This is a genomic window from Mesorhizobium sp. BR1-1-13, assembly GCF_020165515.1.
GTDB lineage: Bacteria > Pseudomonadota > Alphaproteobacteria > Rhizobiales > Rhizobiaceae > Mesorhizobium.
Genome location: NZ_JAIUIH010000020.1, coordinates 1 through 53,681, shown reverse-complemented (window position 1 = coordinate 53,681; position 53,681 = coordinate 1). Strand labels below are relative to the sequence as shown.

The following is a 53,681-nucleotide window of genomic DNA, read 5'->3' as shown; positions in this document are numbered from 1 at the left end:
GGGGGGGTGTGGGGGCGCGGGCGAAGCCCGAGACGGAGAGGGGGCTATCATAGAGCGCTATCTCCTATGCTCTTGGCAGCGAAAACAAACCTCAGATCTGCTGCAACCACATCTTCAGAAAGCCGTCCTTCCAGCGCTGCAAAGATCGTCTCGCAAACGCTCCTCGTGTCCTTCAACACATCAAGATTCCAGAAACGCAAAACCGAGAAGCCTGCGTTACGCATAAATTCGTCACGCCGCCTGTCGTAGCTGCTTTCGGCGTGCTGGCTGCCGTCCAACTCGATAATCAATCGTTGTTTTCGACACGCGAAATCCGCGAAGTATGGACCGATGGGCATCTGGCGAACGAATTTGTATCCACTCAGCTTTTTGGCTTTCAGCTCATTCCAGAGGGTTGCCTCCGCCTGGTTGTCACCGTGGCGAAGCGCTCGTGCGCGAGCAATCTTTTCCGGCGAGCGGCGGCTTGGCACATCGGCCGCAGGCCCCCTCTCCGTCTCGGGCTTCGCCCGAGCCACCTCTCCCCCGCTTTGCGGGGGAGAGGAACCCCCGTTCTGATAGGCCATCCTCAAAACCTCGGAATGTCCGGAAACGCCACCCGTCCGCGATGCACATGCATGCGCCCCAGCTCCGCGCAGCGGCGCAGCTGCGGGAACACCTTTCCCGGGTTGAGCAGGTGGTTGGGATCGAAGGCGCATTTGACGCGCATCTGCTGGTCGAGGTCGATCTCGTTGAACATTTCCGGCATCAGGTCGCGTTTCTCGACGCCCACCCCATGCTCGCCGGTCAAGACGCCGCCGACCTTGACGCACAGCCGCAATATGTCGGCGCCGAAACTCTCGGCTTTGTCGAGTTCGCCCGGCAAGTTGGCGTCATAGAGGATCAGCGGGTGCAGATTGCCGTCGCCGGCATGGAAGACATTGGCGACGCCGAGCCCGTATTTTTCGGAGAGCTCGCGCATGCCGGCCAGCACGCGCGGCAGTTCCTTGCGCGGGATGGTGCCGTCCATGCAGTAGTAGTCGGGCGAGATACGGCCGACCGCGGGGAAGGCTGCCTTGCGCCCTGCCCAGAAGCTCAACCGCTCCTGCTCCGACTGCGAAATGCGGCAGGTGGTCGAACCGTTGCGGATGGCGATCGCCTCGACCGCGGTGATGAGATGATCGACCTCGACGCTGGGCCCATCGAGCTCGACGATCAGCAGCGCCTCGACATCCAGGGGATATCCGGCATGGACGAAATCCTCCGCCGCATGAATCGCCGGGCGGTCCATCATCTCCATGCCACCGGGAATGATGCCGGCGCCGATAATGTCGGCGACGCATTGGCCACCCTGCTCGCTGGTCGGGAAGCCGATCAGCAGCGCACGTGCCGTCTCCGGCTTCTTCAAAATGCGCACGGTGACTTCGGTGACGACGCCCAGCAGGCCTTCGGAGCCGGTCATGACGCCGAGCAGGTCGTAGCCTTCCGCGTCCAGATGCCTGCCGCCGAGCCGCACCACCTCGCCGCTCATCAGCACCATCTCGATGCCGAGCACATTGTTGGCGGTCAGGCCGTATTTGAGGCAGTGCACGCCGCCGGAATTTTCGGCGACATTGCCGCCGATCGAGCAGGCGATCTGGGAAGATGGGTCGGGTGCGTAGTAAAAACCCTCCTGCTCGACGGCCGTGGTGATGCCGAGATTGGTGACGCCCGGCTGGGCGACGACGATGCGATTGGCGAAATCGATCTCGATAATGCGGTTGAAGCGGCTCATGACCAGGAGCACCGCGTCCTCCAGCGGCAGCGCGCCGCCCGACAGCGAGGTGCCGGAGCCGCGCGGCACGACGCGGATGTTGCGGTCGTTGCAGTATTTCAGCACGCGCGAAACCTGCGCCACCGTTTCGGGCAGCACCACGACCAACGGCAATTGCCGGTAGGCGGTCAAGCCATCGCTTTCGAAGGCGCGCATTTCATTGGCCGCGTCGACCACGCCCTCGCCCGGCACGATGATGCGCATGTCGGCGACGATCTCGCCGCGCCGGCGCATCGTGGCGTCGTCTGGCTTGGGCATGGCAAGGCCGGACATCGGCAGCCTCATCTCGCTTGACTGGTCAAAATCTTTTACCAGTGAAGGGCGGCGGTTGCAAATCCCGCTTTGACCGAGAGCGAACACGGACGCAACGGCGCCTTCCGCAGCGGCAATCTGCCGCTGACGCGCTTTACCCCTGTGGGAAGTAGAGGCGCTCCTACTCGCCCGGATGTTTCGCCGGCTCGGAATGCATGCGCCGCACCCGCCGCACGCCCCACCAGACCAGCAGGATGGCCAGCGGCACGCACGCCGCCGTGACCACTTCGGGCGCGAAGGCGTGGCCGAAGATCGAGGCACCCTTGGCGACATAGCCGACGAGGCCGACGACATAGTAGGAAACGGCCGCGACCGACAGGCCTTCGACGGTCTGCTGCAGGCGCAGTTGCAACCGGGCGCGATTGTTCATCGAGGCGAGCAGGTCGCGGTTCTGCTTCTCGACCTCGACATCGACCCAGGTGCGCAGCAGCGTGGTGGCGCGCGTCAGCTTGCGCGACAGGTTGGCCTGACGCTCCTCGACCGAACGGCAGGTGCGCATGGCAGGCGCCATGCGCCGCCGCAAGAACCCCGCCCAGGTGTCATATCCCTGTACGGCTTCTTCCTCGAGCGCTTCCAGCCTTTCGCCGACGATGCCGTCATAGGCACGGCTGGCGCCGAAGCGGTAGAGGCTCGACGCCGCGTCGGCCTCCAACTCAGCCGCGAGTTCGGTCAGGTCGGCAAGCAATTTCTGGCTGTCGCGGGTTTCGGCGAGTTTCATCTCCAGCGTGATCTGGGCCAGCCTGTCCTCGATACGGCGGGCGCGGCCGGACAAGGCCAGGGCCAGCGGCAGGCCGAGCATGGCCAGCGTGCGGTAGGTCTCGATGTCGATCAGCCGCTGCGACAAGGCGCCGGTGCTGGCCGGCGTCAGGGCGCGGTCAAGGATCAGCATACGGGTCAGGCCGTCGCCATCCTGGCGGAAATCGGTGACGATTGCTGCATTGCCGCGTTCGACCAGCGAATAACAGAGGCTGGTCGGATCGAAGCCGGCGATCGACCGCTCGCCCGCCTGCGTCCATTTGCGGATCTCGAGCCGGATGCCTGAAATAACGGTTCCGGGTGGAGAAAATCCGTTGCCGAACGGCGAATCCTCCTGGCCCTTGCCGCCTTCGGCAAGCGGCCCTTCCCACAGATAGGTGGAGAATTCGGTATGCCGCTCCCAGCGCAGCGAGCCCTGGCCCCATCTCATGGCGTGATGGCGGGCCTGACGGTCGGGCGCGGCTATGCCGAGCCGGCGCGACAGCTCGGAAAGCACCGAATGATCGACGCCGGCGCCACCCTCGGTCATGAAGGCGAGCTGGATCAGCACACGCGGCTTCTCGATCAGCGGGTGCGGACGGGCATGGACTTCGCCCAGCGCACCAGGTCGTCCCTCATGCGCCGGAAAGCCGAGCACGCTGCCCTTGGCGCGCGGCTGAAATTCGAGATTGGACGGGTCGTGCGACACGGCTTGTTCCCCGGGTTTCTTTGAACCCTCTTGCAGTTGCGTCCTCTAGAGCCCATAGGCCGGTGACGCAAACAGCAAAGTTTAGCCGAAGACGATATGGGCGCGAGCGGGGAAGCCGACACGCTTCGACCAATTGGATAAATAATTTGACCAGTTGGCGACGCTGGCTTTATCTTGCGCGACACCGGTTCAGCACTCCCAGGCATGCCGTTGAGCGACATTTTTTCCAGGATCGAGCACTCGCGAACCGCCGACGAGGTGGTGCAGCAGATCGAAAGCCTCGTCCTCGAAGGCGTGCTGCGCACCGGCGACCGGCTGCCTGGCGAGCGCGAGCTGGCGCGCCAGTTCGATGTGTCCCGGCCGATCCTGCGCGACGCGCTGAAGGCGCTCGAGGGACGCGGCCTTTTGACGACGCGGCCGGGCGGCGGCACATATGTCGCCGACATCATCGGCCAGCTGTTCACCAAGCCGGTAGCGGACCTGATCTCGACTCATCGCAAGGCGGTGGCCGATTATCTGGAGTATCGCCGCGAGGTGGAGGGGATCGCCGCCGAATATGCGGCGCGGCGCGCCACGCCGGAGGACCTGGCCCTGCTCGACCGCATCATGGCACGCATGGACGAAGCGCACCGCACCGGGGATTTCGACGACGAAGCCGAGATCGACGTCGAGTTCCATCATGCGATCTGCGAATGCGCGCACAACATCCTGCTCCTGCATACGCTGCGCTCCTGCTATAGGCTGCTGTCGGAAGGCGTGTTCCAGAACCGGTTGCTGGTGTTCACCGTGCCCGGCGCGCGCGATGCGCTGCTGGCCCAGCACCGGGCGATCCACATCGCGGTCAAGGCCGGCGACCCGGCCGGCGCGCGGCAGGCGGCGATGGACCACATGATCTATGTTGAGCGGTCGATGGCGCAAGCCGAGCGCAGCGGCGACTGGCAGCGCGTATCGCGGCTCAGGCTCAGGCAACGCTCTGAAGCCGGCGATGCCGACCCGGCGCGCAAACGCTCCTGAACGATATCGATCAAGCGGGGACACGATGAGCGACATTCTCACCATTGCCGACCTCAAGGACCTGGCGCGACGGCGCGTGCCCAGAATGTTCTTCGAGTATGCCGATTCCGGCGCATGGACCGAGAGCACCTACCGGGCCAACGAGGAGGACTTCCGGAAGATCAAGTTTCGCCAGCGCGTGCTGGTCGACATGAGCAACCGCTCACTGGAATCGACCATGATCGGCGAGAAGGTGGCCATGCCGGTAGCGCTGGCCCCAACCGGCCTGACCGGCATGCAGCATGCCGATGGCGAGATGCTGGCGGCGCAGGCGGCCGAGGAATTCGGCGTGCCGTTCACCCTGTCGACGATGAGCATCTGCTCGATCGAGGATGTCGCGTCGGTGACCAAGAGGCCGTTCTGGTTTCAGCTTTACGTTCTGCGCGACAAGGACTTCGTGCTCGATCTGATCGACCGGGCAAAGGCGGCGAAATGCTCGGCGCTGGTGCTGACGCTCGACCTGCAGATCCTCGGACAACGCCACAAGGATGTCCGCAACGGACTTTCGGCGCCGCCCAAGATGACGCTGGCCAACATTGCCAACATCGCGGTCCGTCCGCGCTGGTGGATGGGCATGGCCGGCACGAAGCGCCGCACGTTCCGCAACATCGTCGGCCACGCCAAGGGCGTCGGCGACGTGGCTTCGCTGGCGTCATGGACGACGGAGCAGTTCGACCCGCATCTGTCATGGAAGGATGTCGCCTGGATCAAGGAACGCTGGGGCGGCAAGCTGATCCTGAAAGGCATTCTCGACAAGGAAGACGCGTTGATGGCCGCTGAAACGGGCGCCGACGCGATCGTGGTTTCCAACCATGGCGGGCGTCAGTTGGACGGCGCATCCTCGTCGATCATGGCGCTGGAGGAAATCGCGGACGCGGTCGGCGACAGGATCGAGGTGCACATGGATGGCGGCATCCGCTCCGGCCAGGACGTGCTGAAGGCACTGTGCCTCGGCGCCAGGGGAACCTATATCGGCCGGCCATTTCTCTACGGCCTGGGCGCGCTCGGCAAGGAAGGCGTTACCAAGGCGCTGGAAATCATCCGTAAGGAGATGGACATCACACTGGCGCTGTGCGGAAAACGTCTGGTGACGGACATGGGCAAGGACCAGATCCGGCGCTAGCCAGGTCGGCGACGGCCTGATCACGGAGACAGCGATACGTTGGCAGAACCCGACATTCATTTCCTGGACGCGCGCGGACCGGACGGCATGCGGCTCTACGCAATCGGCGATGTCCATGGCCGGCTCGATCTGCTGGCGGCCATGCATCAGCGAATCGAGAGCGAGCTCGAATGGAAGCCGGCTCGCGACTGGCGCGTCATCCACCTCGGCGACTATGTCGACCGCGGACCGGACTCCAAGGACGTCGTCGATTTCCTGATCGAGGCGCGCAAACGCGATCCGCGAAACCTGATGCTCGCCGGCAATCACGATCTCGGCTTTCTCGATTTTCTCGATACCCCTGACCCGGACGGGCTTTTCATGCGGTATGGCGGGGTCCAGACGGCGCTATCCTACGGTGTGCCCCTCGCTGCCGACGCCGGCTGGTTCGGCAGGATGGAGACGCTGAGGCGGGGACATCAGGCTCTGCTCGAAGCCGTACCGCAACGCCATATCGACTTCCTGCGTTCGCTGCCCTTCTCAATCAGCTTCGGCGACTTCTTCTTCTGCCATGCCGGCATCAGGCCAGGCGTTGCCCTGGAGAACCAGAATCCGCAGGATCTGATCTGGATCCGCGACGTTTTCCACGATCACGCCGGCCTTTTCCCGAAGATCGTGGTGCACGGCCATACGCCCGTTCCCGAGGCGGAAGTCATGGCCAACCGCGTTAATGTCGATACGCTCGCCTGGCAATCAGGCATGCTGAGCGCGCTCGTTGTCGAGGACGCCGACAAACGCATTCTGACAATGACAATAAGGGAAGCTTGAGTAGTGCGCGTCGCGGAAACACCCGCGAACGGTCCGGCTATTCAGCGCAGCGAAGCGGTGACGCCGTAACCGTCGACGGCGTTGTGGTTGTTGGCGGCATCGGCCGCATAGATGCCGAGACCGCAAATCACGATGGCGGACATCATGGCAAAGGACAGAAGCGCTGCTTTCACGGACGTCATCTCTTGTTGAGCTTCCTGCATCTGTGCACGAGGCGGTTACCAATGCGTTGAAACCGACAATACGTCTCAAAGTTTCGACGATTTCGCGCTTCTAGGCATGTTCTGTATCGGCGGTGTGTCGCACGGGCCACACAAAGGTCCAGCGCGGTTGCACCGGTGATGCAGAGCGCGCGCCTTCTAGGATGGCGGGCGTACACAAGCCAAGGACGAAACCGGTTTTCCCCAGGCGGATTCACCGCCGCGTGCCAATTTTGCCACGCCCTGGTCCGCAGAGGTGATGCTCAGATCGTCGCCACCCATGCGCGGGCGATGGCCAGGCCGGCAGCATCGGCATCCGGTCCGTTACGGGCCATTTCGCCATCGAGCTTGCCGGCCCAGTCGGGGTGGCGCGCTGCTATAATCGGCGCAAAGGACGAACTCCAGTCCTTCACCAGCGGCCGATCGGCCTCGAAATGGAACTGGAAACCATAGACGGCGCGGCCGACGCGGAACGCCTGGTTCTCGGCGACATCATTGCCGGCGAGCCGCACGGCGTCTTCAGGCAGCACGAAAGTGTCGTCGTCCCACTGAAAGATCGGGAACCGTTCCGGAAGCTCGGCCAGCACCGGATCGGCCTTGGCATCCGGCGTCAGCGACACGCCGCGCCAGCCGAATTCGTTGGCGCCGCCGATGCGGTTCTCGCCGCCGAAGGCGCGGGCAACGAGCTGGCTGCCGAGGCAGATGCCCAGCACGGCGCGGTCCTTGCCGGCGAAATCGCTGATAAGTTCGAGCAGCGCCGGAAAATAGGGATATTCGTCGTCAGCCAGCGCGTTCTGGCCGCCGCCAAGCACCACCATGGCGTCGTGGCCGTTCGCATCGTCCGGCAGCGGATCGCCCTTGTAAGGAAGGCGGATGTCGAGATCGGCACCGGCTTCCGCCAGTGCCGCGCCGACCTGGCCGAGGCCGGTATTGTCGTAGTTCTGGACCACCAGCACCCGCATCGCAAAACCCTGCTGACATGAAAAAGGTGCGGCGAGCGATATCATGGCGCCGGCATTTCAGCCAAGATGCGGGCGCGCGGAGAAAACTATGCCACTGCAAAACCGGGTCGATCCGTTCGGCGCCATCCACGCCGTGCCCGAGCGCGGCCTGTTCATGGGCAATCGCGGCATCATCCACGATCCCGAGACAAGGACGCTGTTGAAAAAACGCTGGGCTCTTCACGCCTGGATCATCTGCGTCTGCGACTTCCGCGACGTGCGGCGCGAGCCGATGGGCCGCAACCGGCCGGGAGGAAAGGCCGGCTGGACCGAGCTGTTCTTCCTCGACGAGGTGACGGCACTGGCCGCCGGGCATCGCCCCTGCTTCTTTTGCCGGCGCGAACGGGCCAAGGACTTTGTGAGGCGCTTCGGCGAAGCCTTCGCCATTGCCGCGCCGCGCGCGCCGCAGGTCGACAAGCGGCTGCACAAGGAACGGCTGGCTTCGGGCGGCAAGCCCCCGGTGGTGGCGGCCGACGAGCTTGCAGGCCTGCCCGACGGCACGATGATCGACGGCGGCGGCGATGCCTACGCCTTGCGTCGTGGCAGGGCGCTGCGCTGGTCGTTCGCAGGATATCGCGGGGCGCGGGATTTCGACGGCCTCGCTGGCCGGACACTGCGGCTGCTGACGCCGCCGACCACCGTGCGCGTGCTGAGGCAAGGCTACGAACCCGTCTGGCATCCTTCCGCCAAGACTTGACGCCAACCGCCGCCTCGCCCATTCCTCGGCGATGCGCGCAAACTACAAGATGCAACGCCTGTTCGTGCCCGACGATCTCGGGCCGGACGCCGAATTCGATGCCGGTCAGCAGCAAAGCCATTATCTCCAGCATGTGCTGCGGCTTGGCGAGGGCGCCGAGATCCTGGTGTTCAACGGCCGCGACGGCGAATGGTCGGCGGCCATCGCGGCCAAATCCAAGAAGGCGGTGAAGCTGAGGGTGCTGGCGTGGCAACGGCCGCAGCCGCCGCTGCCCGATCTCGTCTACTGCTTCGCACCGCTGAAGCAAGGCCGGCTCGACTATCTCGTGCAGAAGGCGGTCGAGATGGGCGCCGGCGTGCTGCAGCCGGTCATTACCCAGCACACGCAAGTGGCCAAACCCTCCCTCGACCGGTTGCGCGCCAACGTCGTCGAGGCGGCCGAGCAGTGCGGCATACTTGCGGTGCCGCAGGTGCGGGAAGCGGAAAAGTTCGAACGCCTGCTGACCGGCTGGGACAAGGAGCGGCGGCTGGTCTTCTGCGACGAGGACGCTTCGACCAACAATCCCCTGCCCGCGCTGCAAGCGGTAAGCGAAAGGAAGCTCGGCCTGCTGGTCGGGCCGGAAGGCGGATTTTCCGACGAGGAGCGCAAGGTGCTGCGCGCTTTGCCCTTCGTCACCGCCATTCCGCTCGGCCCGCGCATCCTGCGCGCCGATACGGCAGCCGTCGCCGCACTGGCGGTGATGCAGGCCACGATCGGGGATTGGTAGGGTTCTTCCTTCTCTTGTGGCTATGGGAAGAGCCGCATCGTTCAATTCCTGTTGACCTCTGGCTCAGGATTTTTCGCTTGATCGGCTACTGACATTTCGTCCATCTAGCGCCGGCGGTCGTCCGGCCGCCCTGCAGTGCCGCGCGTCGACGCGCAAAGGCCGCTGTAGTACTTTGATTTTGGCGCATATCCCGAAAATCGAGGTCGATTTCGGGCTCGTGCGCCGCAGGGGCTTGATGATGGCGCGCGACACAACCGATTTCCGGCCGATCGAAGGCATGGACGAACTCGTCGCGCACCTGGCGGAGGGCAACAAGCCGCGGGACAAGTGGCGCATCGGCACCGAGCACGAGAAATTCCCGTTCTACGTCGACGGCAACGAGCCGGTGCCCTATGGCGGCGAGCGCGGCATACGCGCCATCCTCGAAGGCATGCAGTCAAAGCTCGGCTGGGATCCCATCATCGATGACGGCCGCATCATCGGCCTGGTCGAGCCGACCGGCCAGGGCGCGATTTCGCTGGAGCCCGGCGGCCAGTTCGAACTCTCCGGCGCGCCTCTGGAGACGATCCACCAGACCTGCCGCGAGGGCAACGCCCACCTGGCCCAGGTGCGCGAGATCGCCGAGCCGATGGGCATCCGCTTCCTCGGCCTTGGCGGCAGCCCGAAATGGTCGCTGGCCGAGACGCCGAAAATGCCGAAATCGCGCTATGAGATCATGACGCGTTATATGCCCAAGGTCGGCACCAAGGGCCTCGACATGATGTACCGCACCTGCACGATCCAGGTTAATCTCGACTTCGAGAGCGAGGTGGACATGCGGCGCAAGATGCAGGTGTCGCTGAAGCTGCAGCCGCTGTCGACGGCGCTGTTCGCCAACTCGCCCTTCACGGAGAGCCGACCGAACGGCCTGCAGAGCTGGCGCGGCGACATCTGGCGCGACACCGACAACCAGCGCTCGGGCCTGCTCGAATTCTGCTTCTCGCCCGATTTCGGCTTTGCCGACTATGTCGAATGGGCGCTCGACGTGCCGATGTATTTCGTCATCCGCGACGGACAATATCACGACATGACGCACGTCACCTTCCGTCAGTTCATGGCCGGGGCCGCCCGCAATGAAATCCCGGACGGATTGCCGACGATGGGCGACTGGGCGAACCATCTGTCGACGCTCTTCCCCGACGTGCGGCTGAAGCGCTTTCTCGAGATGCGCGGCGCCGATGGCGGGCCGTGGCGGCGCATCTGCGCCCTGCCGGCCTTCTGGGTCGGGCTGCTCTACGACGAGGCAGCGCTCGATGCGGCCGAGGCGCTGACTTCGAGCTGGACCTATGAGGAAGTGCTGGCGATGCGCAACGCCGTGCCCGAACAAGGCATTTCGGCGCCGTTCCGCAACGCCACGTTGCGCGACATCGCGCGCGACGTGCTCACCATCTCGCGCATGGGGCTGAAGAACCGCGGCAAGAAGAACCGCGACGGCTATGACGAGACCTCGTTCCTCAACACGCTCGACGAGGTCGTGGCGCGCGGCACCACCAGCGCCGAGGAGTTGCTGTCGGCCTACCACACGCGCTGGGGCGGCTCGATCGAGCCGGTGTTCATGGAATACGCCTATTGACCCTCGGCTTCGAGGCGGCCAGGCTCCTGCAAAAGCCGCTTCAATCGGCGGTGGAAACGAATTAGGCTTCTCCGACGAGGATTTCCGGAGGAGAGACCAATGCCTTCCCTGTTCGACATGCTGGCACAAGCCCAGAACGGCAGCGGCATGCAGGCGCTTGCCCAACAATACGGGCTCTCGATGCAGCAGACGCAATCTGCGGTGGAGGCGTTGCTGCCCGCCTTTTCGCAAGGGCTGAGGCGCAACACCGCCGATCCCTATGGGCTCGGCGCCTTCATGACGGCGATGGCGAGCGGCCAGCACGCCAAATATTTCGAGGACGCGACCCGGGCCTTCTCGCCGCAAGGCGTCGATGAAGGCAACGGCATTCTGGGGCATCTGTTCGGCTCCAAGGATCTGTCGCGCGCGGTTGCCGGCCAAGCGGCGCAAGCGACTGGTATCAGCCAGCAGGTGCTGCAACAGATGCTGCCGGCCCTGGCCTCGATGATGATGGGCGGGCTGTTCAAGCAGACGACGAGTCAGATGCAGGCCGGCGGTTTCGGCGGTGGCGGCAACAATCCTCTGGGCGAGATCATCGAGCAGATGATGCGGCAAGGCGGGGGCGTGCAAGCCCCGGCGCCACAACCGCGCCAGGCACCACAGCCGCAGGCCCCGATGGACAATCCGCTCGGCAAGGTCTTGCAGGACATGTTCGGTGGCGGAACGCCGCAGCCACAAAGCCAACCTCAGCCGCCCCCCGATCCCTACGGCGACAATCCGCTCGGCAAGGTGCTGCAGGACATGTTCGGCGGTGGCGCGCCGCAGCCGCAAGGCCGGCCCCAGCCGCAGCAGACCCAGAGCCCCTATGGCGACAGTCCGCTGGGCAAGATCTTCGAGGAGATGCTGCGGCAAGGTGGCGGTGTATCAGGCGGCGGGCAACCGGCGCCGCAGCCTCAAGCTCGGCAGCAACCCCAGGCGCCGCAGCCGCAGACCAATCCGAGCGGCAGGCCGAGGAACCCATTCGACGATCTGTTCGGCAAGATGTTCGAGACCGGAGCGCAGCAGCGCGACGACTACCAGAAGGGCATGGAATCGATTTTCGACCAGTTCAAGCGCGGCATGGATCGGCGATAGTTCGGCAAAAAAGCAATGACCTTAGGTGAATAGTCATCAATGGCTTGATGGGTGCAGCACTGCTCGGCAGTGTCTACTCAGTTTATCGATATGACTTCCTTAACCCGCGTGACGCACCCGGGTATAAAAACATTCGTGACGCCTTAAAGTATGGCAAGCCGCTATCGTCACAATGGAAGCCCTTAGACGAGAGTAATCGCGCCGGCTATGGGATATTCGCTCTATGCCTTTTGGTCTTCGGAATTTTGATCTTTGCCGGTGGACGGCTCATCGAGCTTATTGATCGGTTTTAAGCAAAAAAGAAAAGCCCGGTCCTTGGGAGGACCGGGCAGCGTGCAGGCGAGCCGGCGGGGATCCGGCAGGGAGTGGGAGCCTGCATAACTCTTCAGTCGCGGTAAGCCTCAAAGAGGTTCACAGCGCCCGCGACGGGGGTAGTAACCGGCCGGCGTGATCAGGCCACCTTGCGGGCGATGTCCTCGATGGTTTCGACGCGATCGCTGGCGATTTCGCGCAACATCGCCGTCGGATCGCGGCCAAACGGCACGTCGATGGCGACGTGCAGGTCGGCGCGCGTCAGGCCGATATCGGCAAGCTCGGCGTCCGACATCTCGCCGAGGCGATAGAAGGCACGGCGGTTTTTCCAGGCGCGGTAAGCGTTGGAGACGGTATTTGCCACGCGCGTCGCAACGGCCGGACGCGTGGTGATGCGCGAGGTCTCGGTGGCGAAATCAAACGTGGCCATGTCGGTCTCCTTCAGACTCGAACGGGCAAAACCAGGCAATCGGCGCTTAGCAAACAGCGACCGTTCCGGTTTCGATTCACTTCAAGAAATGCATGTCTTTGGCCCAGAACCGGTGTCCACTTTGGGCGACATGCATTGGTTTCATGTGGACAATGCCAATTTGCCACCACGCGATTGATTAATCCAACGAATGTTTCTAATCTTTAGCATCAACATCAATGATGGATTGAACCGATGAAAGCGCCGCTCGATCTCGATCAGTTGCAGACCTTCATCTCGATTGCCGATACCGGCAGTTTTACGCGTGCGGCCGAAGAGGTGCACCGCACCCAGTCGGCGGTGTCGATGCAGATGCGCCGGCTGGAGGAGCGGATCGGCAAGCCGCTGTTCGAAAAGGAAGGGCGCAGCAACCGACTGACAGAGGAAGGCGACAAGCTGCTTTCCTACGCAAGACGGCTGCTCTATCTCAACCGCGAAACGCTGGCCGCCTTCGACGACCGGCGGCTCGAAGGCACCATCCGCATCGGCACGCCGGACGACTACGCCGACCGTTTCCTGCCCGAGATCATGGCGCGCTTCACGCGTTCCAATCCACGCGTCGAACTGACCGTCGTCTGCGAGCCGACGCCGGGGCTGGTCGAACACATCAAGCGCGGCAATCTCGACCTGGCGCTGGTGACGCATAATGACGTGCGCGGCCAGTCCGAGGTGGTGCGGCGCGAACCGCTGCTGTGGGTCACCTCGGCCAACCACGCCACGCACGAGCAGGAAACGCTGCCGATGGCCTTTGGCCGGCCAAACTGTATCTGGCGGCGCGCCGCCGTCGACGTGCTTGACCAGCAGAACCGCGACTACCGCATCCTGTTCACCAGTTTTTCCGCAACCGTCATCACCGCGGCGGTATTGTCGGGCCTGGCGATCTCGGTACTGCCGGAATGCGCTTTGCGGCCCGGCATGCGGGTGCTGGGCGAAGCCGACGGCTTCGGCGCCCTGCCCGACTGCCGCATCGGCATCATGCGCGGCCAGACCTCGCGGCCGGAGATCGTCGATGCGCTGGCCCGGCACATTTCGGAAAGCCTGGACAATATCTCGGTGCCGCTTGGCGAAGAGACGGGAACGTTCGATTTCGCGGCACTCGCCTTCAGCAAGATGCGGCGAACCAAGCCGAACCAGATCCTGCCGGGCTGGTAGACGATCAGACGCACCGAACGCTGAACCTGAAAACAGCCAGCTTGACGCCGGCGCGCAACCACCCCCCAATCGGCCGATGAGCGAAGCAGCATCCGAATCACGCAGCAACGCCACCGAATATACGGTGAGCGAAATATCAGGCGCCCTGAAGCGCACGGTAGAGGATGCCTTCGGCAATGTGCGGGTGCGCGGTGAAATCTCGGGTTATCGCGGGCCGCACTCCTCCGGCCATGCCTATTTCACGCTGAAGGACGACCGCGCGCGGCTCGACGCCGTGGTGTGGAAAGGCACGATGGGCCGGCTGAAATTCCGCCCCGAAGAAGGAATGGAGGTGATCGCCACCGGCAGGCTCACCACCTATCCCGGCAAATCCAACTACCAGATCGTCATCGACAATCTGGAACCGGCGGGCGCCGGAGCCTTGATGGCGCTGCTGGAGGAGCGCAAGCGCCGGCTGCAGGCCGAAGGCCTGTTCGATGCGGGCCGCAAGCGCTTGCTGCCTTTCATGCCGCGCGTCATCGGCGTCGTCACCTCGCCGACGGGTGCGGTCATCCGCGACATCATCCACCGGATCAAGGATCGTTTTCCGCTGCATGTGCTCGTCTGGCCGGTGCGGGTGCAAGGCGAAACCGCGGGCGCCGAAGTGACCACCGCCGTCAATGGCTTCAATGCGCTGGCATGGGACGGCGTCATCGAACGCCCGGACCTGCTGATCGTGGCGCGCGGCGGCGGCAGCCTCGAGGACCTGTGGGGCTTCAACGACGAGGCGCTGGCCCGCGCCGTCGCCGCCTCCGCCATTCCGGTGATCTCGGCCGTCGGCCACGAAACCGACTGGACGCTGATCGACCTCGTCGCGGATGTGAGGGCGCCGACGCCGACGGGGGCGGCCGAAATCGCCGTTCCGGTGAAGGCCGACCTCGAAGCGACGCTCGCCAGTCTCGGCGCACGGCTCAAGGCGGCGGTTTCGCGCAATTTCGAACGCAAGCGCCAGTCTGTCCGCGCGGCGGCACGTGCATTGCCCTCGCCCGATCAATTGCTGGCGCTGCCGCGGCGCCGCCTCGACGAGGCGACGAGCCGGCTCGGACGGGGCCTCATGGTTTCGACCGAGCGCAAGCGGGGACGCTTCCTTGCCCTGAAACTGACGCCGGCAATGCTGTCGCAGCGAATTGCCGAGGCGCGGCGGACCAACGAGCGCAATCTCCTGCGGGCACAGGGCGCGTTGCGCACGCTGACGAGAGCGCGGCGCGCGGAACTCAATCGCGCCGCCGATCAGTTGCCCAAATGCGCGCGGGCGTCGCTGCAGCGGCACCGGCAGCAATTGGCGGCGCTGCAGGGCCGCATCACCATAGAACCCACGGCGCGGCGGCAACGGACCCAAAGGGATTTCCTGACCGCGCTGACGCGGCGCAGCACGCGTGCGGCATCGCTGAGGCTGGAGCGGCTGCGCAGTCGCGTGGCCCAGGCCGACCGCTTGCTGGCGACGCTGTCGCACAAGGCCGTGCTGGCACGCGGCTTCGCCCTGGTGAAGGATGCCGACGGCGCCGTCGTCAAGCGTGCGGCGGAATTGTCGGCGGGCATGGCGCTGTCCCTGGAGTTCGCCGACGGCACGGCGGATGCGGTCGCGACCAGCGGCTCGGCGCGGCCACGACCGGCCGCCAAACCCGCGACCAAAGCCAAGGAGCCCGGCAGCCAGGGCTCCCTATTCTGAAGCCGTGACATGACAGACAATCCGCATCATCGGAAAACGCCCTCCGGCAAGCCGCGCGCGCGAAGCTTCGGCATCGGCTTCGACGGCACGCCCGGCCCGTTCAACGCGATCACCGACGTGCCCGGCGTGTCGGTCGGCTATTCCACGCTGATTTCAGGCGATGGGCCGCTCGTCGTAGGCCAGGGACCGGTGCGCACCGGCGTGACCGCGATCCTGCCAAGGCCGCGCAGCGCGCTCGCCACGCCAGTCTTTGCCGGCATCTTCAGCCAGAACGGCAATGGCGAACTGACCGGCTCGCATATCGTCGAGGAGACCGGCGCCTTCAACTTCCCGGTCACCGTCACCAACACGCATTCCTGCGGCGTTTCGCGCGACGGCACGCTGCGCTGGATGAGCCAGGTGCTGCCGGCCGCACTCGACAGCGGCTGGGGGCTGCCGGTGGCGGCGGAAACCTATGACGGCTTCCTCAACGACATCAACGGTCACCATGTGACATCAGGGCATGTTGCCGAGGCGCTCGATGGCGCCGCCAGCGGACCGATCGAGGAAGGCAGCGTCGGGGGCGGCACCGGCATGATCGCCTTCGGGTTCAAGGCCGGTTCGGGCACCGCGTCGCGCATCACCGAATGGCAAGGGCGCGCCTATACTGTCGGCGCCTTCGTGCAGGCGAATTTCGGCAAGCGGCGCAATTTCACGCTTCGAGGCCTGCGCGCCGGGCCGGACCTCGTCGAACCGGCGATCCGTGAAGGCACGCCACGCGCCGAAAAAGGTTCGATCATTGCCGTTATTGCCACCGACGCACCGTTCCTGCCGCATCAGATGAAGCGGCTGGCCCGCCGCGTGCCGCTCGGCGTCGCCATGACGGGCGGCTTCGGCTATCACAGTTCCGGCGACATCTTCCTCGCCTTCTCTACCGCCAATCCCGACGCGACCCTGGCCCCACCGGGCCGGATCGCTCGCGCCGAGTTCATCCCCGACACCGACATCGATCCGTTCTTCGATGCCGTGGTCCAGGGCGTCGAGGAAGCCGTCCTCAATGCGATGGTCGCCAACGAGGACATGACCGGGCGCGACGGCAATTTCGTGCCGGCGCTGCCGAAGGCGTGGCTGAAGGAGAAATTCGGCTGAGACAAACACGCGGACCGAATGGTCCGCGTACTCATACAGGTTTGCTTCTGAATTTATTCTGCGGCCTTGCTCGCTGCCTGCTGGTGCTCGTCGGCCTCGGCCGCTTCCTCGAGCCGGGAGGCAATGAGTTCCTGGATATCGCCGACTTCTTCCTGGATATCCTCCAGCGGTATGCCGACCTCGGCCGCCTTGGCAGCGCATTCCCTGGCCAGCGTTTCGGCCTGCTTCTCGATCCTGGCGTGGGACTGGCAATGGACTTTTTCGCCAATCCATCCCTGCAAGAATTCGATGGCGTGCTCACTCATATTGCTTTTCCCTGGCGGCGAAGCCGGTTGGTAATCATAAACGTCGGCATCCGGTGAAGGATGCATGTCCCCATTCCAGCCGAGTCGCCACCGGACGGCAAGCCGATGTCGTCCAAGGTCCACAGAGCCAAAGGAAATAGAGGATTGAAGAACATTTTCTGTTTCTGGGGGGCGGGTATCGTTTGGCGGGAATCCTGTCCCGCCTCGAGAGGCTGCTTCTACTTGCTTCTTACGGTTTTCAGGTCCGTTTGCATCTCAATGGCTGTCACAACAGCTGCCCGATGACGTTGCCGTTTCCGGGCACAGCCATCGAAGCCGCCGCTATATAGTGACATCCCCATGCAATGTCGACTCTCCCCGCCACCGTGCATGGAAGCCGCGCGAAAGCCGCATAGCTCGCCATGCGATCAGAAGGTCTCGACCCAAGGCCTGAGCTCCAGTTCCCAGGTCCAGGCACTGCGGTGCTGGCGATGGATGGAGAGATAGGCTTCGGCGATCGCGTCCGGCAATAGCCGCCGATCCTGAGGGTCGGGAGCCTCTCCCGGCGCGGTCGACGCAATGGCGCCATCGATGATGAAATGCGCGACATGGATGTTCTTGGGAGCCAGTTCCCGAGCCATGGATTGCGCCAGTCCACGCACGCCGAATTTAGGCATCGCGAAACCGGCCGAGCCGGCGAATCCCTTGACGCTTGCCGTCGCGCCCGTGAAGAAGATCGAGCCCGAGCCTTGCGAAAGCATCCGGCGGGCCGCCTGCTGGCCAACCAGGAAGCCGCCATAGGCCCCGACCAGCAAGGCCTGCCTGACAGCTTCGGGATCGAGCTCGGCGAGCGGCCCACGGGCGCGTCCACTGGCGTTGAAAACCACGAGCGACAACGGACCGGTCTCCTCGGCGACGTCAAACAGGCGCTGCACCGACGCGGCATCGGAGACATCTGTTGCCACGGCTTGGGCGCCGGTCTGCGCCAGCAACGGGTCGAGCTTCTCGACGTTGCGGGCGGCCAGCACGACACGAAAACCTTCCCTTGCGAGAAGGCCCGCAAGCGAGGCGCTCAATCCGGGTCCCGCTCCGGCAATGACGGCGACATTGGATGTCATGAGCATCTCTCTTTCGCGGTGGTGACTGGATTGGACAGGTTGCGCCTTCCCAAGTGGAACGCAAGAGAAAGCATTTCCAAGAAAATCGCGTGTCGTCGTGGCGCGCTTTCCAGGCCCCAAAAACTGCTCCCGGCAAAGAAAAATGGCCGGGCGCGAAGACGGCCCGGCCAGAAAGAAGGTCATAACCTTCAGAGGGGAACATCGTTCGGAGGAATGGGAGGAAACCTCGAACGATAATTTTATCTTGAGCCCATTTTCGCGCGCTGGCGACGAATAGGATCCTAAAATCGTGCTGTCCTACAAAAATTTCTACCTGCCGAATGGCTCAGCCTGCCGGGGTCTCGGGCTCAAGCAGATCGGCATAATGACGCCGCACAACGTCGGGATGGGAGCGCAGCCTGCTCTTCAGCACATTGGTTCCGACATCGCGAAACAGCGGATTGTCGGGATCGCTGGCCGGCCCGCGCGCCTGCGCCGCCAGTTCCTCGGGAAGCTCCAGCAGCCGTATCGTGGCATCGAGCCTGGCGCTGAAGAAGAACGGCACCGAGATGCGTTCGACGCCGGCGGGCGGCGTCACGACGCGATGCACGGTGGCTCTCAAATAGCCGTTCGAGGCGAGCTCCAGCAGCTCGCCGATGTTGACGACGAGCGTTCCGGGAATCGGATCCACATCCACCCAGCTTCCGTCATAGTCGACCTGCAGCCCCTTGTTGTCATCCTGGAGCAGCAGCGTCAGGAAGCCACCATCCTTATGCGCCCCAACCCCCTGGTCGCCACCGGTCGCTTCGCGGCCGGGGTAACGCACAATCTTCATGCGATGATTGGGCTCGCCGCGATAGATCGGATCGAAAGCGTCCTCGGCCTGGTCGAGCGACAGCGCGAAGGCCTTGAGCAGGCGGATGGCCACGGCCGTCGCCTTGGCCTGCCAGGCCAGCAGCGCCGGCTTGAGCTCCGGCAATGCTAACGGCCGCTGATTAGGGCCCTGCAGCCGCGTCCAGGCAGGAAGCCCCGGACCTTGCGCGATGGACGGGTGTTCGACGCCGATGTCGAGCTGCTCGCGCCAGTCGGCCTTGCCCTTGGTCAGTTCACCGCCGGCGCGGGTATAACCTCGGAATTGCGAGGAATTGACCATCTCGATCGCCAGCTTGTCGGCTTCCGGCAGGGCAAAGAAAAGCCGCGAAGCGGCGAGTACCTCGCTGATGTCGGCCCATGGGATGCCGTGGCCCGCCAGATAGAAAAAACCGATGTCGCGCGACGCGGAGCGCAGATCCGCCAGAAACGTCCGGCGCTCCGATGCACCTTGTTCGAGACGGCTCAGATCGAGCACGGGCACTATTCTGGGCATATCAGCTCCTTCCCGGGTTCTTTCCGGATGCTGCTTGAAAACTTCACCCGGAAAAACCGGGCCCGTGGATGTGCTGCTCCCTTTTCAGCGGACGAAGCCGCCATCGATGCCTCAAATCTCATGGAGTTAAGCTCGCCGGGAAAGGAACGATCGGCTTTTCGATGCGGCCGGGACGAACAATTTTTCTATTTGGGCGGGCAGCGTGATGATGAGCGCGATCATTGCGCGAAATATGGGCGTGTCATTTCAGGCACAGCGCGAAGCTGTCATTGGCCCTTGAACGGCCGCGTGGGAGGCGCGTAACATCACGCCACTTGAATTTGAGTCTGTTTCATTCGTCCGGGCTAAAGTCCGGATCGGTTTGGATAATTCCTTGAACACGCAAGCAATCGGCAGCGCGGCGGGGCGCGGCAAATCGTTTGCCCATGTGGCGCAAGCCTCCTGGGGCAAGGGCCTTGGCACCTTGCTGCGTATCATGCGCATGACGCTGCGCCATCCCTGGCAGGTCGCCATCACCATCGTCTCGACCTTCATTGCCGCGACGCTGCAGCTTTTCATTCCGCGCCTGCTGGGACGCGCCATCGACCAGGCGCAAGGCGTGGTGGCTGCCGGTGCAAATGCCGCGGCCGAGCAGGCGCTGTGGAATACGGCGCTGACGCTGCTCGTCGTCAGCATCCTGCGCGGCCTCTTCACCATGGCACAGAACTATTTTGGCGAGGCGGTCGGCCATCGGACCGGCTATGAGCTGCGCCTGGCATTCTACGAGAAGATCCAGCGACTGAGCTTCTCCTTCCACGACAAGGTCCACACCGGCGACCTCATCACGCTCGGGCTGCTCGACCTCGACGGCGTGCGCATGTTCTTTTCCACCGGCATACTGCGCGTGGTCCTGCTTGGCGTTCTGATCGGCGTCGGCGCCTATCTCTTGATCAGCACCGATCTCGTGCTCGGGCTCTTGAGCCTGAGCTTCGTGCCGTTCGTCGCCTGGCGGTCTTCGGTTACCCAGCTCAGGCTGCGCAGCACATGGCTGATGCTGCAGGAGCGGCTGTCGGTGCTGAGCCGGGTGATGGACGAGAATCTCGGCGGCATCCGTGTGGTGCGCGCTTTCGCGGCGCAGAAGCACGAGATGGAAAAGTTCGACCGGGCCAAGCAGAACGCGCTGGACCTTGCCAATGAGCGCGTCGATATTCGCGTCAGCAACACCAGCGCCATGAATTTCTCGTTCCTGGCTGCCATGGGCCTCGTGCTGTGGTTCGGTGGCGAGAAGGTGATGGCAGGCCAGATCAGCGTCGGCACGCTGGCCCAGTTCCTCACCTTCATGACCATTTTGCAGATGCCGGTTCGCCAGCTCGGCCTGATGGTCAACTCCTTCGCGCGCGCCTCGACCTGCGGCACGCGGCTGTTCGAACTGCTCGACGTTGAACTCGACATCAAGGATGCGCCTGACGCCAAGGACCTCGTCGTCAGCGACGGCGTGCTGCGCTTCGAGGATGTCGGCTTCCGCTATGAGGGCGCGGGCGAGCGGCCGACGCTTTCCGGCATTTCCTTCGAGGCCAGGTCCGGCGAGACGATCGGTATCGTCGGCCCGCCAGGCAGCGGCAAGTCGACCATCGCACACCTGATCCCGCGCTTCTACGACGTCACCTCGGGCGCTATCACCATCGACGGGCAGGACATCCGCGGCGTCACCCTGCAATCGCTGCGCAAGGCGGTCGGCGTGGTGCAGCAGGACGCGTTCCTGTTCACGACCTCGATCGAGAACAACATCGCCTATGGCAATCCCTGGGCGCGAGAGACCCGCATCGGCCAAGCCGCAGAGTATGCCCAGTTGCACAATTACATCATCGGGCTTCCGGCGGGCTACACCACGGTCGTCGGCGAACGCGGAGCGTCGCTCTCTGGCGGCCAACGCCAGCGCCTGACCATCGCGCGCAGCCTGATGCTGCGACCGTCGGTGCTGGTTTTCGACGATTCTACCGCCGCGATCGATGCCGGCACCGAGCAGCGGATCCGGACGGCGATGAAGCGCTTCGCCAGGGACCGTGTGACGCTGATCATCTCGCACCGGCTGAGCTCGCTGATCCATGCCGACCAGATCCTGTTCGTGGAAGGCGGCCGGATCGTCGAGCGCGGCACGCATGAGGAATTGCTGGCGCTCGGTGGCCGTTACCGCGCGCTTTACGACCTGCAGCTGCGGCCGGACGACGACCGGCTCGAGGGAGCCGCATGATGTCGACGCAGGACGATGACGAGAAGGAAGACAAAAGCGGGCGACCGACAAAGGCGGTCGTCGGCTCGCACCGCGACGAGGAAGAGGTTTTCGGCAAAGCCTATGATCCGCGCATCGTGAGACGCATCTGGAGCTTCGTGAGCCCGTATCAGGGGCGGATTTACATCTCGGTCGCGGCGGTGCTGGTGTTCACGCTGACGCAACTGGCGATCCCGCTGGTCATCCGCTATGCGATCGACCATGGCATGGCGCCGGGCAGGCTCGACCGGTCGGTGATGATCTGGGCGACCGGCATCTTCGCCGTCATCATCCTCATCAACTATGCCGCCAGCCATGTGCAGGAAAGCGTCGTCGGCAAGGTGGCCGAGAACGTGCTGTCGGATCTGCGCCGCGCCATGTTCGGCCACCTCCAGCGTGTCTCGCTGAGTTTCATGGACAAGACCGAGGTAGGCCGCCTGATGTCGCGCCTGCAGGGCGACGTCAATTCGATGCAGGAATTCCTCGAAACGTCGGTCATGTCGGTGGGTGATATCGTGCTGCTGTTCGGCATCATCAGCGTGCTTTTGTGGCTCGATTTCCGGCTCGGGCTGCTGACGCTGTCGACCATGCCGATGCTGTTCATCGTGCGCCTGTTCTGGCTACCGCGCGCCAAGGTCGCCTTCATGGCGGCGCACGAAACCAACTCCATCGCCAACGGCGCGCTGGCCGAAGGCATTCACGGCGTGCGCACGGTACAGAGTCTCGAACGCCAGCACGTCAATTTCGACCTCTATGACGAGAAGGTGCTGTCCAACCTCAATGCGCATCTCAGGTCGGCGAAATACGCGCAGGTGATGGTGCCGATCGTCGACACGCTGACCGGCATCGCCATGGCCACGGTCATCGTCGTCGGCGGCTCCATGGTGCTCTCGCACAATCTCGACGTCGGCATCATGGTGGCGTTCCTGTTCTATATCCAGCGCTTCTTCGACCCGATCCGCTCTCTCACCATGCAGTACAGCGTCATGCAGCGCGCCATGGCCTCGGGGCAGCGCATCTCCGAAGTGCTCGACGTGCCGGTGGAGGTCAGCGACAGGCATGGCGCCATCGCGCTGTCGGGCGACATGGACGGCTCGGTCGAGTTCAGGAACGTCACCTTCGGGTACCGGCAGAACCTGCCGGTGCTGAAGAACATCTCCTTCCGCGTCAATCCGGGCGAGACCGTGGCCCTTGTTGGCCCGACCGGTTCGGGCAAGTCGAGCTCCATGGCGCTGGTGCACCGCTTCTACGACGTCTGGTCGGGCCAGGTGCTGGTCGGCGGGCATGACGTGCGCGACCTCACGCAGGACTCGCTCGGCGAGCAGGTGGCGATGGTGCTGCAGGAGCCGTTCCTGTTCTCCGGCACCGTGCTGGAGAACATCCGCTACCACAAGGCCGACGCCACCCGCGAAGAGGTGGTGCGCGCCGCGCAAGCCGTTGGCGCGCACGACTTCATCGAGGACCTGCCCGACGGCTACGACACCGAACTCGAGCAGCGCGGCGGCAATCTGTCGCTCGGCCAGCGCCAGTTGATCAGCTTCGCGCGGGCGCTGGTGGCCGATGCCAAGATCCTTGTTCTGGACGAAGCCACGGCCAGCATCGATTCCTACACCGAGATGCTGATCCAGAAGGCGCTGATAAAACTGCTGGAGGGCCGCACCGGCCTGGTCATCGCCCACCGGCTGGCCACCATCCGCGGCGCCGACCGCATCATCGTGCTGCAGAACGGCGAGATCGTCGAAAGCGGCAACCACGACCAATTGATGCAAAGGCAGGGCCTCTACGCCCGCCTCTACAACATGAACTACGCCTCGTTCGACGACATTTCGGAAGGCGAGATGGAAATGGACGTGGCCGTCGGCAAGGCGACGTGACCGCGCATTGACCAACGCTGAGCGCTCTTACGGCCAGTTCCATCCGATGGGCGGGAGGGGTTCCGGCTGTTCCGGATCACCCTGGCACGAACAGTCGGATCTCCTGACGCATCAGCATCCCGATCCGCAAGACAGTGAACTTGGACGGGGATAAATCCGTGCCTGTTGCGGCGGAGCAATCCTCATCGCCCCGGTCTTCAAACGATCAGATCGTCAATTCTGATCGGCAAATCGCGGATCCGCTTGCCTGTCGCGTGGTAGACGGCGCTGGCGACGGCAGCGGCGGTACCGACATTGCCGAGTTCGCCCAGGCCCTTCACACCAGCCGGATTGACCTCATGGTCGATCTCCGGGACCAGTATCACCTCGAGATCCCTGATATCGGCATTCACTGGGACGAGATAATCCTGCAGGTCGCGGTTGACGTAGCGGGCATAGCGCGTGTCGATCTCGGTCGCCTCATGCAGGGCCTGGCCAATGCCCCAGATCATGCCTCCCATCAGCTGGCTGCGCGCGGTGCGCGTGTTCATGATGCGGCCGGCCGCGAACGCCCCGACAATGCGCGGCACACGGATTTCGCGCGTGTAGCTGTTGATGTGCACCTCCACGAATTCAGCCCCGAACGCATATTTCACCGAATCCGCATCGGACTCGCCGCCGTGGAATTCCGACTGGCCGGCATAGAGCTTCTTGAGCGCTTCGGGGGTCGAGCCCTTCGGCGCGAATTCGGCATATTCCTCGATAGCGCCTACCTGCATGGCCTTGAATATATCGGCAGTGCTTGCCGATGCCCCGCCCTTTGTGCGGATCCGCCCCTCGTGGAGGTCCAGCTCCTCATTGTGCGAGCCTGCAAGAGGGCCGCCCTCCGCTACCGCTGCCGCGAACAATTTCGTGCGCACAGCATCACACGCCTTGAGCACGGCCGAACACACGCTGGCAGTGGAGATCGAACCTCCCGATACCGGTGCCGGCGGCAAGGCACTGTCGCCCATCTCGACGGCGACCTTGCCGATGTCGACACCGAGGCGTTCCGCCGCCATCTGGCCGGCAACGGTTCGCACACCGGTGCCGATTTCATGCGAGCCGCACTGCACGCGCACGTCTCCTTCCGCCGTCAGGCGCACGCGGGCCGCGCATGGCGCGGCCGCGGTCGGGTAGACTGCCGTCGCGCATCCCATGCCGACGAGCCAGTCGCCGTCACGCATCGAGCCGACTTTCGCATCCCGTCTCGTCCAGCCGAAAGCATCGGCGGCCTGATCGTAGCATTTCATCAGCGACCGGCTGGAGAACGGCTTGCCGCCGATCGGCTCCTTCTGGGGCTCGTTGATCCGGCGAAATTCGACCGGATCCATGCCGAGCGCGACGGCCATCTCGTCCATGGCGTTCTCGAGCGCATAGACGTAGGGCGTCTCGGGCGGCGAGCGCATATAACCGGGCGTGTTGCGATCTGCCTGAACGAGCGAGACATGCGTCAGCACCGAGCCGTAGGCATACATGCGACCGGTGGCCGAAGTCCCGCCGACGACATAGGGATCGGGCCTGGAGGTCACCTCCCAGCCTTCATGGCCGAAAGCAGTGATGCGGCCGTCCTTGCCGGCGCCGATGCGGATGCGGTGCCGGGTTTCGGCCCGATAGGTCTGGGTGCCGAACGCCTGCATGCGGCTGACCACACAGCGCACCGGCCGGCCAAGCCGCCTGGCGGCCACAGCCACGATGGCCGTTCGCGCCGTCATCGGCCCCTTCGAGCCGAACGCGCCGCCTACGTTAGGGCAGACGATGCGCACATTCGCGGGGTCGAGCCTCAATTGCCGCGCCAACTCGACCTTCCAGCCGGTCACGTTCTGGGAGGGCTCGTAAACGGTCAGCTGGTCGCCTTGCCAAACAGCGGTGGTCGAGAACAACTCTATCGGGTTGTGATGCTGGGTCGGCGTCGAATACCGCGCATCGATCTTCACCGGGGCCGATTCATAAGCGGCATCGAAATCGCCTGCCTTGACGTCCTCCTTGAACAACGGGCTTTTGCCGGCGGCGTCGATGGTCTTTGTCCCCGGCATGTCGAAACTGGCAGTCGGTTTTTCCTCGGCATAGTCCGCACGGATCCTTTGCGCCGCCTCCTCGGCCGCTTCGAAGGTCTCCGCGACCACCAGCGCAATGATCTGACCGTCATGGAAGATCGCCTTGTCATGCAGCGGCCCGATAGAACTCGCGCCGGTGTTTCCGAATTTCGGCGTCTCGACCTTGTCGAGGTCGCCATAAGTGACGATGTCGAGGACGCCGGGCACCGAGCGCGCGTCGTCCAGGTAAAGCCTGGCGACCTTGCCCTTGGCGATGCTGCTCGTCGCGAGCACGGCATGCGCGATGTTGGCGGCCGGGAGATCCGCCGCATATTCGGCCTGACCGGTCACTTTCAGCCGCGCATCGATACGCGGCAGCGGCTGTCCCATATTTTCCTTCGGCTGTGGAGCGGCGACGTTCATGATCACACCTTCATGTCACGGGTTTCGAGCAGCCCCCTGATCAAGGTTCGCTTGCCGAGTTCTATCTTGAATGCGTTGTGCCGACGCGGCTGGGCCTCGGCGAACGCGGCTTCGGCCGCCTCGGCCGCCGCTGCCTCGTTGAGCACCTTGCCGCGCAGGATCTCCTCCGCCGCTCTTGCCCGCCAGGGTACGGTCGCCACGCCGCCAAGCGCGATGCGCGCCTCGTTCACGGTCTCGCCGTCGAGGTCGAGGGCGACCGCGGCCGATGCAAGGGCGAACGCGTAGGATTGCCGATCGCGGATCTTGAGATAGCGCGAGCGCCTGGTCCATGCGCCGGCGGGCACCTCTATGGCGGTGACGATCTCGTCGGGTGCCAGGTCAGTCTCGATGTGAGGGCTGTCTCCTGGCAGGCGATGCAGGCTGGCAAACGGAATCTTTCGCCGCCCGCTATGCCCCTGTACATGAACCGTGGCGTCAAGCGCGATCAGGGCCTGGGCAAAATCACCGTGATAGGTGGCGATGCAGTTCTCACTGGTCCCCAGCACGGCATGCTGGCGGTTGAACCCGTCCATCGCGGCGCAGCCCGAGCCTGGCTCGCGCTTGTTGCATGGCCATGAGGTTTCGCGGAAATATTCGCAGCGGGTCCGCTGCAGGATGTTGCCGGCAAGACTTGCCATGTTGCGCAGCTGGCCGCTTGCCGCCAGTTGCAGGCTTTCCGCGATCACCGGATACCGACGCTTGATCTCGGCATTCTCGGCCGCGTCGCCCATCCGCACAAGAGCGCCAAGGCGTAGACCCTCACCACCGGTCTCGATACGCCGCAGTGCCGGTTCGGAGAGACCGTTCAGATCGAGCAAGCGTTCCGGCCGGGCGACGCCGAGTTTCATATAATCGGCGAGATTGGTGCCGCCGGCGATGAACTGCGCGGGGGCTTGCGTCGGCGGATGCCTGGTGGCCGAGCGCGATGCGACGGCGACCGCCGCGGAGAGGCTGGCGGGCCTCTCATAGACGAAAGGATGCATCTCAGGCTCTCCTGATCTGGTCGCGGGCCTGGACGATTGCCGCGACGATGTTCGGGTATGCCGCGCATCGGCAAAGGTTGCCGCTCATATATTCGCGAATGTCGTCCTCTGAACCGGCATGTCCCTCGTCGACGCAGCCGATCGCGGACATGATCTGGCCGGGCGTGCAATAGCCGCACTGGAACGCGTCGTGATCGATGAAGGCCTGCTGCATCGGATGCAGGCCGCCATCCGTCGACGCCAAGCCTTCGACGGTGGTTACCGCCTTGCCTTCATTCATCACCGCGAAGCTGAGGCAGGAGAGCACGCGATGACCATCGACGAGCACCGTACAGGCACCGCATTGGCCATGGTCGCAGCCTTTCTTCGTGCCCGTCAGGCCGACATGGTCGCGCAAGGCGTCGAGCAGGCTGGTTCGGCTGTCGAGCGCCAGATTGTACGGCTGCTTGTTGATGGTGAGTGTCGTCATGACAGGCTCGTTTGGCTTGGCGGCAGCAGACGCTGGCTCCTCGGACCTGGCGGTCGAGGCCAGAAGCGGAGTCACCGCAGCTGCGGAAACGGTCGCGGTCATGAAGCTTCGTCTGCTGAGACCGGAGGAGTTTGGGGGAACATGCTCGGACATCGCTGGCTCCGTTGCTGGCTACGTCGCGACCAAACCCCTCATTGGAGCCATTGTTCCGGGCCATCCGCGATAAAACGCAAAAGGAAGACGGCTCGCAAGGCAAGCCGCCCGGTTTGGATGCAGGATCGGAGCGCTCCGTTCGAGACCGTCCCGTCCTTCCCTGGCGAATTTGCAGAACTCTCGGCGTGCGGCCGATCCCCCTACCAAGGCGCGCGGGCCGTCACTGCTGGCGGGCAATTCCGAGAATATCAAGCGCCTGCGCGGCAGAAGCTATCGGGCGTCCCGTGCGACCGGCGGCTTCGACGATTGCCGCGACCCGTTCGGCATTGTCGCGGGCGAGGCTGCCATCGGCGTGCCAGAGAGAGTTCTCGAAGCCGACCCGCACGTGCCCTCCCGCCGCGATCGCCGCCGTCAGCGCCAAGGTCTCGCCCCGTCCGAAGGCGCAGACCGACCATACGGCGCCTTCAAGACCATGCGCGTCGAGCCCTTCAAGGAAGACATCGAGGTCTTCGGGCCGGCTTTCCTGATCGGTGGCATAGCGCCCAAGGACGAACAGCAGCCGTGGGCTTGTGGGCTCCGTCAGAATGCCTCGCCGCCGCAGATCGATGAAACGGTCGAGATCGGCTCGATCATAGAGAATGTGCTGGACCGAGATGCCTTCCCGGCCGGCCCATGCGAAGAAGCGGGCCGGCTCCGCCTCGCCATCGCTGACTATCTCACGCAAGCCGATCGAGACGGAAACCGGATGAAGCGCCCGAACAAGATCCATCTGTTCGCGTGGCGAATAGAGCCCGACCGCTTCGGTCGTGATCTGGATCGCCATGACGCCCTGCGTCCGCTCCCGGATCGCCGCGATGGCATCCCGGTAAAGCGCGGCGTCAAGCGTGTGCCGGCCTGAAGCATCGCGGACATGCACATGGATGGCGGCGGCGCCGGCAACGAGACACTGCCTCGCCGTTTCGGCAAGTTCGTCGGCGGTCATCGGCAGTCCCGGATGATCGGCCTTCGTTCTGCGCGCTCCGTTCGGCGCAACCATGATCAGCAACGGCTTCAATTTCATCTCCAGGCCCAATTGGCTCTCCCGCAAGCTGGTTTTCCATGCTTCATTTCACCGACTCGCACAGGTAGGACAGCATGAACGCCACCGCCCAAGGGATTTCCGCCTTCGCCACCGCCGCCGAACTCGGCCGCGCGCTCGCGGACGGCAGCACATCTTCGACCGAAATCGTCCGGCGCGCACTGGATCGTGTCGGCGTTCATGACAATTCGCTGCATGCGTTCGTCCGGCTGTTTCCCGAAGCTGCGCTCCAAGCCGCCGATGAAGCCGACGAGCGTCGCCGTCGAGGCGCCTCGAAAGGGCCGCTGGACGGTATCCCTTTCGCGGCCAAGGACCTGCTTGACGTCGAAGGCTATCCGACCCTGGCTGGTTCGAAAGCGCTGACTGGCGAACCCGCAACCGCCACGGCAACGGCAATCGAACGCCTTGTCGCGGCCGGGATGATCCTGCTGGGCAAGGTCCACACCGTGGAATTTGCTTTCGGCAGTTGGGGGACCAACCCGGTCGCCGGTACGCCCCTGAACCCGCGTGACAGCGCCACCCCGCGCGCGCCGGGCGGATCGTCGAGCGGTTCGGGTGTGGCCGTCGCCGCCGGACTGGTGCCGGTTGCGCTCGGCACCGACACTACGGGCTCCATCCGCAATCCGTCTGCCATGTGCGGTATCGTGGGCCTGAAGACGTCCTTCGGCCTTGTCGGGCGCGGCGGCTTGCTGCCGCTTGCCATGTCCTTCGACAGCATCGGTCCCATGGCCCGGTCGGTGGAGGATGCAGCCCTTCTGCTGGCCGCGCTCGAGGGTCCCGATCCCGGCGATCCGGCCACCTTTGGCGTGGCGCCGACCTCGCCGCTCGACGGGCTCGAGCGGAGCATATCGGGCGTTCGCCTGCGCATCCCCTCGGCCGCGGACCTTGCCGGTGTAGACCCCGGCATACTGGGCCGCTTCGACTCCACCGTCGCCGAACTGGAGGCGCTCGGTGCCAATGTCGATCGGATGCCGATGCCGCAATCTTACGACACCTACAAGGCCCTGGCCGGCGACATCATGGCCGTCGAAGCCTGGCATCATCTCGGCCGTTACGTGGAACCCGCGGACAGCATCGTCGGCACGGCGATCCGCATGCGGGTTCTCAAGGGCAGGGAAATCGGCCTTGCGGCTTATCACGAGTTGATTGCAAGGCGCCGGGCCGCGCAGATCGGGTTTCATCGCGATCTCGAGGGCGCCGATGCGTTCCTGACGCCGACGGCGCCGATTACCGCGCCGCCATTGTCCGACATCGATGAGACGACGACCCCGCTTGGGACGTTTACCCGCATGGTGAACCTCCTCGACATGGCGGCGCTCAGCGTCCCCATCGGTCTCGTCGATGGTCTGCCCGCAGGATTGCAGATCGCGGTTCGCCGCTTCCAGGATCCGCTGGCGCTGAGGATCGGGCGGGCGCTCGAGATCCGGCGCGGCGGCCTGTTCGAACAGCCGCCGGGCTACGCCACGCCGTGAGCTGCCCTGTTCATTCACCGCTCGCATACAGCCAACGTGCGACAAGAGCGTCGGTGTCGGCACCGAAATCCGCGCGTGCGCCTTCGGAAAAAACCGTGCCGTTCTTGACCACATAGACGTAGTCGGTGATGGCAAGCGCTGCGCGAATATCCTGGTCGACCAGCAGCACCGCCTTGCCGAGTTCGCGGGCAAGATCGCGGACGATATCGTAGATCGTCTCGCTGGTCTGCGGATCGACCCCGGCGGTCGGTTCGTCGATCAGATAGACCGACGGATCGGCCATCAGGCTGCGCGCGATCTCGACCTGCCGCTGCTGCCCTCCCGAGAGCTGGCCGGCAGGCTGCGCGCGTTTCTCGCGAACGACGGGAAATCGCTCATAGACATGTTCCAGTTTCTCGGTCAGCACCGTCTTCTTCGGCCTTGCATGCCAGAGACCGAGTTTCAGGTTCGATTCGACCGAGAGATGAGGAAAGAGGCTCGGCCGCTGCGGTAGGTAGGCCAGGCCAAGGCCCAGCATCCGGAAGGGCGGGTTTCCGGTGATGTCCACGTCTCGCAGAAGCACCCGGCCGGCACTCGGTTTCAGAAAGCCGAACAACGCCTTGAGAAGCGTCGACTTGCCGGTGCCGTTCGGCCCGACCACACAGGAAATGCGGCCAGGCCAGGCCCTGACCGAAACGTCGCGCAATATGTCAATGTCGCGCGTATAGCCAGCGACAAGGTTCTCGCAGGCGACCAGCGGCGGACTCGATGCCAGGGCAGCGGATTCCATCATTGTGCTTCCCGATGCGTTCCGCGGGATCCCGTATAGGCGTGCACGACCTCGGGATTGCGCAGCACCTCGGCGACCGCGCCGTCGGCGATCTTGCGCCCCCGCGCCATAACCATGACGCGCGTTACGACCGACTGGATGGCCTCGAGGTTGTGATCGACAACGACAATGGTGTGACCGTCGCGATTGAGGCTCCTTATGTGCTCGATGATCTCCTCCAGCAGGCGCGGGTGGACGCCGGCGAAGGGCTCGTCCAGAAGCAGCAATCTCGGTTTGAGCATCAGCGCCCGGCCGAGTTCCAGCAGCTTCTGCTGGCCCCCCGAAAGCGCTCTTGCATAGCTGTCGGCGAGATGATCGAGCCTCAGGAAAGCAAGAACCCCACGGGCGCGCTCCTCTGCCGCGGCGCGCCGTTCAGCCGGGTCGGAAAGCGCCGGCACAATCAGGTTTTCCAGCACGGTCATGCGGCGGAACAGGCGGGGAACCTGAAAAGTGCGGGCAACACCGCGGCGCGCGAAAAGATTAGCCGGCGAGCGCGCCATGTCGGTGCCCTCGACGAGGATGGCACCGCCGTCGGGTTTGAGCGCGCCGGTCACCATGTTGATGGTGGTCGTCTTTCCCGAGCCGTTGGGACCGATCAACCCGACAATTTCGCCGCGGGCCAAGGCAAAGGATAGGCCTTCGACGGCATGGATGCCGCCGAAATGCTTGGCAAGACCACTGACCGAGAAAAAACTGGTGTCCCTCTCAACCGGCATGGGGTTCCTCGGTGGTAGCGGCAGGAACAGGCGCTTGTTCCCGCGGCCGTGCGCGGAAACGCGCCCAGTTTTCGACCATCGGATACAGGCCGTTCTGCGCGAAGCGTTGCACCAGGATAAGCGCCAGACCCATCAGCACGAAACGCCATTCGCCGTAGGACCGCAGCGTCTCGGAAAGCAGGAAAACGACGACTGCGCCGACCACGGCGCCGGGCAGGCTTTCGATACCGCCGATCACCGCCATCGCGATGACCAGACCCATCTCCGGAAGGATAGCCATGTTGGGCGTCAGGATGCCGATGAAGTGGCCGTAATAAATGCCGGCTATCGCCGCGATCACGCTGGTCACCACGAAGACGAGGATCTTGTAGCGCGTGGTATCGACCCCGCTGGCGCGCGCGGCGCCCTCGTCTTCCCGGATGGCACGCAGAAAAAGACCGACGCGGGTCGCCAATAAGGCGTTCATTCCCAATACCGCCAGGACGACGAGCGCAAGGCCGAGATAATAATAGGGCAGGTCCGATCGACCGGAAAAGAGGCCTGGTACCGGCAAGCCCAGCATGCCGCGTGTGATGTCTTCCTCCGCGACCAGCACGAGGCGGAAGATTTCCGAAATGGCAAGCGTGAAGAGGGCCAGATAAGGCCCGGAAAGCCTCAGCACGAGCGCGCCGATCAGGGCGCCCGCCACGACGGCAAGAGCGATGGCGGCAAGAATGGCGAGCGGCAGGGGCATGCCGATCTGACCAACGAACAAGGCCGAGGCATATCCGCCCAGCGCGGCAAAAGCCACATGGGCGAAGGAGAACTGACCGGCGAACCCGGCAAGCAGCGCCCAGCTCGCGGCAAGCAGCGCATAGTACCAGGCGATGGCGCCGACGTGGGTCCAGTACGGCCCGACGCCGAGCGGCACCAGCAACGCCACCACGAACAGAATCGCCTGGGCCGATTGCGAGAATGTTGGACGGATCATTGCCGTGATCCTATTCCAGCCGCAGATGCGAGCGGCCGAACAAGCCGGTCGGCCGGAAGAGCAACGCAATGACGAGCAGCAGCGCTCCGAACGCCTGCGTATAGGCAAGCGCGCGATTGGGGTCCGGCAGATAGCCGACACCCAGCCCTTGCACCAGGCCGAGCAGGATGCCGCCGGTAATGCTTCCGCCGACGGAACCCATGCCGCCGAGGACGATGATGATGAAGGCCTGCACGGCAGGCAACTCACCCATCGAAGGCGACAGGGCGAAGATCGGCGCGATCAACGCCCCTGCCCCGCCAGCAAGTGCCGAGCCGATGCCGAAGGCGATGGTGTACATGCGGCGCGGATCGATACCGATGACCGCGGCGGATTCGCGGCTCTGGCTCACCGCATCGAGCGCCTGGCCGAGCGAGGTGCGCTTCAGGAAAAACGTCAGACCGACAAGCAGGACGACGGCAGCGACCGCAGCGATCAGCCGGTCGTAAGGCAGGATCAACGGACCGAGGATCAGCGCTCCCGTCATAAAGGACGGCGGCGCCTTGGCGAATGGGCCGAAGACGACGAGGCCGAGATTGGTGATCAGAATGGTGAGACCGAACGTGACGATAATGGCGTATTCGTCCTTGCGCTCGACCTTGTCGGTATACATCGGCGCTATGACGAGCCTCTCGAAGAGCACGCCGAAGATGAACAGGGCCACCATCGCGCCGGCGACACCGACAAGCGGCGGCGCATGGAACCAGCCAATGATGTAGTAGGACGCATAGCCGCCCAGCATATAGAGCGATCCGTGGCCGAAATTGACGACCTTCAGCACCGAGAAGACCAAAGTGAGCCCCGCCGCCGTCAGCGCGAAAATGAGGCCGATGACCAGGCCGTTGACGGCCAGGAGGAGGAAATAGCTCATGGGTTCACATCACCTCGTTGTCGGCCGCCTGTCCAGCGAAGCGGCCGCCGGCGGCCATGGAGCCGCCGGCGTGCCGTTCATTTGCCGGGCATGACCTTGTCGGTGGTGGCCCACTTCTTCGGATAGACGATCGCAGCGTCCTCCGGCGCCTGGTTCACGGCCGTGTATTGAATGATCGTGAACGGCACGTCGACGAACTGATGGAAAGCCCAGTCGGGCGATTTGGTGGTCGGGAAGGTGTAGGTGGCGTTCACCCCTTCATATTTGATCTCTTCCAGTGCCTTCACGATCGCCGCGCGGTCGGCCGAGCCTGCCTTCTTGATCGCCTCGACGACGACACCGAACGTGTCATAGGCCTCCATGGCCACGCCGGTCGGTGCCCTGTTGTAGCGTTCTGTGAACGCCTTCACGAATGCCTTGGCCTTGTCGTTCCATTGCGACTTGGGCTGCGCGACGTTGACGATGAGAAGATTGTTGGCGCATTCGCCGTCGACTTCCCACACTTCCTTTTGCAGCAGACCCGAGGAGCCGATGAGGGCCGTGTCGGCGGTCGGTGCGAGGCCGAGCTGGCAGGCCTGCTTGACGAGCTGGTATTGTGCCTGTCCGGCGATTACCATCTGGATCGCATCGGGCCTCGGGCTCTGGTTCATCAGGCGCAGCAGCGCGGGCGTGAAATCCTGCTGGTTGAGGTCGATCGTCGCCAGCGTATAGGGGACGTTCTTGGCCTTCAGCTCATCGGCGATGACCTTGGCCCCGCCTTGGCCGAAATCCGTGTTTTCGGCGATGATGGCGATGTTCTTGAAACCTTGCTCGACCGTCCAGTCGGCTGCCTTGACGTAAACGAGCGAGTTGGCCGGAGCGAGACGATAGACTTCCGGATACTGCTTGGCCGTGATGGCATCCGCCCATACATCGGTACCGACCCAGGCGACGCCGTATTTGTGCGCCTCCTCGATTTCGGCGAGAGCGACCGAGGAATGGAATTCGCCGAAGATCGCGGCGACGTTGTCCTTGGTGATGAGCCGAACCGCTGCCGCGCTGCCGTCGGCCGGCTGCCCTTTGGTGTCCTCGTAACTCACCTTCAGCTGACGGCCGAGAACGCCGCCGGCCTTGTTGACCTCGTCAACGCCGAGCTGCACCGCCCATTGCATCTCCTGGCCGCCGGAATAATTGCCGGGCGGCGACAGCGGGCCCACCCAACCCAGCGCGATCGGATCCTCGGCCAGAGCCGGTGCGGCAGCGAACGGCAAGGAAGCCAGCGCGAGTGCCGCCAGCGCTCCCAAATGACTGGATATGGTCTGTTTCATGCGAATTTCCCCTGTTCTTGTTTTCTGATTGAATGAAACACTACGCTCATTTCTGGCAGATTGAAATATTCATTGCAGCTCGTCAACGGTCGGCGTAAATTCGCCCCATGTTGGAACCCGCCTTCCGCTCGCGCCTGCTCGAGAGTTTCGAGACGATGCCGCGCCAGCTTCGCGCGGCGGCGCAATGGGTGCTCGACAATCCGCGTGACGTTGCCCTCCTGTCGATGCGCGTCCAGGCGCAGCGCGCCGGGGTGACCCCGGCATCGATGACGCGGCTTGCACAGCGCATGGGCTTCGACGGCTACGATAGTCTGCGCGACCTCTACGCCGAGCAACTTCGCCGCGGCGAGAAGGAGTTTTTGGGCAAGGCCGAAGCCTTGATGGCGCGGCGCAAGCGCGGAGGAGACGGCGCGCTGGCCTTCGAGCTGGCCGAAACGCTCGAGCGCCATATGGCGAAGCTTTGCGATCCGGCGACGCTGGAGGCGGTGACCCGGGCGGCCGCGGTGCTGGCAGGCGCCAAGCGCATCTATGCGCTGGGCTATCGGTCGAGCTACCCCGTCGCTTGCCATTTCGCCTACGTCTATGGTCTCGCCGGGGGCGCGGTGCGTCTGCTTGACGGGGTCGGCGGAACCGGACCTGATCCTTTGTGGGAAGCTGGAGCGGGCGACGTGCTTTTGGCGATCAGCGTCAAGCCCTATACGCGCGCCGCCGTCGAACTCGTCGATTATGCACGCAGCCGTGCGCTCGAAATCGTGGCGATTACCGACAGCGTCGTCTCTCCGCTCGTTAACCGGGCGGGCGCCGTCATCATCGTGCCGACCGAGAGCCCGTCGTTTTTCCACACCATGGCGCCGGCCTTTGCCATCGCCGAAACGCTGGCCGCGATCCTGGCCGCCGCCGCCGGCGATCGCGCGCTGGCCGCCATGCGCGACGTCGAACGTCAGTTCGATACCCTTTCCACCCATATCTACGAAACCAGGCAACGGTCATGACGCATATCCTCCATCGCCAGATCCACCACGATTATCCCGTTGCCGTCAGCGGCGATGGCGTCACCGTCATCGACAGCAAGGGACGCCGCTATATCGACGCCTCCGGCGGCGCGGCCGTCTCATGCCTTGGCCATCAGCATCCGGCTGTTCTTGCCGCGATGCATGCCGAACTCGACCGGCTCGCCTATGCGCATAGCAGCTTCTTCACCACCCGGCCGGCGGAGGAACTGGCGGACGAACTTGCCGCTCACGCGCCGGGCGATCTTCATCACGTCTATTTCGTCTCCGGTGGATCGGAAGGCATCGAGACCGCCCTGAAGATGGCGCGGCAATATTTCGTCGAGCGCGGCGAGCCGCAGCGCCGCCGCTTCGTGGCCCGTCAGCAGAGCTATCACGGCAATACGCTGGGCGCGCTTTCGGTGGGAGGCAACGCCTGGCGCAAAGCGCCGTTCGAGCCCATGCTGATCGAAAACCATCATGTCGAACCATGCTATGCCTATCGGCATCAGCGGCCGGATGAAGGCAGCGAGGCCTACGGCCTGCGCGCCGCCGATGCGCTTGAAACGAAGCTGCAGGAACTCGGGCCGGAAACGGTCATCGCCTTTGTCGCAGAGACCGTGGTTGGAGCGACCCTCGGCGCCGTGCCACCCGCACCCGGTTATTTCAGGCGCATCCGCGAGATTTGCGATCGCCACGGTGTGCTGCTCATCCTCGACGAAGTCATGTGCGGCATGGGTCGCACCGGAACACTGCATGCCTGCGAGCAGGAAGGCATCGCTCCCGACATCATGGTGGTCGCCAAAGGGCTCGGCGGCGGCTACGCCCCGCTCGGGGCGGTGCTGGCGTCCGAGCGGATATTCGATGCCTTTTCGCAAGGCAGCGATTTCCAGCACGGTCACACCTATATCGGTCATCCACTCACCTGCGCGGCCGGCCTCGCCGTCCAGCGGGTCATCGAGCGTGATGGTCTGCTTGCCAATGTCGCGGCACGAGGCACCACGCTCGAACGGCGGCTGCGCGAGCGCTTCGGCAACCATCACCATGTCGGAGACATTCGCGGGCGCGGCCTCTTCCAGGGCATCGAACTTGTCGCGGATCGCTCGGCCAAGGCCCCGTTCGATCCGCGCCTGAAGGTCCATGCCCGGATAAAATCGGAAGCGATGCAGCGGGGGTTGATGGTTTATCCCATGGGCGGCACCGTCGATGGGCGGGCTGGCGATCACGTCCTGCTCGCACCGCCATTCATCGTCGACGATGGCACGGTCGACATCATCGTCGACCGTTTGGGCGACGCCGTCGATGCCGCTATCGGCAGCATTGCCATCTAGCGCACGAGACGCTCACCGACCGGCATCAGACCCGACCCGGCCTCACAGTGCCGCGCCAGACCATCGGCGCGTGGCAGGTCAGGCGGCTGCCGGCGCCGGCTTCCTCGCGCGACCCGGCGGCCAGTCGCACGGCGTGCGTAGCAATCTCCTCAATCGGCGGCGCAAAGGTCGTCAGCCGGTAGGAAGCCCATTCCGCCTGCTCGATGTCGTCGAAGCCGGCGACGCAGAGATCGCGCGGGACATCGACGCCGAACTCGTGGCGCGCCGCGTCCAAAAAACCGCAGGCGATCAGGTCGGTCACGCAGAATGCCGCATCCGGTCGCTGCCGGCCCGACAGCAGGCGCCTTGCGCCTTCTGCCCCAGTCGCATAACCCGTGCGACCCTCGCGCCACTGGATTACCTCCAGCCCTTCCTTGCGCGCCGCGGCAAGAAACGCCGTCTCGCGCGCCACCAGACTGGGCGTGCCGGCTGCCGACGTCACCAGGGCAGGCCTGGTGCAACCGGCACGAAGAAAGGCGTGAAGTGCCGCCTCGGCGGCGGCGGCGTTGTCCACGCCGATGTTATGCGGTCCGTCGAACCGGTCGTCGCGATTGATCAGGATCAGGCGCTGCCCGTTCTCGAGGCAGGTTCGGATCAGCTCCTGCGGCGGCGTGCCGGACAGCACGATCGTCGCATCGGCACGGTAGTTCAGCGTGTTGCGCAGCGCCTGGTCGACATGGTGGCTGGGGCCCGACGTGTTGAATACCATGGCCACTTTGCCGGCATCCCTCAAATGCTGTGTCAGCGCCCGCAGGATACGGGCCTGATAGGGCGTGTCGCCATCGGCGACGACAAGGCAGACGATGCCCGTCGATGCCCGCATCAGGCCGCGCGCCAGATGGTTGACGTGATAGCCGAGCTGCTCGGCTGCCAGCAGCACCCGCTCGCGGGTTTCTTCCGAAACGCTGGCGCCGGGCGTGAAGGTGCGTGACACGGCCGAGCGCGAAACGCCGGCAAGCTCCGCGACCTGCTGGGCACTGGAAAAGCCAATACGGCCTCTCGGTGTCGTCATGCAAACTCCCACTGGCGTTCGCCGATTCTTTGCACGCACGTGCAGCATAGCGCAAGCCGGTCACAGGCGTCACCGCTGCCCTTGACACACATGTGTAAATGAAACAGCTTTGCACAGCCGTGCATGAAACCGGCGCCGGAGGCTACCTTGCCCATTTCTTCGCAGACCGCATCGGAGCTGCCATTGCCTGGACGAACAGCATGAACAGCGTAGCGGTGCAGTCGAAAGCGAGCCGGATGTCCGAAGCCGAACTCGACAGGCGCGCCGATGTTTGCCGGCAACTGCTCCTGTCGTCGGGAAACATGGCGATGCAGGGCTACAGCCAAATCGACGCCGCGCAGCCTGTGGAGATGAAGGGGCCGCAGGATTTCCTGACCGAGACCGACGGCAAGGTCGAGCATCACATCCGCACGACATTGGCCGCGGCCTTTCCGGAGGACGGGTTTTTGGGCGAGGAAACCGGCGGCAGCGGCGGCTCTGATCGAATGTGGGTCGTCGACCCGATCGACGGCACGGCGAATTTCATGCGCGGCATTCCGCATTTCTGCGTTTCGATCGCCTTCGTCCAGGACGGCCGCAGCGAGATCGGCGGCATCGCCAATCCGGCCATTGGGGAGGTCTATTTTGCCCGCCGCGGGCACGGTGCGACACGCAACGGCACGGCGATCCATGTTTCGCGCACCCAGGCCTTCGACCGCGCCTCCGTGGAGTTCGGCTGGTCGCCGCGGATTCCCAACCGCGACTACCTGGACAAGGTGGCCCTGGTCTGGTCCCTGGGCGCCAATGTGCGCCGCTCCGGTTCGGGGGCGCTGGGCCTTGCCTATGTGGCCGACGGCCGCTCGGATGCCTATGCCGAGCTTCATATCAATGCATGGGACTGCCTGGCCGGATTGCTGCTGGTCGAGGAAGCAGGCGGGCGCGTCAACCGCTTTCTCGACGGCGACGGCATGGCGAAGGGCAATCCGGTGCTTGCTGCGGCGCCGGGCGTGGCGGCGAGATTGTCCCAGGTGATCGGAGTGCCGCTCGACGACGAATAATCAATTCCAAAGAGCATGAAGGGAGGAATTATCGATGAAAGGTCCATTTGATCGCAGACAAGGCAGGACATGGCTTGGCCTAGCGGCGCTGGCCATTTTCGGGCTGGCCGGGGGCGCCCATGCGGCGGATCGCAACCTGGTGATGTATTGCGGCGTCGACGAGGCCTGGTGCCGGGCCATGGCCACGACCTACCAGAAGGAAACCGGCGTCAGCGTCGACATGACCCGCATGAGCGCCGGCGAGATCTACGCGCGCCTGCGGGCCGAGAAGGACAATCCGCAAGCCGATATCTGGTGGGGCGGCACGGGCGACCCGCATCTTCAGGCGGCGGAAGAAGGTCTCACCCAGGAATACAAGTCGCCGCAGCTGGCGAACCTGCGCGACTGGGCGCTGAGGCAGGCCGAACGGGCCAAGAACCGCACCGTCGGCATCTATCTTGGCGCGCTTGGCTACGGCTACAACGAGGAAGACCTGAAACAGCGCGGCCTGACGGCGCCGGCCTGCTGGGCGGATCTGGTCAAGCCCGATTTCCAGGGCGAGATCGAGATGGCCGATCCCAATTCCTCGGGTACTGCCTGGACGATGCTGGCGACAATCGTCCAGCTGATGGGCGAGGACAAGGCTTTCGACTATCTCAAGCAGCTCAACAAGAACATCGCCGAATACACCAAGGCGGGCGCCGCACCCGCGCTCGCCGTGGGCAAGGGCGAGACGCTGGTCGGCATTTCCTTCCAGCACGACGTCCTCAACGCCGCCAAGCAGAATCCGGCCGTCAAGGTGGTCTCGCCCTGTGAAGGCACCGGCTTCGAGATCGGGTCGATGAGCATTGTTGCCGGGGCCAAGCATATCGACGAGGCGCGGAAATTCTACGACTGGGCGCTGACGCCAGACGCGCAGAAACTGGCGGCTCCGAACGGCAGCTACCAGATCCCGTCGAACACGGGCACCCCGGTGCCGCCCGAGGCGCCGGACCTCAGCAAGATCAAGCTGATCGACTATGACTTCGCCAAATATGGATCATCAGCGGAGCGCAAGCGGCTGTTGAAGAAATTCACCGATGAGGTCCGCAACGGCGGCTGATCTGGTCCGCATGGCCGATCCGCCGGCTGCCTGCGGGGCAGCCGGCGGAACCCCGACCATACCGAAGGAAGATGTCGAATGGCACGGGCTTCGCCCTATCCCATGGCCAATGACCTCCCGGGGCGCAGTGCCGCCGGATGGCTGGCGCTGGCATGGGCGAGCTTCATTGTGCTGCCATGGTACAAAGTCGAAGGCGGCTTGCTTTCCTTTGACTGGCTGGCGCGTCCGGCGGAGGCGGCACCAGCGATCCTGCTGTCGCTGAACGGCCGGCTCTGGCTGCTTCCCTTGATCCTGCCACTTCTCCTGGCAAGCTGGCTCGTCGCGCGCCGGAACCTCCCCGGCCTGGCGACGGCGGGCGCAGCCGGCCTCGCCTGGCTGGCGATCGAGGGTTTTTCCATCATCCATTCGGGTTGGGGGTTTGCCTGGCTTGGGCATCTCGCCAGTACGCCTGGGCCGGTGCAGCCGGGGCTCGGCTGGGGTGCCGTGCTGTACGCGGTGGCGATGCTGATGTTCATCGCCGAGGCGCTGGCCGCGCGTGGCTGGTGCAAAGGCGATCGCTTTGTCGTCGGCTCGCTGCTGGTCGTGATCGCTTCGCTGATCCTGTTCGTGGCCTATCCGCTGTTGTCGATCCTCGCTTCCGCCATCGAGGACAATGACGGCAATATCGTGCCGGCCCTGTTTGCCGAAAAGCTGTTCAGTGCCAACATCTGGAGCCTGCGCTGCCTCTACGGCGACGGTTCCTGCGGCGTGGCGTGGAATACGGCGGCGATCGCGGTGCTGGTCGGATTCTTCTGCACGGCGCTGGGCCTGGCGCTGGCGCTGATTGCGCTGCGCACCAGGCTGCCTGCCAAATGGCTGCTGCGCGGCCTCTCCATCCTGCCGATCATCACGCCGCCTTTCGTCATCGGCCTGGCGCTGATCCTGTTGTTCGGTCGGGCCGGCATCGTCACCAACCTTTTGTCCGAACATCTCGGTATTCCGCGCAGCCGCTGGATCTACGGCATGGCCGGCATCACCATCGCGCAAGTGCTGGCCTTCACGCCGATCGCCTTCCTGGTCCTGGCCGGCGTGCTGCAGGGCGTCAGCCCGAGCATGGAGGAGGCCTCGCAGACCTTGCGCGCCAGCCGTTGGCGCACTTTCAGCACAATCACCTGGCCGCTGATCCGCCCGGGGCTGGCCAGCGCCTTCCTGATCTCGTTCATCGAGAGCATGGCCGACTTTGCCAACCCGCTGGTGCTGGGCGGCAACTTCAACGTGCTGTCGACGGACATCTTCTTTGCGGTGGTGGGCGCTGCGCATGATCAAGGCCGTGCGGCGGTGCTGGCGATCGTGCTTCTGGGATTCACGCTCGCCGCTTTCGTCATCCAGCGCCGCTGGATCGGCAGCCGCAGCTACGTCACCGTCGCCGGCAAGGGCGATGGCGGTGTGCCGGCCACGCTGCCCAAGGGCTTGCGCATCGGCTGCTACGCCGCCGTCATTCCCTGGTTGCTTCTGACCGTCGTGGTCTATGGCATCATCCTGGGCGGCGGCTTCGTGCAATCGATCGGCCGCGACAACACGCCGACTCTCGAATATTTCCTCACCGCTTTCTCCGTCGAGAAAGGCGTCAATGGCTGGTTCCTGAGCGGGTCGGCCTGGCCGTCGCTGCTGATGACCATCGGCCTTGCGCTGGTGGCGATGCCGTTCACCGCCGCGCTCGGCATCCTGACCGCCTATCTGCTCGACCGGCAGCATTTCGCCGGGCGCACGATGTTCGAATTCCTCGCCATGATGAGCTTTGCCATTCCCGGCACGGTCGTCGGCGTCAGCTATATCCTCGCCTTCAACGTGCCGCCGGTGCAGTTGACCGGCACCGGACTGATCATCGTCATCTCGTTCATCTTCCGCAATATGCCGGTGGCGATCCGTGCGGGCCTCGCCAATCTTGGGCAGATCGACAAGAGCCTGGACGAGGCATCGCTAACACTGGGGGCGCGTTCCTTCGCCACCTTGCGGCGGGTGATCCTGCCGATCCTGAAGCCGGCTATCGTGACCGCGATGATCTACAGTTTCGTGCGTGCGGTGACCGCGGTCAGCGCCGTCATCTTCCTGGCGACCGGCCGCTTCAATCTCGCCACCGTCTACATTGTCGGGCGAGCCGATGTCGGCGAATACGGCATCGCCATCGTCTATTCGGCGGTGCTGATCGTCGTCATGATGATCATTCTGATCGGCATCCAGCTGCTGGTCGGGGAACGCCGGCTTGGCCGGCGCCGGGCCGAAGCGCAAGCCGTCGTGGCACCAATCTGATCGGGAGAAGCGTATGGATCAAACGGCGAAGAACGCTGCCCCCGGCGTGGTGGACAGACCGGCAGTGCGTTTCGAGGGCGTCACCAAGAAATACGGCGCCGTCACTGCCGTCGACAATGTCAGCTTCGACATCGCACCGGCCAGCCTGGTGACGCTGCTTGGACCCTCCGGCTGCGGCAAGACGACGACGCTCAGGCTGATTGCCGGGCTGGAGCACGCAAGCCACGGGCGCATCGCCATCGACGGCAAGGACGTCACTTTGCTGTCAGCCGCCGAGCGCGACGTCAGCATGGTCTTCCAGTCCTATGCGCTGTTCCCGCACATGAACGTCATGGAAAATGTCAGCTACGGCCTGCGGGCGACGGGGCTCGGCAAGGTCGAGGCCGCAGGGCGCGCCGCCGAGAAGCTGGCACAGGTCGGCCTGTCCGGCTACGAGAAGCGCCTGCCGAGCGAACTTTCGGGCGGCCAACAGCAGCGCGTGGCCGTGGCGCGCGCCATCGTGCTGGAGCCGAAGGTGCTTTTGTTCGACGAGCCGCTGTCCAATCTCGATGCCAAGCTGCGCCGGCGCGTGCGCGATGAAATCCGCGGTCTTCAGCAGGACCTCGCGCTGACCGTGGTCTATGTGACGCATGACCAGGAAGAGGCGCTGGCCGTGTCCGATCGCATCATCGTCATGAACGCTGCCCGCGTCGCTCAGGACGGGACCCCGCGCGACCTCTACAACGAACCCAGGAACTCTTTCATCGCCGATTTCATGGGCGACGCCAACCTGCTCGATGTCGAGGTTCTCGCCAGCAATGGGACGAATGCCGAGGTAAAAGTCGGGCCGCTGCGGCTCGACATGCGGCATCGTGGCATCGCGGCGGGGCCGGCGGTGCTGGCCGTCCGGCCGAATGCCGTGCGCCTCGTCGCCGGCCAGCCGGCAGCCGGCGGGATGAGAGGGCGCGTGGTGAAGAGTTCTTATCTCGGCGACCACATGGAATACCGCGTCGCGATAGACGATCCGGCGGTCGAGCTGTTCGCGACATCGCCGGTCGTCACACCCGCCCTCCCGGAAGGCAGCGTCGTCGCGGTCGATTTCGATCCGGCAAAGATCGTGCTGATAGCGCGCGACAAGTCCTAGCCAGCAGCGCACACCGCTACCGGTGCGCCTGATACGAAAATAGTGGTTCTCGACGTTCCATGTCGATGTTACGAATCTCTGTGCATTCCGAATGTGCGCTTGTGACCATGTGTCCTGGCACGTTGGAGCTGTGGCGAGCACAGGACGTATTCTTCACGCGGGACCAGACGGTGCACTCGAGGCCGTCACAGGGCCGCAATGGGCGTTTTCGACAGTGGCCACAAGGGAGGAAATACCAGTGAAAGCATCCTATCTCATCTCAGCCGCGCTGCTTGTGGGGACCGCGATGCCAGCGGCAGCAGCCGAAATTTCCGACGGCAAGGTCAAGATCGGCATCCTCAACGACCAGTCGGGTGTCTATGCCGATTTCGGCGGCAAATGGTCCGTCGAGGCGGCCAAGATGGCTGTCGAGGATTTCGGCGGCAAGGTCCAGAATGCGCCTATCGAGGTCATCAGCGCCGACCACCAGAACAAGCCGGACATCGCCTCCAACATCGCGCGCCAGTGGTACGACACCGAGCAGGTCGATGCCATAATGGAACTGACCACCTCCTCGGTGGCGCTCGCCGTGCAGGGACTTTCCAAGGAAAAGAAGAAGATCGACATCGTCACCGGCGCGGCTGCGACCGACCTGACCGGCAAGCAGTGCTCGCCCTATGGTTTCCATTGGGCCTACGACACCCATTCCCAGGCCGTCGGCACAGGCGGTGCCCTGGTGCAGCAAGGCGGCGACAGCTGGTATTTCATCACCGTCGACTACGCCTTCGGCTATTCGCTCGAGGAGCAGACCGCCAAGCTCGTCAAGGATCGCGGCGGCAAGGTGCTTGGTGAAGTGCGCTATCCGCTCGGCTCGACCGACTACTCATCTTTCCTGCTGCAGGCGCAATCCTCCGGCGCCAAGATCGTCGGCCTTGCCAATGCCGGTCTCGACACTTCCAACTCGATCAAGCAGGCGGCCGAATTCGGCATCGTCGCCGGCGGCCAGCGGCTCGCGGCCCTTCTATTCACGCTGGCCGAAGTGCATGGCCTCGGCTTGCAGGCGGCCCAGGGCGTCGTGCTGACCGAAGGCTATTACTGGGATCGCGACGACAAGAGCCGCGAGTTCGCCAACCGCTTCTTCAAACGCACCGGCAGGATGCCGAACATGATCCAGGCCGGGACCTATTCGGCGGTGTCGCAGTATCTCAAGGCCATCGACAAGGCCGGCACCGACGAAACCGAAGCGGTGGCCAAGGAATTGCATTCGATGCCGGTCAATGACGTCTTCACCGCCAACGGCAAGGTGCAAGCCGACGGCTCCATGGTGCATGACATGTACCTGTATCAGGTCAAGAAGCCCGAGGAGAGCAAGAAGGATTGGGACTACTACACCTATCTTGCGACCATTCCGGGCGACCAGGCCTTCATGAAGGCCACGGATAGCGGCTGCCCGCTCGTCAGCAAGTGACGACGGCAACCGCCGCGGCCGTCAGGCCTGACGGCGATGTGACCGTGCCGCGGGTGGTGCTTTCCGCCCGCGGCCTCAGGCGCGATTTCGCCGGGTTCGTTGCGGTGAAGGATGTCGATCTCGACGTTCATCACGGCAGGATTCACGCCTTGATCGGGCCGAACGGCGCCGGCAAGACCACGATTTTCAACCTTTTGACCAAGTTCCTCCAGCCGACCAGCGGCACGATCGAACTGCTCGGCACCGATATTACCCGGACACCGCCGGCCAGGGTGGCGCGGATGGGCCTCGTGCGCTCGTTCCAGATATCGGCGATCTTTCCGCATCTGAGCGTGCTCGACAATGTGCGCGTCGCGCTGCAGCGGCCAGGCGGGCTGGGCTTCCAGTTCTGGCGCCCGCTTTCGGCGCTCGACCAACTGACGCCGCGGGCGCGCGAACTTCTCGGCACGGTCGGCCTCGACGACGCGGCGCACCGGCTCGCCGGCGATCTCTCCTATGGCCGCAAGCGCGTGCTCGAGATCGCCACCACGCTGGCACTCGATCCAAAGGTGCTGCTGCTCGACGAGCCGATGGCCGGCATGGGGCACGAGGATGTCAGCATGATCTCCGGGATCATCCGCGCCTTGGCCCGCGATCGGGCCGTGCTCATGGTAGAGCACAATCTGACCGTCGTTGCCGATCTTTGCGACTGGATCACCGTGATGCAGCGCGGCAAGGTGCTCGCCGCAGGCGACTATCCGACGGTCAGCCAGGATGAACGCGTCCGGATAGCCTATATGGGAACCGAGCATGAGTGAGCCGCTGCTTGCCGTGCGCGATCTGCATGCCTGGTACGGCGAGGGCCACGCGCTGCACGGCGTCGACCTCGATGTGTTCCGCGGCGAAACCGTGACGCTGCTTGGCCGGAACGGCGTCGGCAAGACCACGACGCTGCGCGCCATCATGGGGCTGATCCGCAAGCGCACCGGCAGTGTCGTCTTCAACGGCAACGACTTGATCGGCCTGCCCTTGCACCGTGTCGCCCACCAAGGCATCGGTTTCGTTCCCGAGGAGCGCGGCATCTTCGCCACGCTGACAGTCGACGAGAACCTGATCCTGCCGCCGGTGGTGGCCGAGGGCGGCATGAGCGTCGAGGAGATCTTCGAGCTCTTCCCCAACCTGAAGGAGCGCCGTAACAGCCCGGGCACCAGGCTATCCGGCGGCGAGCAGCAGATGCTGGCGATCGCCCGCATCCTGAGGACGGGTGTCCGGATGCTGCTCCTCGACGAGCCGACCGAAGGCCTGGCGCCGGTCATCGTCCAACGCATCGGCGAATTGCTTGCGACGTTGAAGAAGCGCGGCATGACGATCCTGCTCGTGGAGCAGAATTTCCGCTTCGCCGCCCGCATTGCCGACCGCTTCTACCTGATGGAGCACGGCAAGGTGCTGAGCGGGTTTCCGGTCGGCGAACTGGCCGCCCACGACGCTCAACTGCACGAGGTGCTCGGAGTATGATGGCGCCATGACGATGATCTTCGGCATCCCCATCCAGGCCTTTCTCGGGCAGTTGCTGGTCGGGCTGATCAACGGTTCCTTCTACGCGATGCTGAGCCTTGGCCTCGCCGTCATCTTCGGCCTGCTGCGCATCATCAATTTTGCCCACGGCGCGCTCTACATGCTTGGCGCCTTCATCGGCTATCTGCTGCTTGTCCATCTCGGCATCGGCTATTGGCCGGCGCTGATCCTGGTGCCGCTCGCCGTCGGGCTGTTCGGCATTGTGGTCGAGCGTGCAGCGCTCTCGCGGCTCTACCAGCTCGACCCTCTCTACGGCCTGCTCTTCACCTTCGGCCTGGCCTTGGTCATCGAGGGCGTCTTTCGGTATTATTACGGCGTCTCGGGAAATCCCTATGCCGTGCCGGCGCTGCTTGCGGGCGGCACCAATCTCGGCTTCATGTTCCTGCCCAACTATCGCGGCTGGGTGGTGCTGGCATCGCTTCTCGTCTGCCTGGGCACATGGCTTTTGATCGAGAAGACCAGGCTTGGTTCCTATCTGCGCGCCGCGACCGAAAACCCAGAACTGGTCCAGGCTTTCGGCGTCAACGTGCCACTGCTTTTGACACTCACCTACGGACTGGGCGCCGCACTTGCCGGGCTTGCCGGGATCCTGGCGGCTCCCGTCTACCAGGTCAGTCCGCTGATGGGGTCGGATCTGATCATCGTCGTCTTCGCCGTCGTCGTGGTCGGCGGCATGGGCTCGATCCTGGGCGCCATCGTCACCGGCTACATGCTCGGCCTTGCGGAGGGCCTGACCAAGGTATTCTATCCCGAGGCGTCGAACCTTGTCGTCTTCGTCATCATGGCGATCGTGCTTCTGCTGCGGCCGGCCGGCCTGTTTGGAAGGGACGCCTGAGATGAGCGAGTTGACGCTTCACGAAAAGCGCGCCGCGGCCTCCGTGCGGCTGGAACGAGCCCTGGTGGCGCTGGCGGTATTGGCGCTCATCGCCGCGCCGTTCTTCGTCTACCCGTTCTTCCTCATGAAGATGCTGTGCTTTGCGCTGTTTGCCTGCGCCTTCAACCTGTTGCTCGGCTACACCGGCCTGCTGTCCTTCGGCCACGCGACCTTCTTCGGCGGCGCAGCCTATTTCTGCGCGCATGCCGTCAAGGTATGGGGCTGGCCGCCGGAGGCAGGCATTCTGCTGGGTACCGCCGGCGCGGCGCTGCTCGGTCTGGTCATGGGCTTCTTTGCCATCCGCCGGCAAGGCATCTATTTCGCCATGATCACGCTGGCGCTGGCGCAGATGTTCTTTTTCTTCTGCGTGCAGGCACCGTTCACGCAAGGCGAGGATGGCATCCAGGGCGTTCCGCGCGGCAACCTCTTCGGCATCATCGATTTGAACGCCACGGTCAACATGTACTATGTCGTGCTGGCCATCTTCCTGATCGGCGTCTTCGCCATTTGGCGGATCGTCAACTCACCCTTCGGAATGATCCTGCGCTCGATCCGCGAGAACGAGAACCGCGCCATCTCGCTCGGCTATTCCGTCGCCAAATACAAACTCGCCGCTTTCGTCATGTCGGCCGCGCTAGCCGGGCTTGCCGGCGCGGTCAAGGCAATCGTGTTCCAGTTCGCGACGCTCACCGACGTGACATGGCAGATGTCGGGCGAGGTGATCCTGATGTCGCTGCTTGGCGGCATCGGTACCATGGTTGGGCCGGTCGTCGGCGCCGGCTTCGTCGTCGGCCTTGAAAACACACTCGCCACCTCAGGCTTTCCGGTGACCATCGCCACCGGCCTGATATTCATGGTCTGCGTGCTTGTCTTCCGGCGCGGCATCGTCGGCGAATTCCATGCGCGGCTGCCCAGGCCGGCGGACGGTGCAAGTGGTTGATATCCATCCTGCGGCCGATCTCCCTGCTGTCTCCAGCCATGTGGTGGACAGTCCGTGAGCAACCGGGAATGCAGCCTGGATGTTTATCGAAGCGCCTGCTTTACAGGCAGGTTTGGTAGCGCTACCGTCGCCGTGTCGCGTGACCACATGGAGGTTGGAGGCCGTCGCCGGGAGAGGTCAACGGTTCCTTCGAAGACGTCGCGGGAATCGTTCGGGAGGAGGATCGATGGCGTCTGTCGCGATTAGCGAGGTTTACAAATCATTCGGAACCGTCGAGGTTCTGCACGGCGTCAGCGTGAACATCGACGACGGCGAATTCGTCACGCTGGTCGGGCCGTCGGGTTGCGGGAAATCAACCCTGCTCAGGATGATCGCGGGCCTGGAAAAGATTTCGCGGGGCCAGATCGCGATCGGCGAGCGTGTCGTCAACAACGTTGCGCCGAAGGAACGCGACGTCGCCATGGTCTTCCAGAACTATGCGCTGTACCCGCATATGACCGTCGCCGAGAACATGGCGTTCTCGCTCATGCTCAAGGGCGTTTCGAAGGCTGAGAGCGGCGCCGGCGTTCAGCGCGCTGCGGAGATTCTGGGGCTCGTGCCGCTGCTGGCGCGCTATCCCCGCCAGCTTTCCGGCGGACAGCGCCAGCGGGTTGCCATGGGGCGGGCGATCGTGCGCGATCCGGCGGTTTTCCTGTTCGACGAGCCGCTGTCCAATCTTGACGCCAAGCTCAGGGTGCAGATGCGCGCCGAGATCAAGGAACTGCACCAGCGCCTGAAAACCACGACGGTCTATGTTACCCACGACCAGATCGAAGCCATGACCATGGCAGACAAGATCGTGGTCATGCACGACGGCATCGTCGAGCAGATCGGGCCGCCGCTGGAACTCTACGACAGGCCGGACAATCTCTTCGTCGCCAGTTTCATCGGCTCGCCCGCCATGAATTTGCTGCGGGGCGAAATCGCGACGGACGGGTCGCCGTCCTTTCGGGGCGCGGGCGGAATTTCCGTGCCGTTGGACGCAGCATCGTCCGTCAAAGGCGGCGAGCCGGTGGTGCTGGGTATACGGCCCGAGCATTTGCGGCTGTCCGATCAGGGCATTGCGGTCACCATCGCGGTCATCGAGCCGACCGGGTCGGAGGTACAGCTCATCGGCCGGACAGCCGGCGGTGAAGAGATCGTGGCCAACTTCCGGGAACGTCATTCCTTCACGCCGGGCGAAACCATCCGGCTCACCGCCGAACCCGGGCTCATTCATCTCTTCCACGGCGAAACCGGGCAGCGGCTTCAAACGCGCAGCAAGCTGTAGAGACCAAAGGGCAAGAGAAACAAACAGGAGGAACGAGCATGAAATTCACCAGACGTGATGTGATCCGCACGACGGCCGGCGCCGCTGCTGGCGTTTTGGGAAGCCGCTTCGCCGGCTCCCCGGCATTCGCCCAGGAAGGCCTGAAGTATAAGCCGGAGGACGGTGCGAAGCTCAGGCTTCTGCGCTGGTCGCCTTTCGTGCAGGGCGACGAGGACCAGTGGCTGAAAAACACCAAGCGGTTCACCGAAGCGACGGGCGTGGAGGTGCGTGTCGACAAGGAAAGCTGGGAAGACATCCGTCCCAAGGCAGCGGTCGCCGCCAATGTCGGTTCAGGTCCGGATCTGATGTTCGTCTGGTTCGACGACCCGCATCAGTATCCCGACAAGCTGCATGACGTGACGGAACTGGGCGAGTATCTGGGCTCGAAATATGGCGGCTGGCACGACGGACCAAAGCAATATGCGACCCGGGAAGGCAAATTCATCGGCCTGCCGCTGGCCACCATCGGAAACGCCATCGTCTATCGGGAAAGCTGGGTAAAAGAGGCCGGTTTTTCGGAGTTCCCCAAGGACACGAAAGGCTTCCTCGAACTTTGCAAGACCCTGCAGGCGAAGGGGCATCCGGCCGGCTTCACGCACGGCCATGGTGTCGGCGACGGCAACAACTATGCGCACTGGCTGCTGTGGAGCCATGGCGGCCAGATGGTCGACGAGAGCGGCAAGGTGACGATCAACAGCCCCGAGACCCTCAAGGCGATCGAATACGCTCAGGAACTCTACAAGACTTTTATCCCCGGCACCGAAAGCTGGCTCGACGTCAACAACAATCGCGCCTTCCTGGCTGGCGAACTCAGTGTGATCGCCAATGGCATTTCCGCCTACAACACGGCCAAGATCAACAAGGACAATGATCCGAAGCTGGCAGAAATGGCCAAGGACATACGCACCACCAACCTGCCGATCGGTCCTGTCGGCAAATCCGTCGAACTGTTCCAGGTGACCACGGCCGTCATCTTCGACTACACGCCCTACCCCAACGCGGCCAAAGCCTATCTGCAATTCATGTTCGAGGACCCGCAAATGCCGGACTGGATCACCTCCTCGGCGGGCTACTGCTGCCAGACGCTCAAGGCGTTCGACAACAATCCGGTGTGGACAGCCGACCCGAACAATGCCGCTTATGCCAAGGCATCGGCAACGCTGCGGCCCAACGGCTATGCCGGCCCGCTCGGCTATGCCTCGGCGGCGACCATGGCCGACTATGTCCTGGTCGACATGTTCGCCAAGGCCGTCACGGGACAGGCCACGCCCCAGGAGGCAATGGAAGAGGCGGAGAAGCGCGCAAACCGGTATTATCGCGTTTGATCCATGCCAGCTGAGCCTGGCGGCTCTGCCCCGCGCTATCGGACCCTCCGGAAGCGCAGGGCGGCCGCCAGGCCGATCAACGAGAACCTTGCAGGGAGCCCGCCCCATGGCCGTGCCGTCCGTCGCCGCTCAGCCGCGTTCCTCGATGCTGTCGCGCCTGGCCGAGAGCAGGAACGCGCTTGGCTTCGGCTTCATGCTGCCGGCGGCGGCATTGCTGCTTGTCTTCCTGACCTATCCGCTTGGGCTTGGCGTCTGGCTCGGCTTCACCGATGCCCGCATCGGCCGTCCCGGCATCTTCATCGGCATCGAGAACTATGAATATCTGTGGAGCGACGCCGTCTTCTGGCTCGCCGTCTTCAATACCCTGCTCTACACCGTCAGCGCCTCGATCCTGAAATTCGCGCTCGGCCTCTGGCTGGCGCTCATCCTCAACCAGAACCTTCCCTTCAAATCGTTCTTCCGCGCGATTGTCCTGCTGCCGTGGGTGGTGCCGACCGTGCTCTCGGCAATCGCCTTCTGGTGGATTTACGATTCCCAGTTCTCGATCCTGTCCTGGGCGCTCCAGCAGATGGGCCTGATCGACCACCGCATCAATTTCCTCGGCGATCCGCAGAACGCACGCGCTTCGGTGATTGCGGCCAATGTCTGGCGCGGCATCCCTTTCGTGGCCATCACGCTGCTTGCCGGCTTGCAGACGATCCCCCAATCGCTTTACGAGGCCGCCACGCTCGATGGCGCCAACCGATGGCAATTGTTTCGCCATGTGACGCTGCCGCTGCTCACCCCCATCATCGCCATCACCATGACGTTCTCGGTGCTGTTCACCTTCACGGATTTCCAGCTGATCTATGTGCTGACCCGCGGCGGACCGGTAAATGCCACCCATCTGATGGCGACGCTGTCGTTCCAGCGCGGCATTTCGGGCGGCCAGCTCGGCGAGGGCGCCGCGATCGCGGTCGCCATGATCCCATTCCTCCTTGCCGCGATCCTGTTCAGTTATTTCGGCTTGCAGCGCCGCAAATGGCAGCAGGGGGGCGGAGACTGACATGGCTGCGACCAGGAAGACAAAACAGCCGCAGCTCGACGAAGGCGGCATGGGCTATTTGCAGAGCGTGCCGCGTCGTGTGGTGACGGTCTATCTCCCCCTACTCGTGTTCGTCATCGTGCTTTTGTTCCCGTTCTACTGGATGACGATCACAGCGGTTAAGCCCAATGTCGAAATGACCGACTATGCCAATTTCAACCCGCTTTGGGTCGTGCATCCGACGTTGGAGCACATCCGCTATCTTCTCTTCGAGACGTCCTATCCGGGCTGGCTACTCAACACGATCATCATCTCGACCGCCGCCACTTTCCTGTCGCTGGCGGCGTCGGTTTTCGCGGCCTATGCGATCGAGCGGCTGCGGTTCTCCGGGGCACGGCAGGTCGGCCTCGCGGTGTTCCTCGCCTATCTCGTGCCGCCCTCGATACTGTTCATCCCCTTATCGGTGATGGTGTTCAATCTCGGGCTTTACGACACACCCTTCGCACTCATCCTCACCTACCCGACCTTCCTGATCCCCTTCTGCACCTGGCTGCTGATGGGTTACTTCCGCTCCATCCCCTTCGAACTGGAAGAATGCGCGCTCATCGACGGGGCAAGCCGCTGGCAGATCCTGAGCAAGATCGTGCTGCCCCTGTCGGTGCCCGGCCTGATCTCGGCGGGCATATTCGCATTCACCCTGTCATGGAACGAATTCATCTATGCCTTGACGTTCATTCAGTCGTCCGAAAACAAGACCGTGCCGGTCGGGGTGCTCACCGAACTCGTCCGCTCCGACGTCTATGAGTGGGGTGCCCTGATGGCGGGCGCGCTGATCGGATCCCTGCCGGTCGTCGTGCTCTATTCGTTCTTCGTCGAGCACTACGTCTCCTCGATGACCGGCGCGGTGAAGGAATAGCGCCCCTGCCGCGCTCGCAGAGCGCGATCGGGATCGACGTATTGAAGGCAAGCGTGGGCGTGGCTCGCGATATCGTCGTACCAGAGCGGCTCCTCGAACCAACAAATATCGAGATCACGAGCGCGCATCAGCCATTGGCCTCATCGACGTTCTCTTGCGCACCCGATCTAAACGCGCGCCGCACGCGGTGGGATCGAGGCAACGCTATTTGCATACGCGGCTGTCTGATATCTGGCAGCAGCATTTCCTCGTACCGGGAAGGGTTCTGTGTCCGCCTGTGCGGATGCGCTGCCTGCGTGATCGGAAAAGAGCTTCCAGCGGCCCGGGCGGAACGCTACCCGGCTCTTCTGCGCGGCGGGATGGTCGACGGGCAGCTCGATCTCGACGCGCTGGCGTTCGCCGCCGATCTCGAGTT

At 63.9% G+C, this 53,681-nt stretch carries 47 protein-coding genes and 2 pseudogenes; 28 read left to right on the top strand and 21 right to left on the bottom strand.

What is annotated here, in order from left to right; genetic code table 11:
- Positions 1-47 precede the first annotated feature (47 nt).
- The 3 genes from LB533_RS29155 to LB533_RS29145 form a co-directional block, all read right to left on the bottom strand.
- The gene (locus LB533_RS29155) at positions 48-563 is read right to left on the bottom strand and encodes an endonuclease domain-containing protein (protein ID WP_224678810.1); all 516 of its coding nucleotides are present in this window, start codon (positions 561-563) and stop codon (positions 48-50) included.
- A gap of 2 nt (positions 564-565) precedes the next feature.
- Positions 566-2,062, bottom strand: coding sequence for an FAD-linked oxidase C-terminal domain-containing protein (locus tag LB533_RS29150; protein ID WP_224678809.1), 1,497 nt, complete (start codon positions 2,060-2,062; stop codon positions 566-568).
- 160 nt (positions 2,063-2,222) lie between these two features.
- Positions 2,223-3,545: a DUF3422 family protein gene (locus tag LB533_RS29145; protein ID WP_224678808.1), complete on the bottom strand. Its 1,323-nt coding sequence runs from the start codon at positions 3,543-3,545 to the stop codon at positions 2,223-2,225.
- Positions 3,546-3,755: 210 nt separating this feature from the next.
- Between LB533_RS29145 and LB533_RS29140 the strand changes: the two genes are divergently transcribed.
- The 3 genes from LB533_RS29140 to LB533_RS29130 are packed head-to-tail and all read left to right on the top strand — an operon-like array spanning position 3,756 to position 6,528.
- Positions 3,756-4,559, top strand: a complete 804-nt coding sequence (locus LB533_RS29140) for a FadR/GntR family transcriptional regulator (protein WP_224678807.1) — start codon at positions 3,756-3,758, stop codon at positions 4,557-4,559.
- Positions 4,560-4,584: 25 nt separating this feature from the next.
- Entirely contained in the window at positions 4,585-5,721 is a 1,137-nt protein-coding gene (locus tag LB533_RS29135) for an alpha-hydroxy acid oxidase (RefSeq protein WP_224678806.1), read from the top strand.
- A gap of 39 nt (positions 5,722-5,760) precedes the next feature.
- Positions 5,761-6,528, top strand: coding sequence for a metallophosphoesterase family protein (locus LB533_RS29130; RefSeq protein WP_140642508.1), 768 nt, complete (start codon positions 5,761-5,763; stop codon positions 6,526-6,528).
- 41 nt (positions 6,529-6,569) lie between these two features.
- Here LB533_RS29130 and LB533_RS29125 read toward each other — a convergent pair whose 3' ends face one another.
- Together LB533_RS29125 and LB533_RS29120 are read right to left on the bottom strand one after the other, a co-directional pair.
- Positions 6,570-6,710 (bottom strand): hypothetical protein, encoded by a 141-nt coding sequence (locus LB533_RS29125; RefSeq protein WP_181165325.1) that lies wholly within the window; start codon positions 6,708-6,710, stop codon positions 6,570-6,572.
- A gap of 281 nt (positions 6,711-6,991) precedes the next feature.
- Positions 6,992-7,690 carry a type 1 glutamine amidotransferase gene (locus LB533_RS29120; RefSeq protein WP_224678805.1) on the bottom strand — a complete coding sequence of 233 codons (699 nt, stop codon included), beginning with the start codon at positions 7,688-7,690 and terminating at the stop codon, positions 6,992-6,994.
- Between the two features lie 88 nt (positions 7,691-7,778).
- Here LB533_RS29120 and LB533_RS29115 point away from each other — a divergent pair, with 88 nt between their 5' ends.
- From LB533_RS29115 to LB533_RS29100, 4 genes are all read left to right on the top strand, one after another.
- On the top strand, positions 7,779-8,426 hold the full coding sequence (locus tag LB533_RS29115) for a hypothetical protein (protein WP_224678804.1): 648 nt from the start codon (positions 7,779-7,781) through the stop codon (positions 8,424-8,426).
- A gap of 31 nt (positions 8,427-8,457) precedes the next feature.
- Complete coding sequence (locus LB533_RS29110; protein ID WP_224678803.1) at positions 8,458-9,192, top strand: 16S rRNA (uracil(1498)-N(3))-methyltransferase; 735 nt, start codon at positions 8,458-8,460, stop codon at positions 9,190-9,192.
- A gap of 238 nt (positions 9,193-9,430) precedes the next feature.
- Positions 9,431-10,804 carry a glutamate--cysteine ligase gene (locus LB533_RS29105; RefSeq protein ID WP_224678802.1) on the top strand — a complete coding sequence of 458 codons (1,374 nt, stop codon included), beginning with the start codon at positions 9,431-9,433 and terminating at the stop codon, positions 10,802-10,804.
- Positions 10,805-10,903: 99 nt separating this feature from the next.
- On the top strand, positions 10,904-11,917 hold the full coding sequence (locus LB533_RS29100) for a DUF937 domain-containing protein (RefSeq protein ID WP_224678801.1): 1,014 nt from the start codon (positions 10,904-10,906) through the stop codon (positions 11,915-11,917).
- 451 nt (positions 11,918-12,368) lie between these two features.
- Here the strand turns inward: LB533_RS29100 and LB533_RS29095 are convergent, their stop codons facing one another.
- On the bottom strand, positions 12,369-12,659 hold the full coding sequence (locus LB533_RS29095) for a DUF1127 domain-containing protein (RefSeq protein WP_224678800.1): 291 nt from the start codon (positions 12,657-12,659) through the stop codon (positions 12,369-12,371).
- 234 nt (positions 12,660-12,893) lie between these two features.
- Here LB533_RS29095 and LB533_RS29090 point away from each other — a divergent pair, with 234 nt between their 5' ends.
- The 3 genes from LB533_RS29090 to LB533_RS29080 all read left to right on the top strand — a co-directional run bounded on the left by LB533_RS29090 (position 12,894) and on the right by LB533_RS29080 (position 16,686).
- Positions 12,894-13,850, top strand: coding sequence for a LysR substrate-binding domain-containing protein (locus LB533_RS29090; RefSeq protein ID WP_140552395.1), 957 nt, complete (start codon positions 12,894-12,896; stop codon positions 13,848-13,850).
- Positions 13,851-13,926: 76 nt separating this feature from the next.
- Positions 13,927-15,558 carry an exodeoxyribonuclease VII large subunit gene (xseA, locus tag LB533_RS29085; RefSeq protein WP_140642494.1) on the top strand — a complete coding sequence of 544 codons (1,632 nt, stop codon included), beginning with the start codon at positions 13,927-13,929 and terminating at the stop codon, positions 15,556-15,558.
- A gap of 9 nt (positions 15,559-15,567) precedes the next feature.
- Positions 15,568-16,686 (top strand): P1 family peptidase, encoded by a 1,119-nt coding sequence (locus LB533_RS29080; RefSeq protein ID WP_140642492.1) that lies wholly within the window; start codon positions 15,568-15,570, stop codon positions 16,684-16,686.
- Positions 16,687-16,739: 53 nt separating this feature from the next.
- On the opposite strand, the gene LB533_RS29075 is transcribed toward LB533_RS29080, so the two are convergent.
- From LB533_RS29075 to LB533_RS29065, 3 genes are all read right to left on the bottom strand, one after another.
- Positions 16,740-16,991 carry a DUF768 domain-containing protein gene (locus tag LB533_RS29075; RefSeq protein WP_140498383.1) on the bottom strand — a complete coding sequence of 84 codons (252 nt, stop codon included), beginning with the start codon at positions 16,989-16,991 and terminating at the stop codon, positions 16,740-16,742.
- A 407-nt stretch (positions 16,992-17,398) separates the two neighbouring features.
- Positions 17,399-18,088 (bottom strand): SDR family NAD(P)-dependent oxidoreductase, encoded by a 690-nt coding sequence (locus LB533_RS29070; protein WP_224678799.1) that lies wholly within the window; start codon positions 18,086-18,088, stop codon positions 17,399-17,401.
- A 325-nt stretch (positions 18,089-18,413) separates the two neighbouring features.
- Positions 18,414-19,433: an isopenicillin N synthase family dioxygenase gene (locus tag LB533_RS29065; RefSeq protein ID WP_224678798.1), complete on the bottom strand. Its 1,020-nt coding sequence runs from the start codon at positions 19,431-19,433 to the stop codon at positions 18,414-18,416.
- A 475-nt stretch (positions 19,434-19,908) separates the two neighbouring features.
- On the opposite strand from LB533_RS29065, the gene LB533_RS29060 reads away from it, so the two are divergent.
- Together LB533_RS29060 and LB533_RS29055 are read left to right on the top strand one after the other, a co-directional pair.
- On the top strand, positions 19,909-21,663 hold the full coding sequence (locus tag LB533_RS29060) for an ABC transporter ATP-binding protein (RefSeq protein ID WP_411970914.1): 1,755 nt from the start codon (positions 19,909-19,911) through the stop codon (positions 21,661-21,663).
- Positions 21,663-23,555 carry an ABC transporter ATP-binding protein gene (locus LB533_RS29055; protein WP_224678796.1) on the top strand — a complete coding sequence of 631 codons (1,893 nt, stop codon included), beginning with the start codon at positions 21,663-21,665 and terminating at the stop codon, positions 23,553-23,555. The genes LB533_RS29060 and LB533_RS29055 overlap by 1 nt, the downstream gene beginning before the upstream one ends.
- 197 nt (positions 23,556-23,752) lie before the next feature.
- Here LB533_RS29055 and LB533_RS29050 read toward each other — a convergent pair whose 3' ends face one another.
- The 4 genes from LB533_RS29050 to LB533_RS29035 all read right to left on the bottom strand — a co-directional run bounded on the left by LB533_RS29050 (position 23,753) and on the right by LB533_RS29035 (position 28,730).
- Positions 23,753-26,032 (bottom strand): xanthine dehydrogenase family protein molybdopterin-binding subunit, encoded by a 2,280-nt coding sequence (locus tag LB533_RS29050; RefSeq protein ID WP_224678795.1) that lies wholly within the window; start codon positions 26,030-26,032, stop codon positions 23,753-23,755.
- Between the two features lie 2 nt (positions 26,033-26,034).
- Positions 26,035-27,054 carry an FAD binding domain-containing protein gene (locus tag LB533_RS29045; protein ID WP_224678794.1) on the bottom strand — a complete coding sequence of 340 codons (1,020 nt, stop codon included), beginning with the start codon at positions 27,052-27,054 and terminating at the stop codon, positions 26,035-26,037.
- Between the two features lies 1 nt (position 27,055).
- Positions 27,056-27,676, bottom strand: coding sequence for a (2Fe-2S)-binding protein (locus LB533_RS29040; protein WP_224678793.1), 621 nt, complete (start codon positions 27,674-27,676; stop codon positions 27,056-27,058).
- A gap of 220 nt (positions 27,677-27,896) precedes the next feature.
- Entirely contained in the window at positions 27,897-28,730 is an 834-nt protein-coding gene (locus tag LB533_RS29035; protein WP_224678792.1) for a 3-keto-5-aminohexanoate cleavage protein, read from the bottom strand.
- 80 nt (positions 28,731-28,810) lie between these two features.
- Here LB533_RS29035 and LB533_RS29030 point away from each other — a divergent pair, with 80 nt between their 5' ends.
- Positions 28,811-30,226, top strand: a complete 1,416-nt coding sequence (locus LB533_RS29030) for an amidase (protein WP_224678791.1) — start codon at positions 28,811-28,813, stop codon at positions 30,224-30,226.
- 10 nt (positions 30,227-30,236) lie between these two features.
- On the opposite strand, the gene LB533_RS29025 is transcribed toward LB533_RS29030, so the two are convergent.
- The 5 genes from LB533_RS29025 to LB533_RS29005 form a co-directional block, all read right to left on the bottom strand.
- The gene (locus LB533_RS29025; RefSeq protein WP_224678790.1) at positions 30,237-30,998 is read right to left on the bottom strand and encodes an ABC transporter ATP-binding protein; all 762 of its coding nucleotides are present in this window, start codon (positions 30,996-30,998) and stop codon (positions 30,237-30,239) included.
- The gene (locus LB533_RS29020) at positions 30,995-31,750 is read right to left on the bottom strand and encodes an ABC transporter ATP-binding protein (protein WP_224678789.1); all 756 of its coding nucleotides are present in this window, start codon (positions 31,748-31,750) and stop codon (positions 30,995-30,997) included. The genes LB533_RS29025 and LB533_RS29020 overlap by 4 nt, the downstream gene beginning before the upstream one ends.
- Complete coding sequence (locus tag LB533_RS29015; RefSeq protein ID WP_140642470.1) at positions 31,740-32,720, bottom strand: branched-chain amino acid ABC transporter permease; 981 nt, start codon at positions 32,718-32,720, stop codon at positions 31,740-31,742. The genes LB533_RS29020 and LB533_RS29015 overlap by 11 nt, the downstream gene beginning before the upstream one ends.
- 10 nt (positions 32,721-32,730) lie before the next feature.
- The gene (locus tag LB533_RS29010; RefSeq protein WP_140642468.1) at positions 32,731-33,630 is read right to left on the bottom strand and encodes a branched-chain amino acid ABC transporter permease; all 900 of its coding nucleotides are present in this window, start codon (positions 33,628-33,630) and stop codon (positions 32,731-32,733) included.
- A 77-nt stretch (positions 33,631-33,707) separates the two neighbouring features.
- A complete protein-coding gene (locus LB533_RS29005; protein ID WP_140642466.1) occupies positions 33,708-34,937 on the bottom strand; it encodes an ABC transporter substrate-binding protein in 1,230 nt (409 codons plus the stop codon).
- 107 nt (positions 34,938-35,044) lie between these two features.
- On the opposite strand from LB533_RS29005, the gene LB533_RS29000 reads away from it, so the two are divergent.
- Together LB533_RS29000 and LB533_RS28995 are read left to right on the top strand one after the other, a co-directional pair.
- Positions 35,045-35,929: a MurR/RpiR family transcriptional regulator gene (locus tag LB533_RS29000; protein WP_140642464.1), complete on the top strand. Its 885-nt coding sequence runs from the start codon at positions 35,045-35,047 to the stop codon at positions 35,927-35,929.
- Positions 35,926-37,257 carry an aspartate aminotransferase family protein gene (locus tag LB533_RS28995; protein ID WP_140642462.1) on the top strand — a complete coding sequence of 444 codons (1,332 nt, stop codon included), beginning with the start codon at positions 35,926-35,928 and terminating at the stop codon, positions 37,255-37,257. Before LB533_RS29000 ends, LB533_RS28995 begins: the two co-directional genes overlap by 4 nt.
- Before the next feature lie 25 nt (positions 37,258-37,282).
- Here the strand turns inward: LB533_RS28995 and LB533_RS28990 are convergent, their stop codons facing one another.
- A complete protein-coding gene (locus LB533_RS28990; protein WP_140642460.1) occupies positions 37,283-38,308 on the bottom strand; it encodes a substrate-binding domain-containing protein in 1,026 nt (341 codons plus the stop codon).
- Positions 38,309-38,508: 200 nt separating this feature from the next.
- Here LB533_RS28990 and LB533_RS28985 point away from each other — a divergent pair, with 200 nt between their 5' ends.
- The 13 genes from LB533_RS28985 (at position 38,509) to LB533_RS28925 (ending at position 53,266) form a co-directional block, all read left to right on the top strand.
- Positions 38,509-39,345, top strand: coding sequence for an inositol monophosphatase family protein (locus LB533_RS28985; protein ID WP_140642458.1), 837 nt, complete (start codon positions 38,509-38,511; stop codon positions 39,343-39,345).
- A 34-nt stretch (positions 39,346-39,379) separates the two neighbouring features.
- On the top strand, positions 39,380-40,426 hold the full coding sequence (locus tag LB533_RS28980; protein ID WP_224678788.1) for an ABC transporter substrate-binding protein: 1,047 nt from the start codon (positions 39,380-39,382) through the stop codon (positions 40,424-40,426).
- A gap of 78 nt (positions 40,427-40,504) precedes the next feature.
- Entirely contained in the window at positions 40,505-42,715 is a 2,211-nt protein-coding gene (locus LB533_RS28975) for an ABC transporter permease (RefSeq protein ID WP_224557134.1), read from the top strand.
- A gap of 13 nt (positions 42,716-42,728) precedes the next feature.
- Positions 42,729-43,838: an ABC transporter ATP-binding protein gene (locus LB533_RS28970; protein WP_224678787.1), complete on the top strand. Its 1,110-nt coding sequence runs from the start codon at positions 42,729-42,731 to the stop codon at positions 43,836-43,838.
- Between the two features lie 238 nt (positions 43,839-44,076).
- On the top strand, positions 44,077-45,285 hold the full coding sequence (locus LB533_RS28965; protein WP_140498402.1) for an ABC transporter substrate-binding protein: 1,209 nt from the start codon (positions 44,077-44,079) through the stop codon (positions 45,283-45,285).
- Entirely contained in the window at positions 45,282-46,082 is an 801-nt protein-coding gene (locus LB533_RS28960; protein ID WP_181169469.1) for an ABC transporter ATP-binding protein, read from the top strand. The genes LB533_RS28965 and LB533_RS28960 overlap by 4 nt, the downstream gene beginning before the upstream one ends.
- Entirely contained in the window at positions 46,075-46,779 is a 705-nt protein-coding gene (locus LB533_RS28955; protein ID WP_224678786.1) for an ABC transporter ATP-binding protein, read from the top strand. Before LB533_RS28960 ends, LB533_RS28955 begins: the two co-directional genes overlap by 8 nt.
- A gap of 7 nt (positions 46,780-46,786) precedes the next feature.
- Positions 46,787-47,674, top strand: coding sequence for a branched-chain amino acid ABC transporter permease (locus tag LB533_RS28950; RefSeq protein WP_140498405.1), 888 nt, complete (start codon positions 46,787-46,789; stop codon positions 47,672-47,674).
- A 1-nt stretch (position 47,675) separates the two neighbouring features.
- Positions 47,676-48,653 (top strand): branched-chain amino acid ABC transporter permease, encoded by a 978-nt coding sequence (locus LB533_RS28945; RefSeq protein ID WP_224678785.1) that lies wholly within the window; start codon positions 47,676-47,678, stop codon positions 48,651-48,653.
- Between the two features lie 226 nt (positions 48,654-48,879).
- Positions 48,880-49,962, top strand: coding sequence for an ABC transporter ATP-binding protein (locus LB533_RS28940; RefSeq protein ID WP_224678811.1), 1,083 nt, complete (start codon positions 48,880-48,882; stop codon positions 49,960-49,962).
- 38 nt (positions 49,963-50,000) lie between these two features.
- The gene (locus LB533_RS28935) at positions 50,001-51,326 is read left to right on the top strand and encodes an ABC transporter substrate-binding protein (RefSeq protein ID WP_224678784.1); all 1,326 of its coding nucleotides are present in this window, start codon (positions 50,001-50,003) and stop codon (positions 51,324-51,326) included.
- Positions 51,327-51,471: 145 nt separating this feature from the next.
- Positions 51,472-52,371, top strand: coding sequence for a carbohydrate ABC transporter permease (locus LB533_RS28930; RefSeq protein ID WP_411908888.1), 900 nt, complete (start codon positions 51,472-51,474; stop codon positions 52,369-52,371).
- Position 52,372: 1 nt separating this feature from the next.
- Positions 52,373-53,266: a carbohydrate ABC transporter permease gene (locus LB533_RS28925; RefSeq protein WP_140642448.1), complete on the top strand. Its 894-nt coding sequence runs from the start codon at positions 52,373-52,375 to the stop codon at positions 53,264-53,266.
- A 10-nt stretch (positions 53,267-53,276) separates the two neighbouring features.
- Here LB533_RS28925 and LB533_RS30245 read toward each other — a convergent pair.
- Both LB533_RS30245 and LB533_RS28920 read right to left on the bottom strand, forming a co-directional pair.
- A pseudogene (locus LB533_RS30245) lies at positions 53,277-53,388 on the bottom strand (enolase C-terminal domain-like protein); the annotation flags it as partial.
- A gap of 45 nt (positions 53,389-53,433) precedes the next feature.
- Positions 53,434-53,681: pseudogene (locus LB533_RS28920) on the bottom strand (hypothetical protein); the annotation flags it as partial.

Bases quoted from the DNA above. Each gene is read 5' to 3' on its own strand.
- LB533_RS29080 (WP_140642492.1), top strand. From the start codon at position 15,568: ATGACAGACAATCCGCATCATCGGAAAACGCCCTCCGGCAAGCCGCGC.
- LB533_RS28975 (WP_224557134.1), top strand. From the start codon at position 40,505: ATGGCACGGGCTTCGCCCTATCCCATGGCCAATGACCTCCCGGGGCGC.
- LB533_RS29105 (WP_224678802.1), top strand. From the start codon at position 9,431: ATGGCGCGCGACACAACCGATTTCCGGCCGATCGAAGGCATGGACGAA.
- LB533_RS28995 (WP_140642462.1), top strand. From the start codon at position 35,926: ATGACGCATATCCTCCATCGCCAGATCCACCACGATTATCCCGTTGCC.
- xseA (WP_140642494.1), top strand. From the start codon at position 13,927: ATGAGCGAAGCAGCATCCGAATCACGCAGCAACGCCACCGAATATACG.
- LB533_RS28980 (WP_224678788.1), top strand. From the start codon at position 39,380: ATGAAAGGTCCATTTGATCGCAGACAAGGCAGGACATGGCTTGGCCTA.
- LB533_RS28935 (WP_224678784.1), top strand. From the start codon at position 50,001: ATGAAATTCACCAGACGTGATGTGATCCGCACGACGGCCGGCGCCGCT.
- LB533_RS29025 (WP_224678790.1), bottom strand. From the start codon at position 30,998: ATGATGGAATCCGCTGCCCTGGCATCGAGTCCGCCGCTGGTCGCCTGC.
- LB533_RS29115 (WP_224678804.1), top strand. From the start codon at position 7,779: ATGCCACTGCAAAACCGGGTCGATCCGTTCGGCGCCATCCACGCCGTG.
- LB533_RS29020 (WP_224678789.1), bottom strand. From the start codon at position 31,750: ATGCCGGTTGAGAGGGACACCAGTTTTTTCTCGGTCAGTGGTCTTGCC.
- LB533_RS29055 (WP_224678796.1), top strand. From the start codon at position 21,663: ATGTCGACGCAGGACGATGACGAGAAGGAAGACAAAAGCGGGCGACCG.
- LB533_RS29135 (WP_224678806.1), top strand. From the start codon at position 4,585: ATGAGCGACATTCTCACCATTGCCGACCTCAAGGACCTGGCGCGACGG.
- LB533_RS28950 (WP_140498405.1), top strand. From the start codon at position 46,787: ATGACGATGATCTTCGGCATCCCCATCCAGGCCTTTCTCGGGCAGTTG.
- LB533_RS29070 (WP_224678799.1), bottom strand. From the start codon at position 18,088: ATGACATCCAATGTCGCCGTCATTGCCGGAGCGGGACCCGGATTGAGC.
- LB533_RS28940 (WP_224678811.1), top strand. From the start codon at position 48,880: ATGGCGTCTGTCGCGATTAGCGAGGTTTACAAATCATTCGGAACCGTC.
- LB533_RS29120 (WP_224678805.1), bottom strand. From the start codon at position 7,690: ATGCGGGTGCTGGTGGTCCAGAACTACGACAATACCGGCCTCGGCCAG.
- LB533_RS28925 (WP_140642448.1), top strand. From the start codon at position 52,373: ATGGCTGCGACCAGGAAGACAAAACAGCCGCAGCTCGACGAAGGCGGC.
- LB533_RS28985 (WP_140642458.1), top strand. From the start codon at position 38,509: ATGAACAGCGTAGCGGTGCAGTCGAAAGCGAGCCGGATGTCCGAAGCC.
- LB533_RS29125 (WP_181165325.1), bottom strand. From the start codon at position 6,710: ATGACGTCCGTGAAAGCAGCGCTTCTGTCCTTTGCCATGATGTCCGCC.
- LB533_RS28930 (WP_411908888.1), top strand. From the start codon at position 51,472: ATGCTGTCGCGCCTGGCCGAGAGCAGGAACGCGCTTGGCTTCGGCTTC.
- LB533_RS28990 (WP_140642460.1), bottom strand. From the start codon at position 38,308: ATGACGACACCGAGAGGCCGTATTGGCTTTTCCAGTGCCCAGCAGGTC.
- LB533_RS29030 (WP_224678791.1), top strand. From the start codon at position 28,811: ATGAACGCCACCGCCCAAGGGATTTCCGCCTTCGCCACCGCCGCCGAA.
- LB533_RS28970 (WP_224678787.1), top strand. From the start codon at position 42,729: ATGGATCAAACGGCGAAGAACGCTGCCCCCGGCGTGGTGGACAGACCG.
- LB533_RS29090 (WP_140552395.1), top strand. From the start codon at position 12,894: ATGAAAGCGCCGCTCGATCTCGATCAGTTGCAGACCTTCATCTCGATT.
- LB533_RS29045 (WP_224678794.1), bottom strand. From the start codon at position 27,054: ATGCATCCTTTCGTCTATGAGAGGCCCGCCAGCCTCTCCGCGGCGGTC.
- LB533_RS29065 (WP_224678798.1), bottom strand. From the start codon at position 19,433: ATGCCCAGAATAGTGCCCGTGCTCGATCTGAGCCGTCTCGAACAAGGT.
- LB533_RS28945 (WP_224678785.1), top strand. From the start codon at position 47,676: ATGAGCGAGTTGACGCTTCACGAAAAGCGCGCCGCGGCCTCCGTGCGG.
- LB533_RS29150 (WP_224678809.1), bottom strand. From the start codon at position 2,062: ATGTCCGGCCTTGCCATGCCCAAGCCAGACGACGCCACGATGCGCCGG.
- LB533_RS28955 (WP_224678786.1), top strand. From the start codon at position 46,075: ATGAGTGAGCCGCTGCTTGCCGTGCGCGATCTGCATGCCTGGTACGGC.
- LB533_RS29060 (WP_411970914.1), top strand. From the start codon at position 19,909: ATGCGCATGACGCTGCGCCATCCCTGGCAGGTCGCCATCACCATCGTC.
- LB533_RS29040 (WP_224678793.1), bottom strand. From the start codon at position 27,676: ATGTCCGAGCATGTTCCCCCAAACTCCTCCGGTCTCAGCAGACGAAGC.
- LB533_RS29010 (WP_140642468.1), bottom strand. From the start codon at position 33,630: ATGAGCTATTTCCTCCTCCTGGCCGTCAACGGCCTGGTCATCGGCCTC.
- LB533_RS29100 (WP_224678801.1), top strand. From the start codon at position 10,904: ATGCCTTCCCTGTTCGACATGCTGGCACAAGCCCAGAACGGCAGCGGC.
- LB533_RS29095 (WP_224678800.1), bottom strand. From the start codon at position 12,659: ATGGCCACGTTTGATTTCGCCACCGAGACCTCGCGCATCACCACGCGT.
- LB533_RS29005 (WP_140642466.1), bottom strand. From the start codon at position 34,937: ATGAAACAGACCATATCCAGTCATTTGGGAGCGCTGGCGGCACTCGCG.
- LB533_RS29075 (WP_140498383.1), bottom strand. From the start codon at position 16,991: ATGAGTGAGCACGCCATCGAATTCTTGCAGGGATGGATTGGCGAAAAA.
- LB533_RS29110 (WP_224678803.1), top strand. From the start codon at position 8,458: ATGCGCGCAAACTACAAGATGCAACGCCTGTTCGTGCCCGACGATCTC.
- LB533_RS29155 (WP_224678810.1), bottom strand. From the start codon at position 563: ATGGCCTATCAGAACGGGGGTTCCTCTCCCCCGCAAAGCGGGGGAGAG.
- LB533_RS29015 (WP_140642470.1), bottom strand. From the start codon at position 32,720: ATGATCCGTCCAACATTCTCGCAATCGGCCCAGGCGATTCTGTTCGTG.
- LB533_RS29050 (WP_224678795.1), bottom strand. From the start codon at position 26,032: ATGAACGTCGCCGCTCCACAGCCGAAGGAAAATATGGGACAGCCGCTG.
- LB533_RS29000 (WP_140642464.1), top strand. From the start codon at position 35,045: ATGTTGGAACCCGCCTTCCGCTCGCGCCTGCTCGAGAGTTTCGAGACG.